Below are 57,671 nucleotides of genomic sequence, written 5' to 3' on the forward strand. Positions count from 1 at the left end.
AAAATAGTCGTTACAGGTATTGGGACTTAACCCTCTATCCACCAAATGTTGCTTAAAGTCAGAAACATCAGATTTGCTTATTTCTGTTATTAGTTTATTCCCTAAAAAATCGATTAAATAGCGACAGCGTGACTCATTGACTTCCAGCGTCTTGGCCCTCCAATCGTTTTTATTACTTTTTAAGTAATCATCCAGAACAACTAACAATGTTAAACGCTTCTCTTTGTCTTTCTTTGGTTTTGGTGCAACAGCCCTTACTGGTTGCTCTACAACTGGCATAGATTGGGGTAGGGAAGGCGGCACGGAATAACCCACCAGAGCAGTTAATTGGAGCTGTTTTCTGCATGAGTAGAGCTTCTGGCGTACTGTCTCAAGTGGTTCGCCGGAATGCTGATAGTAAACCATCAATAAACTACGAGACATTATCGCAGCCTCATAGGAATCTCTGGTGCCAAGGGTTATGTGAATGGCTGTCCCATGATGATGCTTGCAAAACGTATACAAACCCGATGGACGACGAAAAACCTGTGTAATTCCTGTGTGATTCCGTTGGTACATACTTTCAACACCCCGCTAAGCCTTGTGCGGAGCGACTCGATGATATCGAGGCGATGTTTAAAGACATTAAATTGCCGACTAAGTAATTTATAAAGAAATAAAAGCCATCTCTTTTTCGTGATGGCTTTTCCATAACAGAACTAATAAGTAAAAATTCAAAAGCCAATAGTCACCTCTCCTGTTAATTTGTTTATGAAAATAATGGTGTTATTTTTATAAATACTTTCAGGGGAATATATGTCTTCAACATCTTGTCCATTATTAAGTAATACATTAACTAATGTGTTTTCATTTCATGATGATGTCTATGCCGGAAGTGAAATTTTTAATATAAAAATGGGTGAAGAACAGTTTTTTTTAGAAAAAAAGAATGGAATTAATAAAGTATTAGATGAGTTATGTAAACATGGGTGGGTTAATCCATCTGCAAATTATCATGACACAAACCTGCACAATTTACTGAGTTCGTTGGTTGAGACCCCACTGGCAGAAACGATGATAGGTTTCGATAACGCACTGAAATGTGGTTTGCCGCCTGGTTATAACCCAACTTTCTGCTTTGAGAGAAATGGTCAATCTGGTGTGAAGATGCATTATGAGGTGATCCACAGTAAAGAGAGCTGTAATCTTTTTAAATTGACGGGTGAGTTTCTGTTTGATAAAGATTGTCAATTAAGTCATGAAAAACCTTCAATTTCTATTGAATTTTTCCCTCAATGCCCTACGGTGTTAGAAGAGGCTCTGGACTCCAGAACGGTAATAAAGAAATTTTTAGGTTGGCTAATGAATTTATTCAATTTAAATGGTTTTGTGTTGGCAAATACTCAATCTGATGTAGATATGGCAAAAAATATTGCGGTGAGCTTTTCAAATATAAATAAGGATGATAGTAATTATTGCGTAATGGAAAATAGATTGAATGAAGAACGAGCAGCGCGTGAAGAACAAGCAGATGATTTTAATAAATCATTGCAATCCATTATTAAAGGGTTTGATGAAATAACTCATTATATAAACAATGAATTAGCTGAGTGTAGTGATAATAAAATTGAACAAATGATAACAAACCTTTCTGGCGTTCTTAAAAATGAGATAGAGAATGATGAGAAAGGTCTTAAACAACTAGAAAGTTATTCAGTTAAATTAACTCAAGATCCTGAAGAGATAGAAGAGATAGAAGAGATAGAAGAGATAGAAGAGATAAATGATGGATTAGTGTCTCAGCAGGAAGATGATTATGAATGGGACGATTATGGTTTCAATAATGTAAATAACCCTGTCCATAAATCTGAGTAATTGACACAGATTGGCCATCACCATCGTTTACACCTATCGCTGCCAGTAATCGCCATTGTTGCCAAAATGTTAATGTTTCTTTGTGTTATATTTAATTCAGACCTCATAATTACAAGGGAATAGCCTTGTTGGGATGAATGCTGTTTTAGAGCACTTATAAGAAACAATGGAGGCGCTATGTCGTTAGATTTGCGAAAAACGAGTATGGCCAAATTGGTCGCCCTTAATCATGAATATCACTACTACAGCCTGCCGCAACTGGCGGCAGAGCTGGGGGATATTGACCGACTGCCGAAATCACTGAAAGTGTTGCTGGAGAATCTACTGCGTCATCTGGATGGCGAACAGGTTCAAGAGGAGGATTTAAAAGCCATTATTGATTGGCAGCTCACCGGGCATGCCAGCCGGGAGATTGCTTACCGGCCCGCGCGGGTATTAATGCAGGATTTCACCGGGGTACCGGCGGTAGTGGACTTGGCTGCGATGCGTGAAGCAGTCAAACGGCTGGGGGGCGATGTGGCGCAGGTTAACCCATTGTCACCGGTAGATTTGGTTATCGACCATTCCGTCACTGTTGACGAGTTTGGCGATAAAGCCGCTTTTGGCGAGAACGTCCGGCTCGAAATGGAACGTAACCACGAGCGCTATATCTTCCTGCGTTGGGGGCAGAAAGCCTTTAGCCGTTTCCGTGTGGTACCGCCGGGTACCGGGATCTGCCATCAGGTTAACCTTGAGTATTTGGGGCAGACGGTTTGGCATGAACAGCAGGATGGGCGGGAGGTCGCTTACCCCGATACGTTAGTGGGTACCGATTCCCACACCACCATGATCAATGGCTTGGGGATACTCGGTTGGGGCGTTGGTGGGATTGAAGCGGAAGCCGCGATGCTGGGCCAACCGGTCTCAATGCTGATTCCCGATGTGGTCGGCTTCAAAATGACCGGTAAGATGCGTGAAGGGATCACTGCCACGGACTTGGTGCTTACCGTAACGCAAATGCTGCGAAAACACGGGGTAGTAGGCAAATTCGTTGAGTTTTATGGTGATGGTCTGGCGGATTTGCCACTGGCAGATCGCGCGACTATAGCCAATATGTCGCCTGAGTTTGGTGCTACCTGTGGTTTCTTCCCGGTGGATGACGTGACGCTGGGGTATATGCGCTTAAGTGGCCGCAGTGATGAACAGATAGCCTTGGTTGAGGGCTACAGTAAAGCACAAGGGTTGTGGCGTCATCCTGGTGACGAGCCAATTTTCACCAGTCAGCTCTCATTGGATTTGAGCACAGTGGAAGCGAGTATGGCTGGGCCGAAGCGGCCACAAGACCGGGTCGCTTTACCCAAAGTGCCCTTAGCCTTTAAAGCGTTTGAAGAACTGGAAATTAATAGCAAAAAAGATAAAGTTGACCATGTTAGCTTCACGCTGGAAGGAAAAACGCACGAGTTGGCATCTGGCGCGGTGGTGATTGCCGCGATCACCTCATGCACTAATACTTCGAATCCCAGCGTACTGATGGCAGCCGGTCTGTTAGCTAAAAAAGCGGCAGAAAAGGGGCTAAAAACCAAACCATGGGTGAAAACTTCACTGGCACCAGGCTCTAAAGTGGTGACTGAATATCTCAACGCCGCCGGATTAACCGCTTATCTGGATAATTTGGGCTTTAATCTGGTGGGCTATGGTTGTACTACCTGTATTGGTAACTCTGGCCCATTGCCAGAACCAATAGAAAAAGCCATCAAAAGCGGGGATTTAACCGTCGGTGCGGTGCTGTCAGGTAACCGAAACTTCGAAGGGCGCATTCATCCTTTAGTAAAAACCAACTGGCTGGCTTCGCCGCCGCTGGTGGTGGCTTATGCTCTGGCCGGTAATTTGAATGTCAACTTGGCACAAGAGGCGCTCGGTAACGACCCTGACGGCAAGCCGGTTTATCTAAAGGATATCTGGCCTAGCGGATTTGAAATCGCTAAAGCTGTCGAAGAGGTTAAAACTGAGATGTTCCGTAAGGAATATGCCGCCGTATTTGATGGCGATGAAGAGTGGCAGTCGATTCAGGTTAATAGCACACCAACCTATGATTGGCAGAGCGATTCCACCTACATCCGTTTGCCTCCTTTCTTTAGTGATATGAAAGCGTTGCCTGATCCGGTTGAGGATATTCACCATGCACGTATTTTGGCGATTTTGGCTGATTCTGTCACCACCGACCATATTTCTCCCGCCGGTAATATCAAGCTTGATAGCCCTGCGGGCCGCTATTTACGTGATCGTGGGGTCGAGATTAAAGAGTTTAACTCCTACGGTTCCCGTCGTGGTAATCATGAAGTGATGATGCGTGGGACGTTTGCCAATATCCGTATCCGTAATGAGATGGTCCCGGGGGTTGAAGGGGGTGTCACTCGTCATATTCCGTCACAAAATGAGATGGCTATCTATGATGCTGCTATGCGCTATCAGCAGGAGAATGTGCCATTGGCGGTGATTGCCGGTAAGGAGTATGGATCCGGTTCGAGTCGTGACTGGGCAGCTAAAGGTCCAAGATTACTGGGGGTGCGGGTAGTGATTGCTGAGTCATTTGAGCGTATTCATCGCTCCAATCTGATTGGGATGGGTATTTTGCCCCTCGAGTTCCCAGCAGGGGTTAATCGAAAAACTTTGGGGCTGACGGGTGATGAATCCATTAGCGTCAGTGGGTTACAAAAACTGTCCCCAGGGCAGAAGGTGGCGGTGACGATAACCTATGCTGACGGGCGGCAACAAACGGTAGATACCCACTGCCGTATAGATACAGGTAATGAATTGGTTTATTTCGAAAATGGCGGCATTTTGCATTATGTTATCCGCAAAATGCTGTAGTTATTAGAATGTTGTCGTTATTAGAATGGCACAGCCATTAGTGACAGTGTCACTACGGTGCTTGTTCGATAAAAAGGGTGGTTGAGAAACCACCCTTTATTGTTCTTGAACGCGGCTAATTATTTGGTCAGCAGATGGCCCATTTTGGCCGCTTTGGTGGCCATATACTGTTCATTCTTGGGATTTTGCCCGACAATCAATGGCACCCGCTCAACGATATTAATCCCCGCCTCGGAGAGAATCTCAACCTTCTTCGGGTTATTGGTTAGCAAGCGCACGGCTTTGACGCCCAGTAATTTATATATATCTGAGCATAAGGTGAAGTCACGTTCATCGGCGGCAAATCCGAGTTGATGGTTAGCTTCCACAGTATCAAAGCCCTTATCCTGTAACGCGTAAGCGCGAATCTTATTCAGCAAACCAATATTACGGCCTTCCTGACGATGATAAATCAACACACCGCGCCCCTCTTCGGCAATGTGCGCCAATGCGGCTTCTAACTGAAAACCACAGTCACAACGCAGGCTAAACAAAGCATCACCTGTCAGGCACTCAGAATGAACACGGGAGAGCACTGGTTTATCACCACTGATATCACCAAATATTAAGGCCAGATGATCATGGCCAGAGGCTAACTCTTCAAAACCGACCATCAAAAAATCACCCCAAGGCGTCGGTAACTTGGCTTCTGCTACACGTTTAAGCTGCATCTTACTGTTCATATTATAACTTCAGACCTTAAGGATGTGATCGCGCATCCTGATGTGGATACCCGCTTTAACCCGTTATATCCCTTCATCTTAGGGCATAGGGTTAAATAAAAAGTTTCTCTGCGATCATTATTAGCTATATTGCCATAACTTTTGGCTCACTGCTGTTCAACAAAGCAGCGAAAAGGAAAGAGAAAATGTCTGACGAGAACATATTTGGGTAATAACATAATTTTGTTTGTGTTATCAATGATTAATGGGACTTATACTGTGTGGTTATAGCCGCTGTACAATTCGTGCTATCACCATGGAAAAGACGATATAGACATCATGTGTAACCAAGGGCCCCAGATGTGGAATATAGCGAAACGAATCACTGTCGGAACACTTATCTTACTCTTACCCACCCTTGTTATCTGGCTTTCTGGTTGGCAGTGGCAACCCGGCAGTAATAATGTTTGGTTGAAAAGTGTGTTCTGGGTGACTGAAACGGTCACTGCGCCATGGGGAATCTTGACCAGTGCGTTGCTCAGTTGCTGGTTTTTATGGTGCCTACGGTTTCGGATTAAGCCCGCGATAGGGTTGTTGGTCCTGATGGGTGGCGTAATTCTTGTCGGTCAGGGTATAAAATCACTGATTAAAGAGCAGGTACAAGAACCTCGTCCATTTGTCGTCTGGCTTGAGGCAGAACATCATATTGATAATCGCTTTTTCTATTCGCTTCCCCGTGCTGAACGCAGTGAGTTGGTCAAACAGCAACTACAGAGCCAAACCATTATTCCGCCGTGGTTGAGCAGTCATTGGCAGTTTGAAACTGGCTTTGCTTTCCCCTCAGGTCACACGGTTTTTGCTGCCAGTTGGGCATTGTTGGCGGTAGGCATATTGTGGCCACGGCGACATTATAAAACCGTCATTTTGCTAATGATATGGGCGCAAGGTGTCATGATGAGCCGGTTGGTATTAGGCATGCATTGGCCACGGGATCTGGTAGCCGCAGCACTTATCAGCGGGTTATTGGTCGCCATTGTGTGTAGCTTAGTACAACGTTGGTTCGGCTCGTTAGCCATTTTGCCACAAGAACAGCGCGAGATAGAAAAACGTGAGCATGAGGAAAATTGAGTGATTAGTTATTATTCTCAGCCCAGTCGCTTAAAATAATATCAATTAGGTGCCCAATCGGCGCTTTATCTTGGTGCAGGGTTTCTTTGCTGGGTAAGGAAGTGCTAATTTATCAAGTAAGGGCGCCACATTTTTGGCATAATTCATCAGGTTGATTCGGCCTTTAGGAAAAAACGTGAAATATTTGCTGATTTTTTTGTTAGTACTGGTGATTTTCGTGATTTCAGTCACGTTAGGGGCAAATAACGATCAAGTCGTTACCTTTAACTATTTATTGGCTCAGGGCGAATATCGGGTATCTACGTTATTGGCAACGCTTTTTGCGGCGGGCTTGGTACTTGGGTGGGTTATTTGTGGGCTTTTTTATCTGCGAGTTCGAATTTTACTGGGGCGCGCAGAGCGGAAAATTAAACGTCTTGAGTCACAGCAAGAGCAGCCTATTGAATCCAGTGCGGCTGTTTCCACACCTGCTGTCAGCAAGGAATAATTTTCTATGTTAGAAATGCTGTTTCTGCTGTTGCCCGTCGCTGCCGCCTATGGCTGGTATATGGGGCGTAGAAGCGCTCAGCAGGATAAGCAACAGGATGCTAACCGCCTGTCTCGTGAATATGTGGCAGGGGTTAACTTCCTTCTCTCTAATCAGCAGGACAAAGCGGTTGATCTGTTTCTTGAGATGTTGAAAGAAGACAGTTCGACCGTTGAAGCGCATCTGACATTAGGGAATTTGTTCCGTTCTCGTGGTGAAGTTGACCGTGCTATCCGCATTCATCAGGCGTTGATGGAAAGTGCTTCTCTGACCTTTGAACAACGATTGCTGGCAATTCAGCAACTTGGTCGTGATTATATGGCCGCGGGTTTATATGATCGGGCAGAGGATATGTTCAATCAATTGGTTGAAGAGCAAGATTTCCGGCTCGGGGCACTACAGCAGTTATTGGTTATTCATCAGGCCACCAGTGATTGGAACAACGCGATTGAAGTGGCGGAAAAACTGGTCAAGATGGGCAAAGATAATCAGCGGCTGGAGATAGCGCATTTCTATTGCGAACTGGCGCTGCAAGCCATGGGGAGTGATGATTTAGAGAAAGCAATGGGGTTGCTGAAGAAAGCGGCTATTGCGGATAAGCAGTGCGCCCGTGTCTCCATCATGCAAGGTCGGGTGCATATTGCCAAGGGTGAATATGCCAAAGGCGTAGAGGCGCTGGAGCGTGTGCTGGAGCAGGATAAGGAAGTGGTCAGCGAGGCATTACCTATGTTGAGCGATTGCTACCAACATCTACAACAGCCCGAGGCGTGGGCGAATTTCCTCAAACGCTGCGTTGAAGATAATACGGGTGCTACGGCTGAACTAATGCTGGCCGAAATACTGGAACAGCATGAAGGCCGTGATGTGGCACAAACCTATATCAACCGCCAGTTACAACGCCATCCCACCATGCGTGTTTTCTATCGATTAATGGATTATCACCTGGCAGATGCAGAAGAAGGGCGAGCGAAAGAGAGCTTGCTGTTGCTGCGAGACATGGTAGGAGAACAGATTCGGACCAAACCCCGTTATCGCTGTCATAAATGTGGTTTTACCGCGCACTCTCTGTACTGGCACTGTCCATCATGCCGAGCCTGGGCTTCGGTTAAGCCGATCCGGGGATTGGATGGGCAGTAAACGTTTCTATTGTCAGAGGTATCGCGACAGTCATCGGGTGACCTGAGCCACCCGATAGTTTTTGATGAAGTATTGTGGTGTTATCTTTATTTTTTCTTCTGAGGCGCTTTCACACCGTCTTTCAATAATTGTCGCAGTTTCTTCAACTCTTTTTGGCTTAACGGCTGCTCTGAAATCTCTTCTACACCTTGGCTATCAATCTCACCTTGATGCAACTTGGCATCTTTGCGGCTGGCTTTACTACTTTTAACATCAACCTCAAAGCTCTTTTCTAATCTTTCGCACACTTCGGTACTCAGGGAAAACTGTTTTTCTAAGGCAGCAGCCTTGATTTTCTCTTTTAATTCCAGAGGGATTTTAATGGTTAAGGTAGATATTTCGCTCATCATATAACCTTTAACTTAGGAGGAAATACCAAGCTAAGCGAGGGAAGCGAAACTGTCTAGGGGATAACACAACTGTCACAAAAAATTCACATTAGCCACGGCAAAAAGAGCGCAAATGCGCTCTTAGAAAGAGATAAAGCGTTAACCGGAGAGACGGGTATTAACGATAGATAATGGCGGTACCGTGCATTTTGTTATTGCCGGTCGCAGAGGTTATCAGGAAAGATTTTGCACCGGCAGCTTTGGCTTGCTGCGCCAATGCATTTTCTAACTCGGTCAAGGTAGTTGCATTACTGGCAGAAATCACGCCAGCTTCATTCAATCCTGCTGATTGATTAGTTTGTATTTGAGTGGCGGCGACGCTAGCAAATGATGCGAGAGACAGAATTAATGCCGGGGCGATGAATTTAATGCTTTTCATGTGAAACTCCAGTTTCTAGTTTATTATATTGAATAATTGATATTTTTTACTTATTCAGTAGACAATTACTGTCTGGCGATGGAGTGAATGATACAGCATTAATATTGAATGAGAATCACAAACAACTGAGCATCTAAATCAAAATATTTGATTGATAATTTACGTTTCTTGAAGCAGATTTACTTAATGGCAGGTAAGCACAATCTCACTGCTTGACGTAAATTGACCCTCTGCGGCAATTACGCCCCATAAACAGCAAGTATTGGTGTCGCTCGATAGCTGTAATTTCAGTAGAGCAGCCTGTAGAATATGAGCGTTATCATTACTTATTGACTGAAAAGGGCTTAAAAATGACGTCTGCAACTAAAACTAATAACAGTGGCCCGATATCTTCTCCGATCATTGTCGCGTTGGACTATGCCAATAAAGACGCTGCGTTAGCCTTTGCTGATCGTGTTAATCCGCAAGATTGCCGGTTAAAAGTGGGCAAGGAGATGTTTACCTTATATGGCCCTCAGTTGGTCCGTGATCTGCATGCGCGTGGTTTTGAGGTTTTCCTTGATCTGAAATTTCACGACATTCCCAACACCACAGCTAAGGCGGTGAGTGCGGCAGCTGAGCTTGGGGTGTGGATGGTCAATGTCCACGCCAGTGGTGGTGCACGCATGATGACTGCCGCCAAAGAAGCTTTATTGCCTTATGGGCACCAGGCACCCCTATTGATTGCTGTTACGGTGCTCACCAGCATGGATGGCGAAGATTTACGTGATATCGGTATTAACATCAGCCCGGCAGAACATGCCGAACGGTTAGCGAAACTGACATGGGATTGCGGTTTAGAGGGGGTGGTGTGCTCCGCCCATGAAGCTGTGCGCCTCAAGCAGGTTTGTGGCGCTGATTTTAAACTGGTTACCCCAGGTATTCGCCCGCAGGGCAGTGAGGCCGGTGATCAGCGCCGTATCATGACTCCTGAGCAAGCCGTCTCTGCTGGGGTGGATTATATGGTTATTGGGCGTCCGATCACCCAATCTCCTGACCCAGAAAAAACACTGGGTGAGATTCTGGCATCATTGAGCAAGGTGGCATAATGACGAATTATAATAGCCGTTTGGTGTATTCAACTGACTCGGGGCGTATCAGTGAGCCTGAGCTAAAACCCGCGCGGCCAAAAGGGGATGGTATTGTTCGTATTCAGCGCCAAACCAGTGGTCGTAAAGGAAAGGGCGTGTGCCTGATTACCGGTGTTGATGGCAGTGATGAGGTGCTGGATAAACTGGCAGCAGAATTGAAGAAGAAGTGCGGTTGCGGTGGCTCGATTAAAGACGGCATTATTGAAATTCAAGGAGATAAACGCGATCTTCTTAAGCAACTGCTCGAAGCCAAAGGGATGAAAGTCAAACTGGCGGGTGGCTGAGAATAATTTACAGTTTCATTTATCAGTTTTCCCCTAATTAATTGACGTTGCAGGTAGGCAGCAAGCAAACGAATCCCGATGAGCTTACACAGGTAAGTGAGCGTAGCTAACACCCTGCAACGTCAAATCATACCGATAACATTATTTGCTGACTTGGTGCCCGATAACCCCACCAACCGCCGCGCCACCTAATGTCCCCAGCGTACTGCCGGTCAACACCGCACCACCTACAGCACCAGCACCGGCACCGATTGCGGTATTGCGGTCACGTTTGGACATATTAGAACAAGCCGACAGGGACAAGGCCAGTGTTAGCGCCAAGGCGGCAGTGGCAAATCGTTTATTGATTATCATCATCATAATTCTCCTGACGTTGGCTAAGTACGGATAGATCAGGTCATATAGTTTGAATCTATCTATCCTGATGTATCCGTGCAAAATTGAAATTACCTAACTAAGTATAGGCGTTGTAGCAATTTTAGCCGAAGTCTCATTTTGTTAGTGTTTAGAATAAAAATCGTCGTTTAGATTTAAATTCAGAATTAATGCTAAAAACTCGTTTTGTCACTAATAGAAACTAGTATAAATATCCGCGAATCATTTAATAGGTAAATAGTCCTAATTTGATCTGACAAGGCGGGGAATTAGGGATTGTCTGAGACTAAAGGCACGATTAACCCATTGTCAGTGCTAAATAAAATATGACGTTCTGCTATGTGTACCTCGCAGACTGTACTTTCCAGCCGATCTGCACGCAGTTTATAGCCATTTATCCCATACCGGTTCTTACCTGTGGCGCTGAAAATGAGAGAAATTCAGTCATTCAGGATACGACGATGCTCAACGAACTGAAGCAACAGGTACTGGCCGCCAATCTGGCGTTACCTCGCCACAATTTGGTCACATTCACTTGGGGCAATGTCAGTGCTGTCGATAGACAACATGGGTTACTGGTGATTAAGCCTTCCGGTGTGGAATATGACGTGATGACACTGGACGATATGGTGGTGGTAGAGCTGGAAACCGGCAAAGTGGTGGAGGGCAGTAAGAAGCCCTCATCGGATACTGATACTCACCGGGTGCTTTATCTTAATTTCCCGCAAATTAGCGGCATCGTTCATACCCATTCACGCCATGCAACCATTTGGGCCCAGGCTGGGCTAGATTTGCCTGCGTGGGGTACCACTCACGCAGATTACTTCTACGGCACCATTCCCTGTACCCGGTTGATGACGCAAGAAGAGATTGCTGGCCGCTATGAATGGGAAACCGGCAATGTCATCGTTGAGACATTCCATCAACGGGGCATTAAACCAGAAGATGTGCCTGCGGTTTTAGTCAATTCACACGGTCCGTTTGCCTGGGGGACCAGTGCGGATAATGCCGTACACAACGCGGTTGTGTTAGAGGAGTTGGCTTATATGGGGATTTTCTCACGCCAATTGAACCCGCAACTCGATGATATGCAACCGCAATTATTGGATAAACACTATTTACGCAAACACGGTAAAAATGCCTATTACGGACAATAATCGCTGTTTGGGCCTGCTGTTGAGAAGCCGACAATATGGCCCGTGTTCAGTCTTGCACGGGTTTCTCCAGCCATAGCACGGAGTCAGTGATATCGAGCATTTTTGCTTCGACCTGTGCAATGGCATCATTGATACCTTGATTGTAATAATGCGCGCCCAGCTCACGACTGATGAATTCCAGTAAAAATTCCGCATCAAAATCTTCCAGCTCAATACTCAGGTTCTGCTCCAGATAATCCTGAATTTTACGTGCCATCCGTTGAGTCTGTTCACGCGTGAAGGTGATGTCCGCCATTATTGCTGTTACTCCGTTATGAATGTTGTTCCTCTTATTCGCTGAGGATATCGACTTGAATGCCTTGTGCCGTTAATTGCTGCTGATAACCTGCGGGCAGGCGGTTATCGGTAATGACCCGGTTGATGGACGATAATGGCATCAGTGAGTTCTGATGCACCTGACCAAATTTTGATGCATCGGCCAGAATGATATTTTCAGCGCCTTTGGCTAACACACTATTAATCACATCGGCGCGTAACATATCGCGCCCGGTAAAACCGGTATCTGCCTGATAACCGTCGATACCGATAAACGCCTTGCTGAAATGCACATGGCGCAAACAAAGTTGCGTCAATGGGCCAACCATACTGTCACTTTTTTTCTGATAAATTCCGCCTAGAAGAATCACTTCACAGGAAGACTCTTTCAATTGTCTGGCGATATAACCACTCACCGTCACCAAGGTGATACCAGGGCGTTGTGCCAAATGATGCGCCAACAGGGCGTTGCTACTGCCGCTTTCGATAAATACCGTCTCACCTTCATTGACCAGTGAAGCGGCGTGATTAGCCAATTTTTGCTTCATGGCAAAGTGAGTCATCATGCGAACATCGACATCGTCACTCTCAAGAGCGACGGCTGAACCATGCACTCGTTTGAGCAAACCTCTCGTCTCTAGCTGATTGAGATCCTGACGGATTGTCACCTCAGAGACCTGCGTTTCCTGCGCCAATTCACTGACACTGACTCGTTGCCGGTCGTTTACCAACTGTAAAATTATTTGCTGTCTTGGGTTCATGGCATTCCCGATAATAAAGTGTGCTGAAAATTGAACCAGCCAACGTGGTGGTAAAAGTTCGCCGGTTCACAACAACATCATAATGATAAATAATACCTTAAATAGTAGGGATAACACCCTGTGTTACTAAGGGAAAAGTGAGGCAAGCCACAACTCTGTCTTACAACGCTATCATCGCATTTTTTGCAGTATGTAAAATACATTGCTTTTGATTGAAGTTTAATTTGCTTTCGAATGAAAGTATTTTGATAAAGATCACATTATCGATTCATGATTGGTCTATGATTGCGGCTGATGATTGGTCTATGATTGCGGCTGATGATTGGTGGTAAATCCATTTGCTTAACTGGCTTATTTGTTTAACCAGTCTGGCTGCTTACATAATCCAAACCGGAGGTTCTTATGGAGCTTTATCTTGATACCGCAGATGTAGCTGCAGTAAAACGCCTGGCGCGCGTACTGCCATTACAAGGTGTCACTACCAACCCGACTATTTTGGCCAAAGCGGGCAAGCCTATCTGGGAGGTGTTACCTGCGCTGCGCGATGCTCTGGGCGGTACCGGTAAACTTTTCGCACAAGTGCTGGCCAGTGACAGCGAACTGATGGTGTCTGAGGCAATCATGCTATCAAAGCGCGTCCCCGGTTTGGTTATCAAAATCCCCGCCACCGCAGAAGGATTGGCGGCTATTAAGCAATTGAAAGGGATGTCTATTCCGACATTAGGTACCGCCGTATATGGTGCCGGGCAAGGGCTGCTGTCTGCATTGGCGGGGGCTGAATATGTCGCACCCTATGTTAACCGACTGGATGCACAAGGCGGTGATGGCATTGCGATGGTCCGTGAGTTACAGCAATTGTTAACCTTACATGCACCGGGCGCGAAAGTATTGGCGGCCAGTTTCCGTACGCCACGTCAAGTAGTAGATTGCCTGTTGGCGGGCTGTCAGTCGGTCACCATTCCGGTGGATGTAGCAGAGCAACTTATCAGCGCGCCTGCGGTAAAAGCGGCAGTAGAACAATTTGAACAAGATTGGCAGGGCGCATTTGGCTCGCCAATCTTGAGCTAGTTGGTGGTGCCTGCTGTTCAAACGGAAAATAAAAACGCCCTGTGAAACATCAACAGGGCGTGACAATGTCACTTTATGATTCAGCTTGCTAGTTTAACAAGGGCATTTCCCCAGTTTGCCGGCCTCACTGGGGAAGCGGGCATTCAGACAATAACGGTGGAATTCCCGTTCGGTCATCGGTGTGGTGTCAGGATGATGTCGGCGCATATGATTAACATAATTGCCGTAATCCTGTACTCCCACCATCAGTCGAAAGCTTTGTGCCACGCGGTGTGCGATAAGGCACAACCAAGCCCGTAGATGAGTCGGGCGGACAGCCACAGGAACCAACGGTACACAACGCGTAATCTGGCGCGGCGTGGTTGCTAACCCTGTTCGGGTACGAAACGGTATACCTGCATTAGCCACGGGCAACCTCCTCACGGAAGACAATTTCAGTCTCATGGGTGGTCGGTTTGCTGGATTTCAGCGCACGACGGACCACAAAGAAAGATGAAATCAGCATGGTCACTGCCACCAGCATAAAGAAGGCACATAAGGCGGCATTGATCTGGTTATTGAACACAATAGTTTCCATGTCTTTAATGCTCTTGGCGGGAGCAATCAGAACGCCTTGCTCAACACCGGCAGAGAATTTCTTCGCTTGAGCCAGGAAACCAATACTCGGTTTTTCATGGAAAATCTTCTGCCAGCCCGCGGTCATTGAGGTAATAAACAGCCAAATTGTTGGCAGGATGGTTACCCAAGCATAGCGTTGCTTCTTCATTTTAAACAGGACGACAGTCCCTAAAATCAGCGCCATCGATGCCAGCATCTGGTTACCGATACCGAACAGTGGCCACAAGGTATTGATCCCCCCTAATGGGTCAACCACACCTTGATAAACAAAGAAGCCCCAGCAGGCGACCGCCACTGTGGTGCCGGACAAGTTACCCAACCATGAGCGGTTATTTGCCAGGCTCGGCACTACGACACCCACCAAATCCTGCACCATAAAGCGACAGGCTCGGGTACCGGCATCCACGGCGGTCAGAATAAACATGGCTTCAAATAGAATGGCAAAGTGATACCAGAAGGCCATCATATTGCGGCTATTAAATATCTCACTGATAATATGCGCCATCCCAACGGCGAAAGTGGGGGCACCACCCGCACGGGATAAAATGGAGTTCTCGCCAACATCTTTGGCAATCATGGCCAGGGTTTCTGGTGTGACTACAAATCCCCAACTGCTAATGGCCAGAGAGGCGCTTTCTACTGTGGTGCCAATCAACGCTGCCGGAGAGTTCATGGCGAAATAGACACCGGGATCGATAACCGAGGCACAAATTAGCGCCATGATGGCGACAAAGGATTCCATCAGCATCGCGCCATAGCCGATAAAGCGGGTGTGACTTTCACGCTCAATCAGTTTTGGTGTAGTGCCACTGGCAACCAAGGCGTGGAAGCCCGAAATAGCCCCGCAAGCGATGGTAATAAACAGGAACGGGAACAGGCTACCGGAGAATACCGGGCCGCTACCATCAATAAAACGTGTGACGGCAGGCATTTTCATTTCAGGCATGGCAAAGACAATACCAACGGCCAAACCAATAATGACGCCGATCTTCAGGAAGGTCGACAGATAGTCCCTTGGCGCCAACAACAACCACACCGGTAGCACTGAGGCGATAAAACCATAGATAACCAGCACCCAGGTCAGGGTGGTGCCGTGTAAGGTAAAGAATGGTCCCCAATAAGGGTGAGCCGCGATATTGCCGCCGTAAATAATTGCGGACATCATCAGTACGAAACCAATTAAGGATACTTCCGCGATTTTCCCCGGGCGGATAAAGCGCATATAAACGCCCATAAACAGTGCTATCGGGATAGTCGCTGCAATGGTGAACAGGCCCCATGGGCTGTCAGCCAAGGCTTTAACCACCACTAATGCTAGCGCGGACAAGATGATAATCATCACCCCCAGCGCGCCCAGCATAGTGATAACCCCGGCAAAAGCGCCCAACTCTTGTTTTGCCATCTCCCCCAGAGAGCGACCATCGCGACGGGTAGAGATAAACAGGATCAAGAAGTCCTGAACTGCACCGGCCATCATTACCCCGACCAAAATCCAGATAGTCCCCGGCAAGAAGCCCATCTGTGCGGCCAGAATTGGCCCAACCAATGGCCCGGCACCGGCAATCGCCGCAAAGTGGTGACCGAATAGTACCCATTTATTGGTCGGGACATAATCCAAGCCGTCATTGCGCCGCTCAGCAGGTGTCAGGCGCCGGTCATCCAACTCAAACACATTCTTGGCAATAAATAGGCTGTAAAAGCGGTAAGCGATGCTGTAACACGCCACTGAGGCGATCACCAACCAGATGGCATTGACATGCTCACCGCGGCTGAGTGCCAGCATAGCAAAGGCAAATGCACCAATTAACGCCACGGTCAGCCATATGACGACAGTCTTGACGTTCTTCATGGGTAACGACTCCTTGTTATGAGGAAAATTTAACAGTTATCAGCATCGGTTTTGGAAAAAAGATACAAACCGTTAGTTAACATAGGAGCTTTAATGTGAAAGAAAAGGTGCGAAAGTGAAAAGTGTGATCAATAAATTATTTTAACGTAATATTCAGTAGTATTTGCTTACATTTTGTGATGCTGACAGCGCTAAACTGGAGGGAATATCAAGTGGGATTGACGGGGGGCAATTGAAAAAGCCGTGGGATGTTGTGTATCACCACGGCTTAATGTGTTTTTTCTAAATATCAAACCACCGGGCGGGCCACCACATTGCGAGTTTCCATGCGAACCTCGGCAATGCGCACTTCGATTTTATCGCTTTGGCTATAAACCGTTTCACCTTTAATTTGCACGGTACCTGTTTCCTGACTGCATACCATCTCATCACGTACTGCATGAATAAACGGTGCAGGGATAAAGGCCACGGCGCCATTATCCAGCAAACGAACACGCAGACCACCACGGGTTACATCAATAATTTCCGCAGGGAAACGGGTATCAGTACCCGCTTGAGGCTGTAGATAACGGGCATACAACCAGTCACCGACATCGCGTTCGGCCATGCGATTCAGACGACGACGCTCAGCCAATTGAATCGTTATCTCGTCTTGTGGTTTCTCCGCTTGCTGGCCGGTAATAATGGCTTTGAGCAGGCGATGATTGACCATATCACCGTATTTACGAATAGGTGAAGTCCAGGTGGCATACGCCTCTAGCCCCAAACCAAAGTGTGGGCCAGGAACGGTACTGATTTCAGCAAAGGTCTGGAAGCGGCGGATACGGCTGTCGAGGAACTGGGTTGGCAATGCATCAAGATGACGGCGCAACTCACAGAAGCCTGGTAGGGTCAGTAGAGCCTGTGGGTCAGCCTCGACACCATTGGCCTGCAACACGGTCGCTGCCTGTTCAACCAATGCCGGATCAAAACCGGTATGTACGTTATAAATGCCAAAGCCCAAATTATCGCGCAAAGCAATAGCAGCGCAGACGTTGGCGGCAATCATGCACTCTTCAACAATACGGTTAGCAATACGGCGGTGCTCAACAATGATATCCAGCACCTCGCCTTTTTCACCCAATTGGAAGCGGTAATCTGGACGGTCTTTAAACACCAGGGCATGTTCTTGACGCCAGTTGCTACGCGCCTCGCACACCCGTTTCAGCAATAGAATTTGCTCGGCAATATCCGCATCCGGTGGCTGCCAACCTGTGTTGCCGTCCAGCCAGTCAGAAACCTCGTCATAAACCAGTTTGGCTTTGGACTCGACCCAGGCGGCAGAGAAACGAATATCATCACTCAGCGCGCCATCAGCGGCGATAGTCACACGGCACACTAATACCGGGCGGCGCTCATTTGGCCGCAAAGAGCAGAGGTTGTCAGACAAGTGGCGTGGCAGCATCGGAATGTTGAAGCCAGGCAGATAGTTAGTAAATGCACGTTTACGGGCGATTAAATCCAACTCACTGTTTTCATCGACATAGGCGGTTGGATCAGCAATGGCAATGGTCAACAACAGGGAACCGTCACCGTTGTCTTCCACATACAGCGCATCATCCATATCTTCGGTGCTGTTGCTGTCGATAGTAACAAAATGGAGCGCCGTCAGGTCTTCGCGTACTAAGGCGCTATCATGTAAGGTAGATTCAACCATAACCGGGGCTTCACGCTCCAGATTATGGCGAGCTAATGTTACCCACCACGGCACGAAATGATCTTCACCATTGGTAATAAATGCCGTCAAATCAGCATTAAAAGCACGATCGCCTTTTAATGGGTGACGGCGCATTTCAGCCACCGCCCAATCACCGTTCTGGAAGTCGTGGGTTAACTCACGGGCTGGACGACATTGGATGGCATCACGCAGCAGCGGGTGGTCAGGCACGATAGACAGACGATCATCTTTTCGTTGGACGCGACCGACAAAGCGGGATAAAAACGGCTCGACCAATGTTTCTGGCTCAGCAATTTCACGATCTTTATCCGTGTGCAAGGTGGCAATAATCCGATCGCCGTGCATGACTTTCTTCATCTGTGGCGGCGGAATAAAATAACTTTTCTGCCCATCTACCTCAAGAAAGCCAAAGCCTTTCTCAGTACCTTTAACCACGCCTTCAACGCGCGGGGTCTGAGTGTGAAGTTGCTGTTTTAGCTGCGCCAGCAGCGGGTTATCTTGAAACATATCGTCCAGTGAATGGTGTAGTGAGTGGGTTTAATCCGGCTGACAGTTTTACGCGAATCAGCCCCATCGGGCAAGCGGCATATCACGTTGGAGGGGAATTCCTTGTTAAAGGTATGGGCATATCCGTTGCCCATGATTGCCAGCCCTGGCAACAGCCAGAGGGCCGGCTTTAGCTAACAAACTCAGGCAATGCGCTGTGACAATGGTGGTTGCCAGCGTCGAATGGTCACTGGCACTGATTTTGACGTTGGGGTGTGGGTTTGATCACCAAAGCTGGATAAGGGCACCAGTGGGTTGGTTTCAGGATAGTATGCGGCGAGATTACCGCGCGGGATATCATAGCTCACTAACTTGAATCCACTGACTTTACGAGTAATCCCATCATTCCATAAGGTTTCTATTTCCACTAGCACGCCATCTTCTAAAGCCAACGCGGCCAAATCTTGTGGATTAATGAATAAAACTTCTCGCTGACCATAGACACCCCGGTAGCGATCGTCGAGACCATAAATGGTGGTGTTATATTGATCATGAGAGCGCAATGTTTGTAACACAAACGGGGCCGCCCCCCCTGCAATCGGCGGGAATAGACTCTCTGGCAGGGGCGTTGCGCAAAATTCAGCTTTACCACTTGGGGTAGCAAAACGCATTTCAGCGGCGGCACTACCCAGATAGAAACCACCGGGTTGATCACAACGCGTGTTGAAATTATCAAAGCCCGGTATGGTGGCGGCAATATGATCACGGATCAGATTGTAGTCAGCGGCCAATGCCAGCCAGTCCAGCTTTGCACCATTAACCTTTTTGTTAGCGAAAACCGCATTGGCGATGCCACAAACAATGGCGGTTTCGGCGTGCTGGGTATCCGCCAGCGGCTTCCCGACACCTTCAGATGCGTGCACCATACTGAAAGAATCTTCTACCGTAATGAATTGTGAACCACTGGCTTGCATATCGCGCTCGGTGCGGCCCAGTGTCGGCAAAATCAAGGCATCAGTGCCGGTTATCAGGTGACTACGATTTAGCTTGGTACTGATATGAACGGTCAATTCACAACTGCGTAATGCTTGTGCGGTGCGCTCAGTATCCGGTGCCGCCGCCGCCAAATTCCCGCCAAGGGCAATCAGCACTTTTACTTCACCGCGCAACATCGCCTCGAGAGCTTCCACGGTGTTATGACCCGCACTTTGTGGTGGGGTGAAACCAAAATGGTCGGCCAAACGATCCAGCATGGCTTTTGCGGGGTTTTCATCAATGCCCATCGTGCGATTACCTTGCACGTTACTGTGACCACGTACCGGACATAACCCCGCGCCGGGTTTGCCTAACTGACCAAACAACAGTTGGAGATTAGCCAGTTCCCGCACCGTTATCACTGAATGTTTATGCTGAGTGATCCCCATCGCCCAGGTGATGATAATGCGCTCGGCATGTTGATAAATATCAGCGGCATGGCGAATTTGCTCTTCACTCAGGCCCGACTGTTGGGTGATCTGCGCCCAAGAGGTGTTATCAACGGCCGCCAGATACGCCGCTATACCTTGTGTATGTACCGCAATAAAGGCTTGATCAAACAAACCTGATTCCCCTTGCGCCAATTGATAGCGATGGGTTTCCAATAAGGCTTTTACCATGCCGCGCACCGCCGCCATATCACCACCCAAATTAGGTTGAAAATAAGCAGAACTAATAGGGGAGGATTTTGGTGTCAGCATCTCAAGAGGATTTTGCGGATCGGCGAAACGCTCCAAACCGCGTTCACGCAAGGTATTGAAGCTAACAATACGTGCACCGCGATCTTTGGCATGACGAAGGCTGTGTAGCATGCGGGGGTGGTTAGTCCCCGGGTTTTGTCCGAAAACAAAAATAGCATCGGCCAGTTCGAAGTCCTGCATCTGAATGGTACCTTTACCAACGCCGATACTCTGCTTTAATCCGGTACCACTGGCTTCATGGCACATGTTTGAGCAGTCCGGGAAGTTATTGGTCCCCAACATGCGGCCAAATAACTGATAAAGGTAAGAGGCTTCATTGCTGGCCCGCCCGGAGGTATACAGCTCCAGCTGATCGGGGTTATCCAATCCATTAATATGCTGAGCGATCAACGCCAAAGCATCTTCCCAACTGATGGGTTGGTAGCGGTCAGTTTGTGGGTTATAACGCATCGGATGGGTGAGTCGCCCCTGGTACTCAAGGAAGTAGTCACTCTGCTGGCGCAATGTGGTCAGACTGTGTTCGGCAAAGAATTGGGGTTCCACCGCTTTGCGGGTTGCTTCCCAACTGACCGCTTTAGCGCCATTTTCGCAAAAACTGAAGGTGCTGTGATTATCGTCGCCCCAGGCACAACCGGGGCAGTCAAAACCTTTTACCTGATTGACCCGCAACAAATTGCGAATATTTTTCAACGCTTGCTTGCTGTCCAGGACAAAGCGGGTGGTTGCTTCGAGAGAACCCCAGCCACCAGCTGCGCCGGTATAGGGTTTTATTGCTGATTTAAATTTCATAATGATACGCCGCAGGTGTCTTTTTTGTTTCAAGCAGGTAACAAAATCATTAACTGTTTGAGTCTGTTTTGTCACAAGTTTAGTGGCGCGGCGGTATGGCGTCTAATCGAATACCGCAATCGCGGCATAGAGGGGGTTTATCGTGGTTGATAACATGCGGTGAGACGCGCCAGAAGTGTATCGCGCTCACTGCATAGAGTGGCAGCGTGATGTATCAGCATTCTTATCGTCGGCCGGTGCTCACCGCCACAGGTATTTACTGAGCGTGGTCAGTGGATTAATGCTCGGGGTAGACCTTCTCTTTAAACTCACACAAGTCTTCAATAATGCACGAACCACAGCGCGGTTTACGGGCAATACAGGTATAGCGGCCATGCAGGATCAACCAGTGGTGGCAATCAAGCTTAAATTCAGCCGGAACCACCTTGAGTAGCTTGGCTTCAACCTGATCTACATTGCTACCGGGAGCAAAGCCAGTGCGATTACAGACACGGAATATATGGGTATCTACCGCGATTGTGGGCCAACCAAAGGCGGTGTTCAACACCACATTGGCCGTTTTACGCCCCACACCGGGCAGCGCTTCGAGTGCTGCTCTGTCTTCAGGCACCTCGCCATTATGTTTTTCCAGCAAAATACGGCAGGTTTTAATCACATTTTCAGCTTTGGTATTAAACAAGCCGATGGTCTTGATGTATGCCTTCAGGCCATCGACACCCAGGTCAAGCAGGGCTTGCGGGGTATTAGCCACCGGATAAAGTTTGGCAGTGGCTTTATTGACGCTGACATCGGTGGCTTGTGCCGAGAGCAATACCGAAATAAGCAGTTCAAAAGGTGAGGTGTAGACCAGTTCAGTGGTTGGATGTGGATTGTTGTCCCGCAGACGGGTCAGAATCGCGACACGTTTTTCTTTATTCATAAGGCTTTCCCGGCATCTCCATCCTGAAGTTGCGGCGCAGTTGCTACTACTTGTGCTTTGCGCGCTTTTATTTTTTCGTCAATGACATATTTACCGGCCAGCAGTAATCCCAAACCAATAAAGGCACCTGGCGGCAGCATTGCCAGCAGAAAAGGGCTATCCAGATGCAGAATTTCGATACGCAGCACTTTTGCCCAGTTACCTAACAGCATATCCGCGCCATCAAACAACGTACCGTTACCCAGGATTTCACGCAGTGATCCCAGTACAAATAACGCGCTGGTTGCCCCTAGCCCCATAGCCAAGCCATCGAGTGCCGATAACCCCACCGGATTCTTGGCCGCGTAAGCTTCCGCCCGGCCAATCACAATGCAGTTAGTAACAATCAATGGAATAAATATCCCGAGGGATTGATATAACCCAAAGGCATAAGCGTTAATCAGCATTTGCACGGTACTGACCACGGAAGCAATGATCATCACATAGATTGGAATACGAATTTCATTTGGCACCCAGCGGCGCAAAGCCGATACCGCGGTATTGGTACATACCAATACCAGCGTGGTAGCTAATCCCAAACCGAGGGCATTGGTGGCGGTAGAGGAGACCGCCAACAACGGACATAGTCCCAGTAGCTGCACTAGCGCTGAGTTATTCTTCCATAACCCCTGCGCTAACAGATTTTTTGCTTCACTCATTGCCGTTCTCCACAGACTGGCAGGCTATCAAGCCTTGCTGGCAAGGTTTCCAAATACAGCGTGGTGCTTTTCACCGCCCGCACCACTGCTCTTGGTGTAATGGTGGCGCCGGTAAATTGATCAAAGGTACCGCCATCTTTTTTTACGGCCCAGCGTTTATCTTGTTCACTTGCTACATGTTGGCCGCTGAAATGGCTAATCCAGTCAGAGATTCTAATATCAATTTTATCACCGAGACCGGGGGTTTCGTGATGTTCTATCACCCGACTGCCCAGCACATTACCGTGGAAATCTGCACCGACTAACAGTTGGATAGCGCCGGAATAACCATCGGGAGCGGTGGTTTCAATCGCGGCAGCCACGGGTTTATTCGCCAACCGGGCCAGATACAAGCGATGAGGCGACAGGTTACCCAACGCGGCATCAGTGACAACGTAACATTCTGCTTGCATATCGTTGTCATAATTTTCAGCCGGGACAACCTGATCCAGCAACGCTTTTTGTTGCAAAGCGGCTTGATGGGCGATGGTTGACTCTGTCAGTGAGTTAACCACCGCCGTCAATCCGGTAGCACCGGCGGCAAACAGCGCCAAAGTAATGCCGTGACGCTTCATGGTTTTTAGCATAACGGCTCCTTATTTACCGGCACGGTTGTGACCATAAACCCGAGGCTGGGTATAGTGGTCAATCAGTGGAACAGTAATATTGGCCAGCAGTACGGCAAAGGCAACCCCGTCAGGATAGCCACCATACACCCGAATTAACCACACCAGAATACCGATTAATGCGCCGAAAATCAGCCGGCCACGGGGCGTGGTGGAGGCACTGACCGGATCGGTGGCAATAAAGAACGCCCCCAACATGGTGGCACCGGAAAACAGGTGCAACATCGGCGGGGCAAAACTTTGCGGGGCAACTATCCAACTAATTGCGGCACAGCCAGCCAGTGCCAACAAGAAACTGACCGGAATGTGCCAATGAATCGCTTTACGCCATAGCAGCAATAAGCCGCCCGCCAGAAAACCGAGATTGATCCATTGCCAGCCTACCCCCGCCAGCGTTGCGGCAAAAATGGGCTGTTGCAGAATTTGATCTACGGGTTGTGAGCGTAGGGCGGTTTTAAAGCTATCAAGCGGTGTGGCCTGACTGACACCGTCATAACTCATCTGGAGTTGATGAATATCAGCGCCACTGTGGGTATATCCGGTAAAGATAATTAAAAGAGAGTCATAAAACCCCACCGGTGCAGCTTGTAATGGCAGCGGCGGTAACCAACTGGTCATTTGTACCGGGAATGAAATAAGCAGAACAACATAACCCACCATGGCCGGGTTGAACGGATTTTGTCCCAAACCACCATACAGTTGTTTAGCGATGACGATAGCAAACAGCGTACCCAACACAATCATCCACCAAGGGGCCAATGGGGGCAGGCTTATCCCCAGCAGTAAGCCGGTGAGCAGGGCGGAGTTATCTTGTAACCGCATCAATACGGGCTGTTTGCGTAACTGCAAAACGGCCCCTTCGGCTAGCATGGCGGTAACCATTGCCAGTGCTACCTGAATCAGGTTGCCATAACCAAAGAAGTAGGTCTGAGCAATAATGCCCGGAATGCAGGCCAGAATCACCAGCAGCATGATGCTACGGGTACTACGTTGATTGTGCGTAAAAGGGGAACTGGCTATTTGCAACCCTTTGTTCTGGGTCGATGCTGCTGGCCTGAATTTCATGAAATTACAACCATATGTCGAATGCTTAACAGAGTTCTTAAACGCAGTTATCGCGCTGGCAAGTCAATACTTGCGGGCATCGATACACTCAGCCGTCAGGGGGATAATATTTGTGCCGCATTCTACCCTATTCAGACAAAGTGTAATACGCCTTAATCATAGGGTTATTATCCATAATGTGTTGAAATATTAAGTAAGCTGCAGCATTTAATAAATCAGGCTAATCTAAAAATTTAACTTGCAATTTATATCGCGATGGTAACAAACATATAGCAAAAACGGGTTTTTGTGCGGCTTGTGGGTATTAGGCTTTGGTCTCAGATAAATAGATTTAACTCTTTGTTTTAATGGGTTTGTTTTTGTTTTATCTGTAGCTAATCAACTGTAAGTTAACGATTTATTAACTTGTGAAATTAGATTTGAGAAAAGCGTTGGCATAATGATAGATTAATGTAGTATGCACTGTAATTATATATTTAAAGAACAATAAGATGATAAACGAAGACATATTGTTTATAGAAGAATTAATTGAGTGGATTGAAATCAATTTAGAAAAGAGGCCCACACTGGACGATGTGGCGAAGATTTCTGGATATTCAAAATGGCATCTACAACGGAAATTTAAAAGTATTGTGGGGGTACAATTAGCCTCCTATATACGTGGCCGGGTACTGACTCGCGCAGCGGTTGCATTGCGCATTTCACGCCGTCCTATCATTGAAATCTCTGATGAGTTGGGTTTCGATTCGCAGCAAACCTTTACCCGTACATTTAAGAAGCGTTTTGGTGTTACCCCAAATAGTTTTCGTCAAATGGAACACTGGGATGTGCAAGGGATGATTCCCCGTTTCGGTTTTTGTGAAAATTACACCCCAGAAATCAAACGGATATCTTTACCACCGCGAGAATTGGTGGGCTTTACACGGCGGCTGGATTTTGACGAACACAACCATTGTAGTGGTCAACACTCCTCCTGTATGGCGATGAAAGATGAAATTCTGCTCGATTTCTTTAAGGAAGTTAATTTCTCATGCCAACGGGTGTACTCGCTGTTTTCTGCCAAAGAGTGTCAACAAGGGCAAAACAGTGTGAATTATTCGACTGCGATTGATAAAGACAAGCGGCATGAAATCCAGGGGCTGCGTGAGGTTGATCATATCTCTATTCCGGCGGGGGAGTTTCTCTCCATATCCCACCAAGGTAGTGCCAAAGAGTGTGTGAAATTCTCAATTTATTTGTTTAATGAAGTGCTGCCAAAATTACGCGAAGAGTTTGGTGGTGGTATCGAAATGGAAGTTATTGAGATAGACAGTTGTCACGCCGAATCAAAAATGCGTGATATCTCGGTGGTTTATAACTATCAGATGTTGACGAACTGATGTACTGCCGCAGTGGCAGTGCGTCAGTTCAGTGTGTTACCTCTTAATCTGGGTTAGCAGTTTGTGCGGCTTTCTTGGCTTTGACCCGGGCAATGGCGGCAGCTACAGCGGCTTTGCGTGGATCTTCTTCTGATTCTTCATGTTCATGCGTCGCAACCGCGGACTCAAGCTGTGCTTGTGCGGCTTTCTTGGCTTTGACCCGGGCAATGGCGGCAGCTACAGCGGCTTTGCGTGGATCTACTTCTGATTCTTCATGTTCATGCGTCACAACCGCGGACTCAAGCTGTGCTTGTGCGGCTTTCTTGGCTTTGACCCGGGCAATGGCGGCAGCTACAGCGGCTTTGCGTGGATCTTCTTCTGATTCTTCATGTTCATGCGTCGCAACCGCGGACTCAAGCTGTGCTTGTGCGGCTTTCTTGGCTTTGACCCGGGCAATGGCAGCAGCTACAGCGGCTTGGCGCGGATCTTCTTCTGATTCTTCATGTTCATGCGTCGCAACCGCGGACTCAAGCTGTGCTTGTGCGGCTTTCTTGGCTTTGACCCGGGCAATGGCGGCAGCTACAGCGGCTTTGCGTGGATCTACTTCTGATTCTTCATGTTCATGCGTCACAACCGCGGACTCAAGCTGTGCTTGTGCGGCTTTCTTGGCTTTGACCCGGGCAATGGCGGCAGCTACAGCGGCTTTGCGTGGATCTTCTTCTGATTCTTCATGTTCATGCGTCGCAACCGCGGACTCAAGCTGTGCTTGTGCGGCTTTCTTGGCTTTGACCCGGGCAATGGCAGCAGCTACAGCGGCTTGGCGCGGATCAACCGACGACGGTGTTGACTCATCGGAGGCGACAGTCAGCTGTTTTTCTGCCTGACGTGCTCTGGCCTGTGCTTTACGTGCTTCTCGAGCGGCAATAACGGCACTGTTATCCGGTGCTTGCCCTGCGATCACGCTGATAACCGCGTCGGCATTCTTATCCTGGCGAGCTAATCGACTGACAGCGGCTTCAACCTTTTGCTGGTCAGCATCAGTCAGCTTGACCGCGGCTTGTTTATGGCGCAGTTCACGCGCATGCTTTTCTCGTTCCAACCGCGCTTGTTTGGCCTCAAAACGTGCTTTGGCTTCCGCTGCTCGGGCATTTTCCTGATCGAGGGCGCGGATTTCTGCTTTTTCCTGACGGTAATACTGTACTAATGGGATATTGCTCGGGCATACATAGGCGCAAGCACCACATTCAATACAATCGAATAAGTTATGATTGCGCGCTTTCTCGTGTTCTTCACCTCGACTGAACCAATAGAGCTGTTGGGGCAATAAACCTGCTGGACAGGCATCAACACATAAGCCACAGCGAATACAAGCTTGTTCCGGTTCAGATAGCCCCATTTCGGCTTCGGTCGGCGCTAAAATACAGTTACTGATCTTAACGATCGGTACATCCAAACTTGGCAAGGTAAAGCCCATCAGCGGGCCACCCATGATCACCATCGGTTGGTGCTGAGGCTGAAATCCGGCCAGTTTCAACAAGTACAATACCGGTGTCCCAATTCTGGCCCAGAAATTGCCTGGGTTTGCTAATGCATCACCAGTGAGTGTCACGACTCGTTCAATTAATGGCTCATCGTCGATAATCGCTCGCTTAATGGCGACTACTGTACCCACGTTTTGCATCAATACCCCAATGGATGAGGAGTGCTTGCCGAAAGGCACCTCTTTACCAGTCAGGATTTTGGTGAGCTGCTTGGCACCCCCGGACGGATATTTAGTCGGTACAACCCGCAACTGGATCTCGTCATGGCCCTGTAATACATGTTGTAAAGCCGCAATGGCGGCGGGCTTATTATCTTCAATGCCAATCAACACCTGCTGTGGTTGCAGCAAATGTCTTAGAATATCAATACCGGCGACCAGTTCCTGCGCGTGCTCCTGCATTAACCGATCATCGGCAGTGATATAAGGCTCGCATTCAGCCGCATTGATAATCAGGGTGGTAACACTGTTCACGCCACCTTGTAATTTACTGGCGGTCGGAAAGCCTGCGCCGCCCAAACCGGCGATACCCGCTTGATGAATACGATCCAGTAACGCTGCGGTATCTCGCTGTAAATAGTCGGCCCACGGCTGTTGCTCACGCCAACGGTCTTCACCATCCGGGGTAATATGTACACACAACTCAGCCAACCCGGAGGGATGTGCAGTGGTATGCGGGGCAATAGCCGTAATAGTGCCAGAGGTGGGGGCATGTACTGGAACTGTGCGGCCACGGCCCACGGTCAGCGGCTGGCCCTTTAATACTTGTTCACCGGTTCTGACGCGCAGTTCACCTTCTGGCCCCAGATGTTGTTGCAACGGAATGATCATTTGCTCAGGCAAGGATGCGATGCGCATTGGCACCGTGCTGGATTGCAACTTCATTTCCGGTGGATGGATACCCCCGTCAAAATCCCAGATATTGTCGTGTTGGCGGGCAGTAAACAGCTTAAACATGTTGCTCCACATCTATCATTTTCACTGGAATCATCTGTGAGGCCACTAACTGGCTGGGAAGATTTTTGACCGGAATAGTGCTCAGATCCCACTTCCAGTTAGCGGTGGTGGTGGCAACCGGAATCATTTCAATACAGTCTGTCGGGCAAGGGGCAACACAAAGGTCGCAGCCAGTACACAGGTCTGGCAATACGGTATGCATAGCTCGGGTGGCACCCACAATGGCATCGACAGGGCAGGCCTGAATACATTTTGTGCACCCAATACAATTGGCTTCATCAATAAAGGCCACTTTACGCTGTGGATGAGCCGCCGCTTCGTCACCCTCTAGAGGTTGTGGTTCAACCGCCAGCAGTTCAGCCAGCTTAAGCATCACTTGTTCGCCACCCGGTGCGCACTTATTGATTTTCTCCCCCTGAGAGGATACAGCTTCTGCATAGGGCCGACAGCCAGGGTAGCCACATTGACCGCACTGGCTTTGCGGCAAGATTGCTTCTACTTGCTCAACCACGGGGTCTTGATCAACCTGAAAACGGCGAGCAGCAAAACCAAGCACCACGCCTGATATCAGCGCCAATGTACTTAATGCACCTACGGCAATCCATAACGACATCATTAGAACTTCACCAACCCGGTAAAGCCCATAAAGGCCAATGACATCAAACCTGCTGTAATCAGGGCGATAGAAGACCCGCGGAATGGCGCAGGAACGTCAGCCACCGCCAACCGTTCGCGAATAGCAGCGAATAACACCATTACCAGAGAGAAACCAGCTGCGGCACTGAAGCCATAAACCGCCGATTGCATAAAATTATGAGATTGATTGACATTAAGCAACGCGACACCCAACACAGCACAGTTAGTGGTGATCAGTGGCAGAAATATCCCCAGCAAACGATAAAGTGCCGGGCTGGTTTTGCGTACCACCAATTCGGTAAATTGCACCACGACGGCGATGACTAAAATAAAAGCCAATGTGCGTAAATACACCAAACCAAGCGGCAGCAAGATAAAGCTGTTTACCATCCAGGCGCAAACAGAGGCCAATGTTAGTACAAAGGTAGTTGCCAGCCCCATACCAATAGCGGTCTCCAGTTTTTTGGAGACCCCCATAAACGGGCACAGGCCAAGAAATTTGACCAGCACAAAGTTGTTTACCAATACAGTACCGACAAACAGGAGCAGGTATTCAGTCATTACGAAGCCTAAAAAAATAAAAGCCGCCTATTATCCAAAATTGGCGGCCTGACGACAACAGATGAAGTGCAGGGTTATTACGATTTACTGGCTATTTTAGGGGGAAAAGGTGCGCAATCCCATTAAAGTTCGGTAAAAGTATGCTTCACGCGTTGAGAACGTTTGATGTAAGGCACAAAAACAGCGGCGGCCAGCAAGGGCCATCCCAGAGTGCGTAAGGCAATATCATCACTGATCGGCGAGAAAGCAAAGGCCTTTAGTGCCAGTAGCACGGTTAACAATAACCAAAGAATAAACCATTTCGGTAGACGACGTGAGCGGCTGCAAAACAACCAGATGACCCATAATGTATAGGCCCACATCACCAAGGTTGTTATCACCGAGAAATACCATTGTAGGGTAAATGCCTGTGAGTTGGTCACCAGATACTCTCGTGACTCTGGGGTGAAGATGGCCATGGCATACAGTACTAGCATCAGGCTGGCGCTGAGCAGTGTGACGATCAAATAAGCCAGTGGGGCCAATAACCAGCCGCCAATGCGCTGATATTCCTGCGGTTGAGACATAGTGAACCTTAGTAATCTATTAATAAGGAGTGATAACCATCTGTCGCTATCACTTCTTTGTATGATGCTAGCTTAACCCGCAAATGTGTCCTTCGTCATCTATATCAATATGGTAATACGCCGGTTGGGTACCCAACCCTGGCATGGTCATGATATTTCCAGTGTAGATACGAACAAATCCGGCACCTGCCGACACGGCACAGGCCGTTACAGGCAATACAAAATCATGTGGGACGTTCTTCAGGCTGGCATCGGCACTGATAGACAGGGGTGTTTTGGCGATGCACAGCGGCAAATGGCCGAAACCTGCTGCGGTTATCTCATCAAGTTGTTGGCGCGCTTGAGGCGTAAATGTCACATCGTGGGCGCCATAACGCTGTGCCATAACCTGTAACTTGCTCTCCAGTGTGGCGCTGTCTGGATAGGGTAACGTCGGCTCAGCGCCCTGAGCGCAGGCAGTTATCACTTGTTGAGCCAGTGCGGTGGTCCCGGCACCTCCCAGGGCAAAAGCGTCACTGATTTCACAAGCAAGTGCGCCGGCAGATAAAGCATAGTCGGCTAAAAATCTCAATTCTTCGGGGCTGTCGTCGGGGAAGCGATTAACCGCAACCACCACCGGCAAACCGTAACTTTTCGCGTTATTGATGTGCCATTTCAGATTGGCGCAACCTTGATTGAGCAAGGGAATATTGCTATTGAGGATCTCGGCAGGTAGTGGCTGACCCGGCTTAATATCATACGCGCCACTATTGGCTTTCAGGCTACGCAGTGTCGCCACCAAAACCACACAAGCGGGGGCAATACCGGATTGGCGATACTTAATATTAAAGAATTTTTCCATCCCCATATCGGAACCAAAACCCGCTTCGGTTACCACATAATCCGCTAATTGTAAGCCCAACCGGTCTGCCAGAACCGATGAGTTGCCGTGGGCGATATTGGCAAAAGGGCCTGCATGGATCAGTACTGGGGTGTGTTCACTGGTTTGCATTAATGTTGGATGAATAGTCTCTTTCATTAGCACGGTCATGGCACCGGCGACGCCCAAATCTGTTGTGGTTATCGGTTCGCCGTGGGTGGAGTGAGCCAAAATAACCCGGCCAATGCGTTGTCGCATATCTTGCAGGTTTTCTGATAAGGCCAAGATAGCCATCAATTCAGATGCAGCGGCTATTTCTACATGGTCTGCCCGCTCCACACCGTGGGTACTTTCGCCGATCCCCACACGAATATGGCGTAGCGCCCGGTCGTTGTGATCAACCACGCGTGGCCAGAGGATCCGCTGCGGGTCAATATTCAGTAACGGTAATCCGGTTTGTTGACTAAACGCCAGCCCCAAGCGTTGCTCATGGTACAACCGCGCATCCAAAGCGGCGGCGGCCAGATTATGTGCAGCACTGATGGCATGGATATCACCGGTGAGATGCAGGTTCAGTTTCTCCATCGGTTGCACCTGTGAAGCACCGCCACCCGCAGCACCCCCTTTCACACCAAAGACCGGGCCAAGACTGGGTTGACGGATACAGGCAACACAACGGTGACCTAATCGGTTGATCCCCTGACTTAAGCCAATCGTTGTTACGGTTTTCCCTTCGCCTAACGGCGTTGGGGTGATACTGGAAACTAAAATCAGTTTGCCTTGCGCACGACCAGGCTGGATCGCCCGGATATCAACTTTTGCCATATGATGCCCATAAGGGATGACATCATCGGTGCTAACACCTAATTGCTGAGCAATATGCATGATTGGCAACATTGCTGGGTGACGAATAAAATCTGAATGAGGGGGGAGGTCATCGGCAGTCGAAGGCATTGTCGGTGTCATGGCGAGAAAAAGTCCTGTTATCAGTGATAAAACGGCGGCAGCCAACCACTATGGCTATAAATCACCGCAAAATTATCACATAAAGCGATGAATAATTGACGATACAAATCAATAAATGTGAAGTGACCGAGGTTAAGTGTCCTACCATAGATATTCTTAATATTGGCGGCCTAATATGTCTAATTTATATCGCTCCATTGTGAATTAAAATTCACAAACATAACGAAACTAAGGTGTTTTGAGTTATCAAAAGTTATAAATCCTTACGCGATATGAACGATATATAAAAACCATTCTATGATACCGGCGTTATATGTTTTTAGACTTGTTTTGGCGATTATCTGTTTCTTATGTTAACAGATGTTCCTAATAATTTAGGTAATCTACTCTATGGAAAACCACGTTCATTCCTCATTGGTCTGCGCTGCTCGATTACTCCGTCTGGCGGGGTTGAATTCAGACACTGTTGAGGATTTTAGCCACAAAAATGCTATCGGTTGTTGGACCATGGCCACACGTGCATCATTGCAGCGCTATTTAGCGCAATTTTCACATACCACAGCAGCTCGCTTCAAAATCATAAAAAAGTCATTAAATAATATTAAACCAGAACAATTGCCACTTGCCTTTCGCGATATGCAAGGCAAATTTATCTTATTGGCACGTATTAATGAAAAGCAGGTGCTACTGCAACATGCAGATAGCGGGAAGCCAGAAATAATAACTTATCAAGAGCTTACGTCGATTTGGAGTGGTGTCATCATTTGTTGTAGCCATTCGCGTTTCAATATTCGCTGGTTTGTTCCCGTATTACTGCGCCACCGTAAATCATTGATTCAGGTATTAGTATTATCAATGTTATTACAGTTTCTGGCCTTGATTTCTCCTCTTTTCTTTCAGGTTATTATGGATAAAGTGCTGGTCCATAATGCACTCACAACACTTGATGTGTTAATTATTGTGCTATTAGTCGTAGGCATATATGAAGTCGTATTAAAATTACTGCGAGAATATATTTTCACTCACACGACCACTCGGGTTGATATTTTATTGGGCGGCAAGCTATTTAACCACCTAATCAAATTACCACTAAGTTATTTTAAGCAACGCCATGTGGGCAATATTGTCGCTCGAGTGAAGGAGCTGGACAATATTAGAGAATTTATTACGGGATCCGCACTGACGCTATGTGTTGATGTGGTTTTTACCCTGGTGTTGTTTATTGTCATGTGGTGCATTTCACCACTACTGACGCTCATCATTTTAGGCACATTGCCGTTATATCTGTTATTAGCGGCGCTGACCACCCGGCCATTACAACAGAAAGTTGAAGTCCTGTGCGGTTGTGCCGCACAAAATGGGGCATTTTTAACTGAAACTGTCTCTGGCGTGGAAACGGTAAAAAGTCTGGCGCTGGAACCCCAAATGCATCAACGCTGGGAAACCCAAACACGTGATTATGCTGAAGCGAATTTTCAGGTACAAAACCTGCAAAATCTCAGTAGTCAGGCGGCTCAGTTATTGCAAAAACTGGCTGGTGCAGTGGTGATTGTGGTGGGTGCTTATCAAGTGATGTCGGTGCAGCTCAGTATCGGGCAACTGATCGCCTTTAACATGTTGGCGGTGCAGGCATTGATGCCAATGAGTAAGTTGGTTGATTTGTGGCAACAGAGCATCCGGGCCCAAGTGGGGCTAATGCTGATCTCTGACATTTTGAGCTTACCTGCGGAGCAGTCGGTGAGGGCGGTGCCACTTGACCACCCGATTCGAGGAGATATCACGTTGCAACAGGTGATTTTCCGTTATCGCGTCGATTTAAACCCGGTACTACAGGATTTTTCCTTATCTCTGCGTGCTGGCGAACATATCGGGCTGGTGGGGCCATCAGGCTCCGGTAAAAGTACCGTTGCCCGACTATTACAACGCCTCTATATCGCAGAGCAGGGTGTAATCAATATTGATGGCATCCCAATTGGAAATTTATCCCTCGACATGTTGCGGCGTCAGATAGGGGTTGTGATGCAGGAGAGTTATCTGTTTAACCGTACGGTACGGGAGAACATCGCCCATTCACGACCCACGGCATCATTGGATGAGGTGGTCAAGGCTGCATGTCTGGCGGGAGCCAACGCTTTTATACTCGCCTTGCCACTAGGTTATGACACCGTGCTGTCAGAGGGCGGTGCCTCGCTTTCTGGTGGTCAGCGTCAGCGTATTGCCATTGCCCGTACATTGCTGGCTAATCCCCGTATTTTGATTTTTGATGAAGCAACCAGTGCGTTAGATGACGAGTCGCAAGCGGAAGTACAGAAAAATATGGCCCGCATTATCGCCAATCGTACTGTCATCACTATTGCCCATCGCCTCTCGACGGTGCGACATTGCCATCGCATCGGTGTCATGACACAAGGCCGCATTACTGAGTTGGCTAACCATGATCAACTACTGGCGCTAAATGGCGTTTATGCCCGATTGTGGCAGCAACAGGCTGACTTCAGCCATGAGGAATCAAAATGAAGTTGATGCAATATTGGTATAGAACAGCATGGTTCAATGCCATAAAGAACCGTTGGCAACGCCATTTCTCGCCTCAGCGCACCCGTGATGAATATGATTTCCTGCCTGCCTATCTGGATATTGTGGAACGGCCAGTGGCACCACTGGCACGGCGCACCGCATGGTTTCTGGCACTGACACTGCTGCTGGCATTGGTATGGTCGATTGTTGGAAGGCTTGATATTCACGCATCCGCTAAGGGCAAAGTGATTGTTTCTGAACATTCGAAAGTGATCCAACCGCTAGAACCGGGGGTGGTGGTCGCAATTAAGGTGCGCGATGGTGACAAAGTTGAAGCCGGCCAGGTGTTGATTGAGTTAAATCCAATCGGCATTGATGCCGAGCTAGGTAATATCAATCAGCAATTAATGCATCGCTTACTGGAAGCTGCCCGTATGGCGGCGCTGCTGACAGTGAACCCCGCCGCGATGTTTACTCCTCCTGAAAGTAGCCCTGATGATTTGAACATCACCGCCAGGGCACTTTTGCACAAAGAAGTAAACGAGGTCAATGCAGAGTTATCGCGCCAGGAGAGTGAACAGGCGGTTAACCAGGCCCATATTCAAGCGGGTATGACTAATATTACGCACCAGAAAGTGTTAATGAAAAACATTCATCAACGGTTGCAGGCGTTACGAACACTCGCTAAATCCAAGTCAATCGCCGACGTGGAGTTATTGCTACAAGAGCGGGAATGGCTAAATGCCACGGCTGAAAGTAGCCGTTTGGACAATGAACAGGCTATCTTGCAGGCGAAAGCACACCACCTGTCACAAACCCGACTGCACTATTTAGCTGAAAAGAGGCGGAGCTACCAGGAACGATTAAATCAAGCTCATGAAGTTATCAACCAATTGCGACAAGAGCAGATCAAATTGCTAGAAAAGCAGCGCCAACAGACCTTACGCGCACCGGTTACCGGCGTGATTCAACAATTGGCGATTCATACTCTGGGCGGCGTGGTCACCACGGCTCAACCGTTAATGGTATTGGTGCCGGAAAGTTATCAGTTAGAACTCGATGTCATGATCCTCAATAAGGATGTGGGTTTTGTGCTGCCAGGGCAGGCGGTGGAGGTGAAAGTTGATAGCTTTCCTTATACCCGATTTGGCACGTTGTCGGGTGAAGTAAAGCATATTTCTCGTGATGCGATGGAGGACCAACAACAAGGCTTAGTGTTTCCGGCCCGGATCCGTCTGGACAGCGACAGGCTGAGCGTTGAAGGGAAGTCGGTGCGTTTATCCGCAGGTATGGCGGTCAGTGTAGAGATTAAAACCGGCCGGCGGCGGGTTATCGATTACTTACTCAGCCCATTACAAGAATACCAATCCGAAGCCATGAGGGAGCGTTGAGATGAAGAATTCAACATCAACGCAGGTCATCCAGCCATTGGCAGCACTGGCTCGGGCTGCTGCATGTTTTGATCTGGCGGTTGAGCCTGCGCAGTTGGCGCATCAACTCGGATTAGCGCCGGAAAAAATAGATTACATTGCGCTGTGTCGTGGTGCCGGTTGGATTGGTTTGCGGGCCAGAAAAGTCAGTCAGTCATATGACCGTTTGAAACATCTGGCGCTGCCTATCTTATTCAGTGATGAGAATCAGTGGTATGTACTACTGGCGCTGAATGATCAGGGTGCGGTGGTTTATTTTGCCGCCACGGGACAGCAGCAGCAAATAAGCCAGCAAGCACTGGCCTGCTTGTGGCGTGGTGACGCTATTTTATTGGCGAAAGCAGAGTTACAGGGACCGAAAAAAGCCTCTTTTGGCTTTGGTTGGTTTATTCCGGTTATTACTAAATATCGCCATCAATTACGTAATATCGTTTTAGTGTCACTGTTATTACAGGCTATTTTGCTGGTGACGCCAATGCTATTTGAAACGGTGATCGACAAAGTCTTAGTGAGCCGCGGCGTCGGGAGCTTAATGGTATTGGGCTGCGCCATGATAGCATTGGCAATTGCCGAACCCTGTTACACCTTCTTGCGTGGCTGGCTGTTCTCACATCTCTCCAGCCGAGTTGGTGCCGAACTTAACACCCGCCTTTATCGCCATTTACTGGGGTTGCCCCTGGCTTATTTTGGCGCACAGCAGACAGGGAAAACTATCGCCAAAGTACAAGAAATGGAGCAGATTCGCAGTTTTCTGACGGGGTCTGCATTAACCATGTTATTGGACCTGATCTTTGTTGGTACATTTATAATTGTGATGTTTTGTTATAGCAGCCAACTGACATGGATAGTTCTGTTCTCTCTGATCTGTTACCTCTTGTTTTGGTGGGCCATTGGCGGTGTTTTACGTCAGCGGGTTGAGCGTCAATATGAAGCCAGTGCAGATAATACGTCGTTTTTAACTGAAGCAATTAGCGGGTTGGAAACGATAAAAACCACTGCCACCGAAAGCCAGTTTAATCGTAGCTGGCAGCAGTCATTAGCCCGTTATGTGCGGGCATCATTTGCTGGCATGAGGATGGCAAATATTGCTGAGCAAGGTATTACACTTATCAATAAAGTCACCTCAGCCATAGTGTTGTGGTTTGGCGTTAAATTGGTATTGGCAGGGGGGTTAAGCCCAGGTCAATTCATTGCTTTTTCAATGTTTTCGGGTTACGTAACTCAACCCATTTTACGTTTGGCTCAGATATGGCAAGATTTCCACCATACGCAAGTCGCTCTGAAACGGATTGGTACCATTTTGGATTATCCAACCGAGCCGGGCTGCACCGGATTATCATCAAGTCATGGGTGCACCGGGCGGTTGACATTTAAACAGGTGCGTTTTCGCTATCGATCAGATACCACCGAAGTTTTACAAAATCTCAATTTAGATATTGCTGGTGGCGAGTTTATTGGCATTACCGGGCCATCCGGCTGTGGCAAATCAACGCTAACGAAGTTACTACAGCGGTTATATATTCCTCAACATGGGCAAATTCTGATAGATGGGCAGGACTTGGCGATTACAGATGCCACGGCATTACGTCGCCAAATGAGTGTGGTACTGCAAGATAGCATCTTGTTCTCTGGTAGCCTGCGGGACAACATCTGCCAGTGCCAGCCTAATGCTGATGATACCCTGGTTGAGTCGATTGCCCGGCAGGCGGGGGCGCATGATTTTATTATGGCTCTACCGCAGGGCTATCAAACCCAGGTGGGGGAAAAAGGGAGTATGCTGTCTGGCGGGCAGCGGCAGCGAGTTGCTCTGGCGAGGGCGCTAATGGCGGATCCTAAAATACTGATTCTTGATGAAGCCACCAGTGCTCTGGATTATGAATCTGAGGCGGCAATTATGCGCCAGTTACCAGAAATTATCCGTAATCGCACCGTCATCTGCATTGCTCATCGATTGAATACATTGCGCCAATGTCATCGTATTTTGGTATTAGGAAACGGGCAAGTATTGGAACAAGGCAGTCATCAGGCGCTACTTGCTCAGGAAGGAGCCTATGCACGGTTGTGGCGGTTACAAACTGAGTAATGCATCGCGCAGTGGGTTATTAATCTCGCTTAAAATAACGCTGGGTGAGAATCTCTCACCCAGCTATCACCAGCCATACAGTGCGTGATTACAACTTGTCACCGTTGGTTTTAATCACCCCTTGATACCAGAAGAAGCTTTTTTTACGCTGACGTGCCAGTTGTTTCTGATGGTCGACATAAACAAAACCATATTGCTTCTGGAAGCCATTCAACCAACTGAGTAGATCGATAAATGACCACGGATAGTAACCACGGACATCTGCACCTTGCTTGATGGCATCTTCAATTGCCACAATATGCTGACGCAGGTAATCAATCCGGTCATCATCAACCACTTCGCCCTCAATGATTGGGTCTTTAGCACCCAAGCCATTTTCAGTGATATAGATAGGGATGTCACCATAGCGCGCCTTGATATTCATGATACCTTCAGTAAGGCCCTGCGGGTAAATCTCCCAATCCCAGTCGGTATAAATCCCGTTAGGATTGCGGACAAATTTAAACAAATCTTTGAAGCCGAACTCATTCCCTTGTTGATGACCGGAACCTTTTTCACCTGAGGTGTTCATGGTCAGATGCGTTTCTTGGTTATTGGCAGCAATAGTTTCACGCTTATAGTAGTTCAACCCAATAAAGTCACAGATATTGTTACGTAACAGAGCATCATCATCGGGGGCGAATTGTGGAACACCCCAAATGGCCTGGGTCTGTGCCAGCAATTCAGCTGGATACTCACCTTTTAACACTGGATCATATAACCAATGGGTAAAGATCCCTTCAGCTAAGCGAAATGCGGCGATATCTTCGGCGGAATCACTCAGTGGCGTGTTGGTTTGCAGGACATTCACAAAACCTATTGTCCCGTCGATACCGCTGGCACGAAATGCTGCAACCGCTTTGGCGTGAGCGACAAAAACGTGATGGCAGGCTTGGATAGCACGGGCAGGATTCTGGACGCCCGGCGGATGACCGCCAGTAATATAGCCAAAACCAATAAAACAGATGGTCTCGTTGAACGTTGACCAGAGCTTGACCCGATCACCATAGTGCTGATAACACAAACGTGCATATTCTTCAAAAGCATCGGTGGTGCTGCGGGTTTCCCAACCCCCTTCATCTTGCAAGGCTTGTGGCAAATCCCAGTGATAGAGCGTAATCATCGGCTCGATGTTGTGTTCCAGCAATGCATCGATCAATTCACTGTAGAATTTAACTCCCGCGGCGTTCACCTCCCCACGGCCTGTTGGCAACAAACGCGGCCATGAAATTGAAAAACGATAACTTTTCATGCCCATCTCCGCCATCAGAGCTACATCTTCGCGGAAACGATGATAGTGGTCGACAGCAACATCACCATTGGTTCCCTGATAGGTGGTTCCGGGCAGATGTGCAAAAGTGTCCCAGATAGAAGGACCTTTACCATCAGTATCATAGGCACCTTCAACTTGATAAGCGGCGCTGGCGGCACCCCACAGGAAATTTTTCGGGAAAGCAGACATAAAATCACTCTCATGTAATGGATAAAAAGGGTGTTTGATAAAATCTCTATCCTCAGTGTATTAGGGAAAACGTTATTTATGCAACCGGTTTCTGTAACCGGTTTCTGCGATGCTAAATTGAGTGATTGACGGCAATAAAACGACAGCGATATACAAGACACCAATCACAAAACCGTAAACAGTGCCTAAACGAGGTGAAGACAAGATGGGTCATTGAATACCACTGTGTATATAATCAGTGTTTCGCAAATTAAGATTTTTTGTTGAAGAAGGAAGAATGATGATCACTCGGCTTGCTATCTCTGGCTACCGTTCGTTACGCGATGTGGTACTTGAATTGGGGCAATTGAATGTCATTACCGGCGCGAATGGCAGTGGCAAGTCCAGTCTTTATCGAGCGCTCCGGTTGCTGTCAGATATTGGTCAGGGGCAGGTTATCCAATCATTGGCGGCGGAGGGCGGTTTACAATCAACCCTCTGGGCGGGGCCCGCGTCGTTTTCCCAGTCGATGAAATCAGGAGAACAACCGATTGAAGGTACCACTCGCCATCATCCCGTGAGCCTCAAATTGGGCTTTGCTGGTGCGGACTATGGTTATGCTATCGATCTGGGTCTCCCCACACCGCGCAGGTCATTTTTTGCATTGGATCCTGAAATCAAGCTTGAAAGCCTGTGGTGTGGCGATACCCTGAACAATAATGCGCTTTTTGCTGAGCGGCGAGGCCCGCGGGTTCGCATCCGTGATGAGCGCGGAATTTGGCGCGAGTCATATCACGGGTTAGCGGCCTATGACAGTATGATGACCCACAGCACAGACCCCCGTGATGCCCCAGAGATTCTGCTTATGCGCGAACGGATGCGGGCCTGGCGTTTTTATGACAATCTGCGTACCGACCGTCATGCGCCAGCTCGCCAGCTTCAAGTGGGGACTTATACACCGGTACTGGCCAGTGATGGTGCGGACTTGGCCGCTGCGTTACAAACGATCAGAGAGATCGGGGATACCGATGCACTCACGCATACCATTACAGATGCTTTTCCCGGAACTACGTTGGCTATTGAACCCAATTTTGAGTTGCTGTTGTCACAGCAAGGTTTGTTAAGGCCACTCAAGGTTGCAGAGCTATCAGACGGTACCTTACGTTATTTATTGCTGGTGGCGGCATTGCTATCGCCACGACCTCCCGAAATGATGATCCTGAACGAACCCGAAATCAGCCTGCATGTTGATCTGTTAAAACCATTAGCGCGGTTGATTGGGCAGGCGGCACAACATACCCAGGTGATTGTGGTGTCCCATGCTGCTGAGCTGGTGGCGGCGCTACAGCAGGAAAGCCACTGTCGCCATATCTTGTTGGATAAACAGTTAAGTGAGACAACGATACAACAAGAGGCCACACCTCATTGGTTATGGGCAGCACGTTAGCGGCAGTGACGGCGATGTTGAAAACATATAGGGCTGTTAAGCTCCTCGACTGCTGACAAACTTCGACGACACGAGCTCTGGTGGGGAGAATAGGCAGAAGATATTGTATCCGTGGCAAGGATGGTGCGGTTCGAGCCTAAATAGGTGCTTATTATGCGCGGGGAAAATGACGTCTTTACGATCTGCTGGTTTTTCACCGTGGCGGACAGGTTGTCATTAAACTCAGGGGCCGTTAAGCCCCTGGATAGCATGTTTAAATCAATTGATTTATTTAAATCACTAAGTCTATTTAAATTACCAGGTCTATTTAAATCAACAAATTAAATAGCTGTATTAGCCTTAACTCAGCGATTTAGATGGTAATACACTTCGTTCCAGCGGATTTCATTTTTAAATGCAGGAAGTGTCGTATCATTGTCGATCAACAGGAATTCAATACCGTGCATCTCGGCATACAGGCGCAATTCATCCACCCCGACGGCTTGAGAGAATACCGTGTGGTGCGCGCCACCGGCGATAATCCAAGCTTCAGCAGCCGTTGCCAGCGACGGCTGAGCTTGCCAGATAGCACGGGCTACCGGCAGTTTAGGTAAGGGGTGCGGCTGTTCGACAGTATTGACGACGTTGACCAATAAGCGGAAACGGTTCCCCATGTCAATTAAACTGGCATTCAGTGCCGGGCCTGCCGGTGTAGAGAAGATCAAGCGCGCCGGATCGGCTTTACCACCGATACCTAAGTGTTGTACATCCAGCAACGGTTTCTCTTCTTTGGCGATAGAGGGACACACTTCCAGCATATGAGAGCCAACCACTAAATCATTGCCTGGTTGGAAGTTATAGGTGTAATCCTCCATAAACGAGGTGCCACCTTTCAGGCCAGTGCCCATTACTTTCAGAATGCGCAGCAACGCGGCAGTCTTCCAGTCACCTTCACCGCCAAAACCGTAACCTTGTTGCATCAGTCGTTGCACTGCCAGCCCCGGTAACTGCTTCAGGCCATACAGATTTTCAAAGTTAGTGGTAAAGGCTTTAAAACCGCCTTGTTCTAGAAAACGCTTCATGCCTAATTCAATACGGGCCGCATCCAGCAAATTTTCACGTTTATTGCCGTTCAGTTTTACCGCATCAGTGAAGCGGTAAGTGGCTTCATACTCTTCAACCAAGGTATCAATATCACCTTTGCTAACGGCATCCACCACCGTGACTAAATCACCGATCCCATAGGCATTAACTGAGTAACCAAACTGGATTTGAGCAGCCACTTTATCACCGTCGGTTACTGCCACTTCGCGCATGTTGTCGCCAAAACGTGCCACTTTAAGCTGTTGGCTTTCTTGTTTGGCTGCCGCTACTCGCATCCATTGACCAATACGTTGATGCGCTGCTTTATCCTGCCAATGACCGGTTATCACGCTGTGTTGTTGGCGCATCCGCGCGCCGATAAAGCCAAACTCGCGGCCACCATGGGCGGTTTGGTTCAGGTTCATAAAGTCCATATCCATGGTTTCCCACGGGATCTGCGCATTAAACTGAGTGTGGAATTGCAATAAAGGTTTATTCAGAATACTCAAACCACCAATCCACATTTTGGCGGGAGAGAAGGTGTGTAACCACGTCATTACCCCGATACAGGCGGTATCATAGTTCGCCTCACGGCACAGTGCAGTTATCTCATCCGGTGTGGTCACCAACGGTTTTAGTACCAGTTTTATTGGCAAGCCCGCTTCACTATTCAGGCTGTTAACCACCTGATGGGCATTATCCATAACTTGTTGCAGGGTTTTCGGGCCATACAGGTTCTGGCTACCAATGACAAACCACACTTCTGATTGCTTGAATACGTCCATCTGATACTCCGTTTAATAAATTGTTATAAAAAATATATTTATAAATCAGTTTGATCGCCAAGATCAGTGTGTCGTCTCGGTCATTGGCGCAGGTGTATCGGTTACTGGCATATAGTGTGGTTCTGCTGACAGACACCACTGTTGATAGCGCTGATAAAGTTGCTGATAGCGAGCAACCTGGCTGGCGTCAGGTGTCAGAGTGCGCTCAATCTTACAGGCCATCTGACGCTGCGCAGCAGGGACATCGCGATATATTCCTGCGGCCACGGCGGCAAAAATTGCCGCTCCCAGCGCGCAACATTGATCAGAGGCAACAATTTGCAGTGGTCGATTCATCACGTCGGCACAAACTTGCATGATAACCGGTGATTTACGCGCAATACCGCCCAATGCCAACACGTTCTCAACCGGAATATCCTGCTGTTCAAAACACTCCATGATAGCGCGCGCACCAAAAGCGGTTGCTGCGATAAAACCACCAAATAGAGTAGGGGCATCGGTTCCCAAATTCAGATCGGTAATAACCCCTTTTAAACGTTGATTAGCATTCGGCGTACGGCGACCATTAAACCAATCCAATACCACTGGCAAGTGATCCAGTGAAGGGTTCTTTGCCCATTCAGCGGTGAGTGACGCGAGGAGGGTAGATTCAATCTGCTTTAACTGGGGTTGCAATTCGGGTTGTGCCAAGGCGGCCTGACGTAATGGCCAACTCAGTAAACGACTGAACCAGGCATACATGTCACCAAAAGCTGACTGACCTGCCTCCATACCAATCCAGCCGGGTACCACACTGCCTTCAACCTGACCGCAAATACCGGCAATGGCGCGCTCACCCACCAACTTGTCATCGGCAATCAGAATATCGCAAGTGGAGGTACCAATAACTTTGACCAAGGTATAAGGTTGAGCACCTGCGCCCACGGCACCCATATGGCAATCAAACGCGCCACCAGAGAGCACAACACCGGTCGGTAGCCCCAAACGCTCAGCCCATGCGGTAGTAATTAAACCCACCGGCCGTTCAGCCGTGTAGGTATCAGTAAACATAGGGTATGTAAGGTCGTCTACCAGACGGGTATCCAGTGCCGCCAGGAATTCACGCGGTGGCAATCCCCCCCATGATGGGTGCCATAAGCTTTTATGGCCCGCGCTGCATCGCCCCCGTTGAATATCCTGTGGGGCGGTGGTGCCGGATAACAGTGCCGGTACCCAATCACACAACTCAATCCACGACACCGCTGCATCACGCACGGCGGCATCGGCGCGTGTCACGTGCAGGATTTTTGCCCAGAACCATTCAGAAGAGTAGACACCGCCAATATAGCGGGAATAGTCGGCAAATTCGCCACTGCGACATAAGCGATTAATCTCTTCCGCTTCTTCTATAGCCGTATGGTCTTTCCACAGCACAAACATCGCATTGGGATTATCTGCAAATTCAGGGCGCAGTGCCAATACCTGTCCTTGCTCATCAATCGGCGCGGGTGTTGAGCCCGTGGAGTCAACACCAATCCCGACGATTTGCAGGCGCTGCTCTTCTGACAGGCGGCTGACGACCTGACGGATCGCCTGTTCCATGGCTTCTATATAGTCCAGTGGATGATGGCGAAACTGATTTTGTGCGGCCTGACAATAAAGGCCCTGCTGCCAGCGAGGGTAGTAGACAACTTCGGTATCGATCTCGGTGCCATGTTGACAATCTACCGCCAATACCCGGACGGAATCGCTGCCAAAATCTAATCCGAGCGCTATAGCTTTATTGGTTAATAAAGGACGGTCCGCCGATACAACGCTGGTTGTCATAGTGGTTGCTCCTAACATTTGCAGAAAACAGGAATTCATTGCCAATAACCATAGGAGTGAGTGACAGCAAGATGTGAGGAGCCGATGGCTGGAAGTATGTACTTTTCTGCTTCCTACAGTGTTTTTGTGATGTCAGTCAAAAGTTAGAGAGAGGTTAAATTTGCTGAATATATGGATAAATAAACTGTAATCCCTGGATGTGATAGCGCTCTACATTCTAAAGCATAATTAACGTTAAAACTGTCAGCGTCTTACCGGGTGTGGTGAGGTTAAGTGGCTTTCAATAAAGCATTCAACCGCACTAAAACTGAAAAATAACATTGATAACGTTTCCACTAAAAATCAGATGATTTGGGTGGTTGACGATTAAATAAACAAAAATCATCTCTTCCTACAAAAATAGTTCGGAGAACACTATGCATAAATTAACTAAGGCGCTGGCAGTCGTTGGGTTAGCGGCAGTTATGTCACATTCAGCTATTGCCGAAAGCATGAAGTTGGGTTTTCTGGTAAAGCAGCCTGAAGAACCTTGGTTCCAGACCGAATGGAAGTTTGCAGATAAAGCAGGGAAAGATTTAGGTTTTGAAGTGATAAAAATTGCAGTGCCCGATGGTGAGAAAACCTTGAATGCTATCGATAGCCTTGCCGCCAGTGGTGCGAAAGGCTTTGTTATCTGTACACCAGACCCGAAACTGGGGCCGGCCATCGAGGCGAAGGCGCGCAGTTATAACCTGAAAGTGATCGCAGTAGACGACCAATTTGTGAATGCCAAAGGCAAACCGATGGAAAGTGTTCCATTAGTCATGATGGCGGCGACCAAAATTGGTGAGCGTCAAGGACAGGAACTGTGGAAAGAGATGAGTAAACGCGGCTGGCAACCGGGTGAAACGGCGGTAATGGCGATCACTTCTGATGAACTGGACACGGCTCGCCGACGTACCAGTGGGTCAATGGACGCGCTGAAAGCCGCAGGGTTCCCAGAAAAGCAAATCTATAAAGTACCGACCAAATCCAATGATATCCCTGGGGCATTTGATGCCGCCAACTCCATGTTAGTCCAGCATCCTGAAGTAAAAAACTGGCTGATTGTCGGCATGAATGACAACACCGTGTTGGGTGGTGTCCGGGCGACAGAAGGTCAGGGCTTTAAAGCACCCAATGTGATTGGCATTGGTATCAATGGCGTTGATGCAGTCAGTGAACTGTCCAAAGGCCAGGCTACCGGTTTCTATGGCTCTCTGTTACCAAGCCCGGATATTCATGGTTATAAGAGTATCCAGATGCTGAATGACTGGGTGACCAAAGGTGTTGAACCACCGAAATTTACTGAAGTGACTGATGTGGTGCTGATCACCCGGGATAACTTCAAAGTCGAGTTAGAGAAGAAAGGCTTGATGTAATTCCGTTATACCCAACGTCATGGGCGTGGCGGCTAACCCTCTGGCCGCGTCAAATTCGAAGGGTATACACGCTATGGCGCACGGGGGCAGGCTACGGCTTGCCCCAATGGACCACACAGACGGGTGGTACCGTGCGACCCAAACTTTATAAGGAAGCCATCATGTCAGCACTCCATTCTGCGTTACAAGCCGAGCTGGAAGCCGAACAGTCACCTTATCTGGCTTTTTGTGGCATTGGAAAAAGTTTCCCCGGTGTTCAAGCGCTGGATGATATCAGTTTTACCTGTCAGGCCGGTCAAATCCATGCCCTGATGGGAGAGAATGGCGCGGGGAAATCAACCTTGTTGAAAATTCTCAGCGGTAACTACTCACCGACTCAGGGTGAAATTCACATTAAGGGCAAAGGGGTTAATTTTGCCAATACCACCGATGCGCTTGATGCCGGTGTCGCGATCATTTATCAGGAACTGCATTTGGTGCCGGAAATGACGGTGGCAGAAAATATCTATCTGGGCCAATTACCTACCAAGATGGGCATGGTTGATCGCAAATTATTGCGCTATGAATCCAGTTTGCAGCTCTCACATTTGGGGCTGGACATCTCCCCCGATACCCCACTGAAATATCTCTCCATCGGCCAATGGCAGATGGTGGAAATTGCCAAAGCGCTGGCCCGTAATGCCAAAATCATTGCTTTTGATGAGCCGACCAGTTCGCTCTCTGCCAGAGAGATAGAACAACTGTTCCGGGTGATCCGTGAATTACGCGCCGAAGGGCGGGTCATTTTGTATGTATCACACCGGATGGAAGAAATCTTTGCACTGAGTGATGCCATTACGGTGTTTAAAGATGGCCGGTATGTGCGCACGTTTGACGATATGACCCAGGTGAATAACGACTCGCTGGTACAAGCCATGGTTGGGCGCAATTTGGGTGATATTTATGGTTATCAACCGCGTGAAATAGGGCCAGAGCGTCTTACATTGCAAGAGGTGAAGGCGATTGGGGTGAAATCGCCAATAAGTCTGACCGTCCATCAAGGGGAGATTGTTGGCCTGTTTGGTTTGGTGGGGGCGGGGCGCAGTGAATTACTGAAAGGGTTGTTTGGTGGCACCAGGCTTAGCAGTGGTCAGGTTTTGCTGGATGGCAAGCCACTGACGATTCGTTCACCCATCGATGCCATCACCGCCGGGATCATGTTATGCCCGGAAGACCGTAAAGCAGATGGCATTATTCCGGTTCATTCGGTACAGGACAATATCAATATCAGTGCACGGCGCAAAACACTGACGGCTGGCTGTTTGATCAACAACCGCTGGGAGCAGGAGAATGCGGCACTGCGTATTCAGTCTTTGAATATCAAAACACCCAGCCCTCAACAACTGATTATGAATTTGTCCGGCGGCAACCAGCAGAAAGCCATTTTGGGCCGTTGGTTATCCGAAGATATGAAAGTGATCCTGTTGGATGAGCCAACTCGAGGTATCGACGTTGGGGCTAAACATGAAATCTATAACGTGATTTATCAACTGGCAAAACAGGGTATTGCGGTGCTGTTTGCGTCCAGTGATTTGCCAGAAGTTCTTGGGCTGGCTGACCGAATCGTGGTGATGCGGGAAGGGGCAATCTCTGGTGAGTTAGACCACGGTTCTGCCACTGAAGAACAGGCGTTAAGTCTGGCGATGCTACGCACCCCGAATATTGCTACTGATGCCGCGCCTGCGGTTGCTTGATTGTGAAGGAGTTATCCATGTCCAGCGTTACTTTGAGTTCTGATAAGAAGAACCCGGCATCAACTGAGTTAAAAGGTGGAGCACACAATAGTCAGTCGCAACCACCACAAGATACACCCGCTAAAAGTGGACTAGGACTATCCCGTATTTGGGATAGCTATGGGATGTTGGTAGTTTTCGCGGTGGTATTTATTGGTTGTGTGATATTTGTGCCTAACTTTGGCTCCTTTATCAATATGAAAGGGTTGGGGTTGGCTATCTCGATGTCGGGGATGGTGGCCTGTGGCATGCTGTTTTGTCTGGCATCCGGCGATTTTGACTTATCCGTCGCCTCAGTCATTGCCTGTGCGGGGGTAACGACGGCAGTTGTTATCAATATGACCGAAAATATGTGGCTGGGGGTAGGCGCCGGTTTGTTACTGGGCGCGCTATGCGGGCTGATCAATGGTTTTGTGATTGCCAGATTGAAAATTAACGCCTTGATCACCACGTTGGCGACGATGCAGATTGTTCGCGGCCTGGCCTATATCATCTCTGATGGTAAAGCGGTGGGTATCGAGGATGAGCGTTTCTTCGCATTGGGTTACACCAATTGGCTCGGTTTGCCAGCTCCTATCTGGATTACTATTGCCTGTCTGGCCTTGTTTGGCTTCTTGTTAAACAAAACTACCTTTGGCCGCAATACCCTGGCTATCGGGGGCAACGAAGATGCGGCGCGCCTGGCGGGGGTGCCGGTAGTTCGCACTAAAATCATCATTTTTGTCTTATCGGGTTTGGTATCGGCGGCGGCTGGGATCATTTTGGCATCACGGATGACCAGTGGTCAGCCAATGACGTCGATTGGTTATGAGCTGATTGTTATCTCGGCCTGTGTGCTGGGGGGCGTGTCACTGAAAGGTGGGATTGGTAAGATTTCCTATGTTATCGCTGGTATCTTGATTCTGGGGACAGTGGAAAATGCCATGAACCTACTCAATATCTCTCCGTTCTCCCAATATGTGGTCCGTGGTTTGATCCTGCTGGCAGCGGTTATCTTCGACCGTTACAAACAGTTGGCTAAACGGACGGTATAAGTTGCACGGTGACAGAAAAGTCCATAAAAAGCCTATCTGGCTCACAGTTCTGTAATCACTATCGGGCAGCGTGAATTCTGCCCGATAAACTGAAATAAGCACATGTGTTTGCACGCCAATCAGATCAGGACTCCAAGGAGGCTAAATGTACCATCGAATGGTTCAGGAACCGCAACCCAATCCCTTGTTACCGGGCTATACCTTTAATGCCTATCTGGTAGCAGGATTAACCCCGATTCTGGCCGATGGACCACTCGATTTTTTTATCGATAGGCCAGGCGGCATGAAGGGCTATATCCTGAATCTGACCATTAAGGGGCAAGGTAAGATTTTTGACGGTGAGAATACCTTTTACAGCAATCCAGGTGATTTGCTGCTCTTTCCCCCTAAGGCATCACACTATTATGGTCGCTCACCGAACAGTGATTGTTGGTATCACCGTTGGGTCTATTTCCGGCCACGGGCATACTGGGCGGACTGGTTGGAGTGGCATAGCAAAACGCATGAAGTTGGGCGGTTATCTTTGCCTAACAACAACTTATTACTGGAATTTGATCGCCTGTTTGCCAATATTGAACAGACGCAAAAATCAGGACGGCGTTTTGGCGAAGAGTTGGGTATGAATCTACTTGAGCGCTTACTGCTGCGCGCAATGGAAGAAGATCCTCTTAGTCCACAACGCATTATGGACCCTCGAGTGATTGAAGCGTGCCAGTTTATTACCGGCAATTTGGCCGGTGAGCTGCGCATTGACGAAGTTGCACGTCATGTTTGCCTGTCTCCGTCACGTCTGGCACATCTGTTTCGTGAACAAGTTGGTATCAATATATTGCGTTGGCGTGAAGACCAGCGGGTTATTCGGGCTAAGTTATTACTGCAAACCACGCAAGAACCGATTGCCACTATTGGTCGCGTGGTGGGTTACGACGATCAACTCTATTTCTCCCGCGTTTTTCGTAAGCGTGTTGGTGTTAGCCCCAGTGATTTCAGGCGTCGTAGCATTGAAACCAACTACCCGCAACGCAGCCTCCGACAGCCAGAATGGCGGGATAATGCTGAGGCCATAGTGCGAATTTAATCTCGCCACTGACATTCAGCCAAAAATTACCTCTTGTCGCGGGAATCATCATGGTGTCAAATCGATTGATCGACTGATATCAATTGGCAAATATGCTGCGCGAGAGGAAATATAATGGCTGAAAAAATCAAAGTGGGTTTACTGGGCTATGGTTATGCCAGCAAAACGTTCCATGCGCCGCTGATTATGGGCACTCCGGGGCTAGAGCTGGCAGGGGTTTCCAGTAGTGATGCCAGTAAAGTACATGCTGACTGGCCGACAATGACGGTGGTTTCTGACCCCAAAACGTTATTTGATGATCCTTCAATCGATCTTATCGTGATTCCAACCCCGAATGACACTCACTTCCCGCTGGCTCAGCAAGCACTGGCTGCCGGTAAACATGTGGTGGTGGATAAACCGTTTACCGTGACACTGTCACAAGCAAATGAATTGAAGAAACAAGCAGATGAGGCCCACTTATTGCTTTCAGTGTTCCATAATCGCCGTTGGGACAGTGATTTCCTGACGCTGAAAACACTGCTGGCTGAAGGCTCACTGGGGAATGTTGTCTATTTCGAATCTCATTTTGACCGCTATCGCCCGGAGATCCGCCAGCGTTGGCGTGAACAAGCCGGTGCGGGCAGTGGCATTTGGTACGATTTAGGCCCACATCTGTTGGATCAGGCGCTACAACTGTTTGGTTTGCCACAGACGCTAAATGTTGATTTAGGGATGCTGCGCCCCGGTGCGCAATCTGTTGATTATTTCCACGCGGTTCTTAGCTATCCGGGGCAACGGGTAGTGTTACACGGTACGGTGTTAGCCGCAGCAGAAACTGCTCGCTATATCGTGCACGGCATGCAGGGGAGTTACATTAAATTTGGTCTGGACCCACAAGAGGACAGGCTGAAAGCGGGTGAACGTTTGCCACAGGCAGATTGGGGCTACGATATGCGCGATGGAGTAGTGACACTGTCACATGATGGCATCCTCGCTGAGAAACCACTACTGACGTTGCCGGGTAATTATCCTGCTTATTATGCGGGGATCCGTGATGCCATTTTAGGTACTGCTGCCAACCCAGTACCCGCCTCGGAAGCGATAAAAGTAATGGAATTAATTGAACTGGGCATTGCCTCTGATCAACAGAAAAAAACGCTGCCGGTATCGCCAGCAAGTTGATTTTGCAGCCAAATACGCTTATTTGATAGAAACGATAGCCAAAGTCACTGGCGTTGTAGGTAGGCTGCCAGCAGATTTGAACACTGCTGGCAGCGGCCTCACCGAGGCAAGGCCTAAGGATGGGCTGCACAACGCAAACAGCTACCCCCTCTGCAACGTCAAGAACCAAGGTTATATTGAAGGAATACAGTGGCATGTCATGGTTACAACGCTTACGGATAGATAAATTTTTATTAGTGCTGATTCTGGTCGTTATTATTGCTTCTATTTTCCCTTGTGAAGGGGAAGTTAAGGTGTGGTTCGAACACCTGACGACCGCGGCCATTGCACTATTATTCTTTATGCACGGTGCCAAGTTATCCCGCGCCGCCATAGTTTCAGGCATGGGGCATTGGAAACTGCATCTGGTGGTGTTTCTCAGCACCTTTGCCTTATTCCCGCTGTTAGGGTTGGGAATGAATGTGTTGGTACCCGGCGTGTTAACACCAACACTGTATCTGGGTTTCCTCTATTTGTGCGCGTTACCTGCCACGGTTCAGTCAGCTATTGCCTATACCTCCGTCGCGGGAGGTAACGTGGCGGCGGCAATTTGTAGCGCCTCGGCATCCAGTATTTTGGGGGTTTTCCTGTCACCGCTGCTGGTGGGCATGTTGATGCACACCCAAGGAGGTGATACCGACACGTTGCATGCGATAGGTTCTATTATCATGCAACTGATGGTGCCATTCATTGTTGGGCATTTATCGCGCCCACTGATAGCTAAATGGGTTGAGCGCCATAAAAAACTGGTTAATATCACTGACCGGTCATCCATTCTATTAGTGGTGTATGTCGCGTTCAGTGAAGCCGTGGTGCAGGGGATTTGGCATCAAATTGATGGTTGGTCACTGCTGGCAATTCTGGTCTGTTCGATGGTGCTATTGACACTGGTATTAGTCATTAACACCATGGCAGCCCGCTGGCTGGGCTTCAATACTGCCGATGAAATCACCATTGTGTTTTGCGGATCGAAGAAGAGCCTCGCCAATGGTATCCCGATGGCTAACGTGTTGTTTCCCGCCTCAGTAGTCGGTGTGATGGTATTACCCTTGATGATATTCCATCAGGTTCAATTGATGGTATGTGCCGTCCTGGCACAGCGTTACGCGAAACGCGTCGCCAGAGAGCATGCCGAGGCGACTGAATCTTTGGCGACGGCGGCGCGGGCAGAAACTAAGTAGCCGGTTGCGATCTGCAATAAAAAACGCCGCTACTTCTATGAAATACCGGCGTTTTTAGTTAATTCCTGACCGATTTAGCCACGGATTTTATCGCGCAGTGCCTGTTTTTCCTGCTCGGTGATAAATGCCATCGTCAGGCCATTTTGTTGTGCCTGGCGGATTTCTTGCGCTGTTAGGCCAGCAGCAGGTGCGGCAATGTGATATTCATTAGCAATTTCAATCCCTTGTACCGCAGGGTCATCGGTGTTGATCGATGCCATTACGCCATGGCGCAGGAAGGTTGCCAGCGGGTGAGTGGCTAACGAAGAGACGGTACTGGTCTGAATATTAGAGGTCAGGCAGGATTCGATCCCAATGTTGTGTTCAGCCAAATAATCCATCAATTTGCTATCTTCAATGGCTTTCACACCGTGACCAATACGTTCAGCACCTAACTCACGGATAGCTTGCCAGATACTTTCTGGGCCAGCGGCTTCACCGGCATGGACGGTAATACGCAGGCCCGCATCGCGTGCGCGATTAAAGTGACTGCGGAACAAACCGCCAGGGAAGCCCAGTTCGTCACCGGCCAGATCCAACGCAGTAATCCCCTCGCGATGTGCCAGTAAACCATCAAGTTCTTGCAAACAAGCTTGTTCACCGAAAGTGCGGCTGAGGATCCCAATCAGGCGGATATCAATATCAAAATCACGACAACCGGACTGCACCCCATCAATGACGGCCTCGACCACACCGGCGACCGGCAATTGGTGTTTCATTGCCATATAGAAGGGTGAAAAGCGCAGTTCGGCATAATGCAAACCGGCATTAGCGGCATCTTCGACATTCTCGTAGGCCACACGGCGGCAAGCATCAAGTGAGGCCAACACCGCAACCCCCCAATCCAGCTTTTGCAGGAAGCTGACTAGATCTGGCTCAGTTTTAGTGATTTGCACATGCGGGCGCAGTTCGGCTAGTTCATCAGCCGGCAGGGCCAGATTAAATTGGCGACCCAGGTCCAAAATAGTTTGCGCACGGATATTGCCATCAAGGTGGCGGTGAATGTCGGTCAGGGGGAGGCGGGGATCAATCATGCTGTGCACTCACTTTTTATCAGAAGTAGATTCTTGTAGGTAAAGTGCAGAACATTATAAAAACAAATGAATGAAAATATCCACTGCGTTGCATAAAAAAGTGACATAAATCACAAATTGACATGGGCGGACAATATCGCCCGCCCATGACGCCGGCTTTAATTTCAACTATTTATTGCGATTCAACTGCGACCAATCTTTTTTCAGTGCGCACTACCAGCAGATAAGTGAGGATAAATGACAGGCCGAGCGACAAGGTGACACCCAATAGGATGTAGATAAAGTAAGGGCCAATATAGGCCGGTAAGCTGAATATACTTGATAAAATATAGCCGTACAGCCTTACGCCGAAAAAGGCGATAAATGCAGAGGCAATCGAGCTGCTTATCGTCGTGGCAATAAAGGCTTTTTTGTATTTGGTTAGCACACCAAACAGTGCGGGTTCTGTAATGCCCAATAAGCCAGAAACGGCGGCAGACAGCACCACGGTTTTTTCTTGCCGGGTTTTGACATGGAAATAGATAGCAAATGTTGAACCCGCAATGGCCATGTTTGCCATAAACATCATTGGCATTAACATATCAAAACCTTTGTCGGTAAAGTTTTGCAATGCAATGGGGGTCATGGCGTGATGCATTCCGGTAAGAATAGCAATCGGGCGAATGGCACCGACGATAAAACCAGCAAATACCGATGAGATATCAAATAATCCCTGAATACCGAATGCCAGCAGTTTGCCTAAATAAATGCCGGCCGGGCCGATAAACGTCAATGAAACCAATGCGGTGATAAAAAGGGTTAGTGTCGGGGTAAATACTGTTTTCAGCACATCGGGCATAATTTTATCGACCCAACGGTGAATATAACTCAGCGCCAGAATTGAGAAAATAACGGGGATAACACTGGCAGAATAGTTAAATACCGATACCGGCACGATATCCATAAAATAGATGACACTCACCGCGCCCGGGGTATGAGTGGCCAGCGCTTTGGCGGCATCAATGAGTGTGGGATACATCAGGCAGGCTGCCACCGCCGCTGCCAGATATTCATTAGTTTTAAATATCTTAGCCGCAGAAACGGCAAGGAAGAACGGCAGGAAATAGAATACCCCGCTGGCAATTAAATCGATAATCATCACGGTGTCGCTTTTGGCTGAGATGATTTTTAAGGCGATCAACCCTGCCAGTAAGCCTTTAATCATCCCCGCCCCGGCAATCGCCGGAACGATAGGGCCGAATACCCCAGAAACGGTATCCATAAACAGTGAAACCAGACTTTTCCGTGCTTTAGGTGTTATTGCCGTAGTCGCGCTTGAGGGAACATTCTCATCAGGTGACATATTATCAACAATATCTTGATACCAGGCATTTACCTGTGGGCCGATAATGATTTGTACTTGATCACTTTGATTTTGCGCACCTAATACACCGGGTAATTGTTTGATTTTCTGCCATTCGACTTTACTATCATCAATTAAATCAAAACGCAGCCGTGTCATACAATGCCAGACTTTATTTATATTATCCTGACCACCGACCAGTTTAATTATTAACTGACATACCTCAGTCCTTCCCATAAAACCCTCGCACCTGAGCCATTATTTTTATTCACTGTGAATGATAATAAGTTTACTGAAAGTTAAAAACAAACCAATAAATCATGGGTTACATCACATTATTCTATGGTTAGGGTGTTCTTAGATGCTTTTTCTATTAATTGGTATGGTTTTTTGCGGTAATTTGCGTAATTCACGAACCAAAAAAAACATTTAAATTTTAGGTTTACAAGGTCAGTGTAAATAAGGTGAAATTAGCGAATACGTCATACGAATTTATTTATTCATGCATCATTGGTTGCCACGTTGAAGAGTCGCAATCTGAGTGTTGTAAAGGAGCATTGCATGCAACCCACGTTGATAACTGGCATTGAATGTCAGATAACCCGGCCCGATCGCCATAATTTAGTTGTGGTTAAGATTGAAACTAATAAAGGGATTGTTGGCCTGGGTTGCGCCACATTTCAGCAGCGCCCCCTTGCCGTTAAAGTGATGGTGGATGAATATCTCCGGCCACTATTACTGGGGCGTGACGCTAATAATATTGAAGATTTGTGGCAGATGATGATGGTCAATGCCTATTGGCGCAATGGGCCGGTGATCAATAACGCGATTGCCGGGATTGATATGGCATTATGGGATATTAAAGGCAAGCTGGCGGATATGCCGCTCTACCAACTGTTTGGTGGCAAATCTAAAGATGCCATTGCCACCTATAGTCATGCCGCCAGTGACTCACTGGATGGGTTGTATGTTGAGGTGGATAACTTGCTGGCGCAAGGTTATCGGCATATCCGCTGCCAGTTGGGGTTCTATGGGGGGAATGCTCAGGATCTGCATGCGACCCGCCAGCCAACAATCGGCGCATACTACGATCAAGACCAATATATGGATAACACGTTGGCGATGTTTAAAGCGCTACGCGAAAAATACGGCAATCAATTCCATATTTTACATGATGTGCATGAGCGCTTATTCCCACAACAAGCGGTTCAATTCGCCAAGCAGTTAGAAGCTTATCGCCCTTATTATATTGAAGATATTTTGCCGCCGAATCAGAACGAATGGCTGGAACAGATCCGTAATCAAACCGCGGTACCACTTGCTACGGGTGAATTATTTAACAATCCGGCAGAGTGGAAAGACTTGATAATCAATCGCCGGATCGACTTCCTGCGTTGTCATGTATCACAGATTGGCGGAATTACCCCGGCATTAAAACTTGGCAGCTTCTGTCAGAGTTTTGGGGTTCGCCTGGCATGGCATTGCCCGCCAGATATGACACCGATTGGTGCTGCGGTTAACACCCATTTAAATATCTATTTGCACAATGCGGCAATTCAGGAGTTCGTGGCCTATCCGGCGAATACCCTGAGTGTATTTCCGGGTGCCGTTCAGCCGACAGAAGGCTATTTGTATCCAATTGAACAGGCGGGGATAGGTGTTGATTTTGATACTCGTTTAGCCGATGAATTCCCGGTTGTTTATCGGCCTCATGAATGGACACAAAGCCGTTTGCCTAACGGAACAATTCATACACCATAGTGGGTCTGAGCTGATTCAGCTCTGGCGGAACTTCAGGTTATCCTGATTAAACGGAATAATATAGGTGCAGGAATAGTCGATATCCACGATATCACTGAATGTGTATACGCGGCCATCCTGCAAAATGCCTCGGTTCAGGATATGCATGGCGGCAATACCTTTTTTGCATCCAAGCAGTTCAGCTTGTTCTTTATTGATATTAATCGCCTGATAATGGGTTAATGCATGGGACAGGCGATAGCCTTTGCTGAGAATATATTGCTGTATCGAGCTTTCAATGACTTTTTGGTTCAAATCAGGGAAAGCGGAGACTGGCATGCGCGAATTTTCGATTTGAACCTTACGATTATCAATGTAACGCAAACGTGAGAATGCCCAGATAAAATCATCCGCGCTAAGGTTAAAGATCTGTTGTTCTTCATTATCAGGGCGGCGTTTATGCAGATTAATTAAACGAAAACTGATTTGGTTAAATTTCTTTTCGGTAATTGAATTGTATACCAGTGGGTTATTACCCACGCCGGGATTAATGAAGATCCCAGCACCTTGCACCATATGCACGGCACCAATGGCTGCCAGCTTCTCTAACGCTTTGCGTATGGTAAAACGTGACACGCCATATTCCTCTGCTAACTGGCGTTCCGGCGGCAATTTCTCAGGTAATTTCTCGCCAGACTGATACATTTTACTCAGCAAGTCCTGAGCAATAAATTCTTTCTTTTTCATTTGGTTGTCCAGCACAGATAAACCTAGCCGCGTGATAGTAGTATATCGATTATTGACGTTATCGGCAGCGGGAAAGATGAGATGGGGAGGGAGAGAAACGCCACTCAAGGCATCAAGTGGCGTAATACACGATGCTGTTTTACTTAACTGCCGTTATTGCCCTGCAAAAAACGAATAGCGTTAATCAGCTTATCCATACCGGCTTCGACCTTGCTGCGGGAACAGCCTACATTCAGACGTAAAAAGCCACGCCCCTCTTCGCCATAGGTAAAACCGGGCATAATGGCGACTTTCTCTTTCTCAATCAGCACCTCTTGCAACTGATGGTCATCAATGTTCAAGGGGCGTAGGTCTATCCATGCCAGATAGGTTGCTTGCGGTGGCTGCCAGTTTAATGCCGGGAACGCCACATT

The 57,671-nt window shown here is 48.2% G+C and carries 48 protein-coding genes (2 of these 48 only partly in view); 21 read left to right on the forward strand and 27 right to left on the reverse strand.

The features are described from left to right. A protein-coding gene (locus Q2T72_RS10960; protein ID WP_372569158.1) for a phage integrase SAM-like domain-containing protein crosses the window boundary here: on the reverse strand, positions 1–423 show its beginning. It extends 612 nt beyond the left edge of the window; only the first 423 of its 1,035 coding nucleotides appear in the window; its start codon is at positions 421–423; the stop codon falls past the left edge of the window. A gap of 372 nt (positions 424–795) precedes the next feature. On the opposite strand from Q2T72_RS10960, the gene Q2T72_RS10965 reads away from it, so the two are divergent. Together Q2T72_RS10965 and acnA are read left to right on the forward strand one after the other, a co-directional pair. Further along, positions 796–1,854 carry a hypothetical protein gene (locus Q2T72_RS10965; protein ID WP_372569159.1) on the forward strand — a complete coding sequence of 353 codons (1,059 nt, stop codon included), beginning with the start codon at positions 796–798 and terminating at the stop codon, positions 1,852–1,854. Positions 1,855–2,031: 177 nt separating this feature from the next. After that, positions 2,032–4,704 carry an aconitate hydratase AcnA gene (acnA, locus tag Q2T72_RS10970; RefSeq protein ID WP_372569160.1) on the forward strand — a complete coding sequence of 891 codons (2,673 nt, stop codon included), beginning with the start codon at positions 2,032–2,034 and terminating at the stop codon, positions 4,702–4,704. 119 nt (positions 4,705–4,823) lie between these two features. On the opposite strand, the gene ribA is transcribed toward acnA, so the two are convergent. Further along, entirely contained in the window at positions 4,824–5,414 is a 591-nt protein-coding gene (gene ribA / locus Q2T72_RS10975; RefSeq protein ID WP_083163652.1) for a GTP cyclohydrolase II, read from the reverse strand. Between the two features lie 351 nt (positions 5,415–5,765). Between ribA and pgpB the strand changes: the two genes are divergently transcribed. From pgpB to lapB, 3 genes are all read left to right on the forward strand, one after another. Beyond that, a complete protein-coding gene (gene pgpB / locus Q2T72_RS10980) occupies positions 5,766–6,533 on the forward strand; it encodes a phosphatidylglycerophosphatase B (RefSeq protein ID WP_083158900.1) in 768 nt (255 codons plus the stop codon). A 175-nt stretch (positions 6,534–6,708) separates the two neighbouring features. After that, on the forward strand, positions 6,709–7,020 hold the full coding sequence (locus Q2T72_RS10985; protein ID WP_005191595.1) for a LapA family protein: 312 nt from the start codon (positions 6,709–6,711) through the stop codon (positions 7,018–7,020). Positions 7,021–7,026: 6 nt separating this feature from the next. Continuing rightward, positions 7,027–8,196 carry a lipopolysaccharide assembly protein LapB gene (gene lapB, locus Q2T72_RS10990; RefSeq protein ID WP_083158899.1) on the forward strand — a complete coding sequence of 390 codons (1,170 nt, stop codon included), beginning with the start codon at positions 7,027–7,029 and terminating at the stop codon, positions 8,194–8,196. A gap of 86 nt (positions 8,197–8,282) precedes the next feature. Here the strand turns inward: lapB and Q2T72_RS10995 are convergent, their stop codons facing one another. Together Q2T72_RS10995 and Q2T72_RS11000 are read right to left on the reverse strand one after the other, a co-directional pair. Next, positions 8,283–8,582, reverse strand: coding sequence for a hypothetical protein (locus Q2T72_RS10995; RefSeq protein WP_193784662.1), 300 nt, complete (start codon positions 8,580–8,582; stop codon positions 8,283–8,285). A 160-nt stretch (positions 8,583–8,742) separates the two neighbouring features. Next, positions 8,743–9,003: a YdgH/BhsA/McbA-like domain containing protein gene (locus Q2T72_RS11000; protein WP_083158897.1), complete on the reverse strand. Its 261-nt coding sequence runs from the start codon at positions 9,001–9,003 to the stop codon at positions 8,743–8,745. 350 nt (positions 9,004–9,353) lie between these two features. On the opposite strand from Q2T72_RS11000, the gene pyrF reads away from it, so the two are divergent. Then, the gene (gene pyrF, locus Q2T72_RS11005) at positions 9,354–10,091 is read left to right on the forward strand and encodes an orotidine-5'-phosphate decarboxylase (RefSeq protein ID WP_372569161.1); all 738 of its coding nucleotides are present in this window, start codon (positions 9,354–9,356) and stop codon (positions 10,089–10,091) included. After that, positions 10,091–10,417 carry a stress response translation initiation inhibitor YciH gene (yciH, locus tag Q2T72_RS11010; protein WP_083158895.1) on the forward strand — a complete coding sequence of 109 codons (327 nt, stop codon included), beginning with the start codon at positions 10,091–10,093 and terminating at the stop codon, positions 10,415–10,417. Before pyrF ends, yciH begins: the two co-directional genes overlap by 1 nt. Positions 10,418–10,558: 141 nt before the next feature. Here yciH and osmB read toward each other — a convergent pair whose 3' ends face one another. Further along, a complete protein-coding gene (gene osmB, locus Q2T72_RS11015; protein ID WP_083158894.1) occupies positions 10,559–10,774 on the reverse strand; it encodes an osmotically-inducible lipoprotein OsmB in 216 nt (71 codons plus the stop codon). A gap of 479 nt (positions 10,775–11,253) precedes the next feature. On the opposite strand from osmB, the gene araD reads away from it, so the two are divergent. Continuing rightward, positions 11,254–11,949 (forward strand): L-ribulose-5-phosphate 4-epimerase, encoded by a 696-nt coding sequence (gene araD / locus Q2T72_RS11020; RefSeq protein ID WP_372569162.1) that lies wholly within the window; start codon positions 11,254–11,256, stop codon positions 11,947–11,949. A 46-nt stretch (positions 11,950–11,995) separates the two neighbouring features. Here araD and Q2T72_RS11025 read toward each other — a convergent pair whose 3' ends face one another. Together Q2T72_RS11025 and Q2T72_RS11030 are read right to left on the reverse strand one after the other, a co-directional pair. Further along, positions 11,996–12,244 (reverse strand): DUF2164 domain-containing protein, encoded by a 249-nt coding sequence (locus Q2T72_RS11025; RefSeq protein ID WP_005191610.1) that lies wholly within the window; start codon positions 12,242–12,244, stop codon positions 11,996–11,998. Positions 12,245–12,278: 34 nt separating this feature from the next. Beyond that, a complete protein-coding gene (locus Q2T72_RS11030) occupies positions 12,279–13,025 on the reverse strand; it encodes a DNA-binding transcriptional regulator YciT (RefSeq protein WP_083158892.1) in 747 nt (248 codons plus the stop codon). Between the two features lie 402 nt (positions 13,026–13,427). Here Q2T72_RS11030 and fsa point away from each other — a divergent pair, with 402 nt between their 5' ends. Further along, the gene (gene fsa / locus Q2T72_RS11035) at positions 13,428–14,093 is read left to right on the forward strand and encodes a fructose-6-phosphate aldolase (RefSeq protein ID WP_083158891.1); all 666 of its coding nucleotides are present in this window, start codon (positions 13,428–13,430) and stop codon (positions 14,091–14,093) included. A gap of 93 nt (positions 14,094–14,186) precedes the next feature. On the opposite strand, the gene Q2T72_RS11040 is transcribed toward fsa, so the two are convergent. The 8 genes from Q2T72_RS11040 to rsxD form a co-directional block, all read right to left on the reverse strand. Beyond that, on the reverse strand, positions 14,187–14,501 hold the full coding sequence (locus Q2T72_RS11040; protein ID WP_372569163.1) for a YbdD/YjiX family protein: 315 nt from the start codon (positions 14,499–14,501) through the stop codon (positions 14,187–14,189). Then, positions 14,494–16,560: a carbon starvation CstA family protein gene (locus Q2T72_RS11045; RefSeq protein WP_083158889.1), complete on the reverse strand. Its 2,067-nt coding sequence runs from the start codon at positions 16,558–16,560 to the stop codon at positions 14,494–14,496. The genes Q2T72_RS11040 and Q2T72_RS11045 overlap by 8 nt, the downstream gene beginning before the upstream one ends. 289 nt (positions 16,561–16,849) lie before the next feature. Next, complete coding sequence (locus Q2T72_RS11050; protein WP_372569164.1) at positions 16,850–18,784, reverse strand: exoribonuclease II; 1,935 nt, start codon at positions 18,782–18,784, stop codon at positions 16,850–16,852. Between the two features lie 182 nt (positions 18,785–18,966). Further along, entirely contained in the window at positions 18,967–21,288 is a 2,322-nt protein-coding gene (locus tag Q2T72_RS11055) for an FdhF/YdeP family oxidoreductase (RefSeq protein WP_372569165.1), read from the reverse strand. 277 nt (positions 21,289–21,565) lie between these two features. Beyond that, positions 21,566–22,207 (reverse strand): endonuclease III, encoded by a 642-nt coding sequence (gene nth / locus Q2T72_RS11060; protein ID WP_372558991.1) that lies wholly within the window; start codon positions 22,205–22,207, stop codon positions 21,566–21,568. After that, complete coding sequence (locus Q2T72_RS11065) at positions 22,204–22,905, reverse strand: electron transport complex subunit E (protein WP_083158885.1); 702 nt, start codon at positions 22,903–22,905, stop codon at positions 22,204–22,206. The genes nth and Q2T72_RS11065 overlap by 4 nt, the downstream gene beginning before the upstream one ends. Beyond that, the gene (gene rsxG, locus Q2T72_RS11070) at positions 22,902–23,531 is read right to left on the reverse strand and encodes an electron transport complex subunit RsxG (RefSeq protein WP_372569166.1); all 630 of its coding nucleotides are present in this window, start codon (positions 23,529–23,531) and stop codon (positions 22,902–22,904) included. The genes Q2T72_RS11065 and rsxG overlap by 4 nt, the downstream gene beginning before the upstream one ends. 9 nt (positions 23,532–23,540) lie before the next feature. After that, a complete protein-coding gene (gene rsxD, locus Q2T72_RS11075) occupies positions 23,541–24,635 on the reverse strand; it encodes an electron transport complex subunit RsxD (protein ID WP_193784661.1) in 1,095 nt (364 codons plus the stop codon). 491 nt (positions 24,636–25,126) lie between these two features. On the opposite strand from rsxD, the gene Q2T72_RS11080 reads away from it, so the two are divergent. Then, positions 25,127–26,014, forward strand: a complete 888-nt coding sequence (locus Q2T72_RS11080) for a helix-turn-helix domain-containing protein (protein ID WP_083158883.1) — start codon at positions 25,127–25,129, stop codon at positions 26,012–26,014. A gap of 43 nt (positions 26,015–26,057) precedes the next feature. Here Q2T72_RS11080 and rsxC read toward each other — a convergent pair whose 3' ends face one another. The 5 genes from rsxC to Q2T72_RS11105 form a co-directional block, all read right to left on the reverse strand. Further along, the gene (gene rsxC / locus Q2T72_RS11085; protein WP_372569167.1) at positions 26,058–28,490 is read right to left on the reverse strand and encodes an electron transport complex subunit RsxC; all 2,433 of its coding nucleotides are present in this window, start codon (positions 28,488–28,490) and stop codon (positions 26,058–26,060) included. Continuing rightward, positions 28,483–29,106, reverse strand: coding sequence for an electron transport complex subunit RsxB (gene rsxB, locus Q2T72_RS11090; protein ID WP_083158881.1), 624 nt, complete (start codon positions 29,104–29,106; stop codon positions 28,483–28,485). The genes rsxC and rsxB overlap by 8 nt, the downstream gene beginning before the upstream one ends. After that, the gene (rsxA, locus tag Q2T72_RS11095) at positions 29,106–29,687 is read right to left on the reverse strand and encodes an electron transport complex subunit RsxA (RefSeq protein WP_013649928.1); all 582 of its coding nucleotides are present in this window, start codon (positions 29,685–29,687) and stop codon (positions 29,106–29,108) included. The genes rsxB and rsxA overlap by 1 nt, the downstream gene beginning before the upstream one ends. A gap of 122 nt (positions 29,688–29,809) precedes the next feature. After that, positions 29,810–30,253, reverse strand: coding sequence for a DUF2569 domain-containing protein (locus Q2T72_RS11100; RefSeq protein ID WP_372558995.1), 444 nt, complete (start codon positions 30,251–30,253; stop codon positions 29,810–29,812). A 67-nt stretch (positions 30,254–30,320) separates the two neighbouring features. Beyond that, positions 30,321–32,078, reverse strand: a complete 1,758-nt coding sequence (locus Q2T72_RS11105) for a formate--tetrahydrofolate ligase (RefSeq protein ID WP_083158879.1) — start codon at positions 32,076–32,078, stop codon at positions 30,321–30,323. Between the two features lie 390 nt (positions 32,079–32,468). On the opposite strand from Q2T72_RS11105, the gene Q2T72_RS11110 reads away from it, so the two are divergent. From Q2T72_RS11110 to Q2T72_RS11120, 3 genes are read left to right on the forward strand one after another with little or no spacing between them, the layout of a single operon-like run. After that, the gene (locus Q2T72_RS11110; RefSeq protein WP_372569168.1) at positions 32,469–34,595 is read left to right on the forward strand and encodes a peptidase domain-containing ABC transporter; all 2,127 of its coding nucleotides are present in this window, start codon (positions 32,469–32,471) and stop codon (positions 34,593–34,595) included. Then, the gene (locus tag Q2T72_RS11115; RefSeq protein WP_372569169.1) at positions 34,592–35,986 is read left to right on the forward strand and encodes an HlyD family type I secretion periplasmic adaptor subunit; all 1,395 of its coding nucleotides are present in this window, start codon (positions 34,592–34,594) and stop codon (positions 35,984–35,986) included. The genes Q2T72_RS11110 and Q2T72_RS11115 overlap by 4 nt, the downstream gene beginning before the upstream one ends. 1 nt (position 35,987) lies before the next feature. Next, positions 35,988–38,108 (forward strand): type I secretion system permease/ATPase, encoded by a 2,121-nt coding sequence (locus tag Q2T72_RS11120; protein ID WP_372569170.1) that lies wholly within the window; start codon positions 35,988–35,990, stop codon positions 38,106–38,108. Between the two features lie 88 nt (positions 38,109–38,196). Here the strand turns inward: Q2T72_RS11120 and Q2T72_RS11125 are convergent, their stop codons facing one another. Continuing rightward, on the reverse strand, positions 38,197–39,609 hold the full coding sequence (locus Q2T72_RS11125; protein WP_083158875.1) for a GH1 family beta-glucosidase: 1,413 nt from the start codon (positions 39,607–39,609) through the stop codon (positions 38,197–38,199). A 280-nt stretch (positions 39,610–39,889) separates the two neighbouring features. Here Q2T72_RS11125 and Q2T72_RS11130 point away from each other — a divergent pair, with 280 nt between their 5' ends. Further along, positions 39,890–41,035, forward strand: coding sequence for an AAA family ATPase (locus Q2T72_RS11130; protein ID WP_083158874.1), 1,146 nt, complete (start codon positions 39,890–39,892; stop codon positions 41,033–41,035). A 344-nt stretch (positions 41,036–41,379) separates the two neighbouring features. On the opposite strand, the gene araA is transcribed toward Q2T72_RS11130, so the two are convergent. Next, positions 41,380–42,882, reverse strand: a complete 1,503-nt coding sequence (araA, locus tag Q2T72_RS11135; RefSeq protein WP_372569171.1) for an L-arabinose isomerase — start codon at positions 42,880–42,882, stop codon at positions 41,380–41,382. Between the two features lie 63 nt (positions 42,883–42,945). Continuing rightward, positions 42,946–44,688, reverse strand: coding sequence for a ribulokinase (locus Q2T72_RS11140; protein ID WP_372569172.1), 1,743 nt, complete (start codon positions 44,686–44,688; stop codon positions 42,946–42,948). A gap of 416 nt (positions 44,689–45,104) precedes the next feature. On the opposite strand from Q2T72_RS11140, the gene Q2T72_RS11145 reads away from it, so the two are divergent. The 6 genes from Q2T72_RS11145 (at position 45,105) to Q2T72_RS11170 (ending at position 52,356) form a co-directional block, all read left to right on the forward strand. Beyond that, positions 45,105–46,088 carry an arabinose ABC transporter substrate-binding protein gene (locus Q2T72_RS11145; RefSeq protein WP_083158872.1) on the forward strand — a complete coding sequence of 328 codons (984 nt, stop codon included), beginning with the start codon at positions 45,105–45,107 and terminating at the stop codon, positions 46,086–46,088. Between the two features lie 161 nt (positions 46,089–46,249). Further along, a complete protein-coding gene (araG, locus tag Q2T72_RS11150) occupies positions 46,250–47,821 on the forward strand; it encodes an L-arabinose ABC transporter ATP-binding protein AraG (protein WP_372569173.1) in 1,572 nt (523 codons plus the stop codon). Between the two features lie 17 nt (positions 47,822–47,838). Then, positions 47,839–48,894 carry an L-arabinose ABC transporter permease AraH gene (gene araH, locus Q2T72_RS11155; RefSeq protein WP_102970410.1) on the forward strand — a complete coding sequence of 352 codons (1,056 nt, stop codon included), beginning with the start codon at positions 47,839–47,841 and terminating at the stop codon, positions 48,892–48,894. 145 nt (positions 48,895–49,039) lie between these two features. Then, positions 49,040–49,972, forward strand: a complete 933-nt coding sequence (araC, locus tag Q2T72_RS11160) for an arabinose operon transcriptional regulator AraC (protein ID WP_083158871.1) — start codon at positions 49,040–49,042, stop codon at positions 49,970–49,972. 114 nt (positions 49,973–50,086) lie between these two features. Then, complete coding sequence (locus tag Q2T72_RS11165) at positions 50,087–51,136, forward strand: oxidoreductase (protein WP_083158870.1); 1,050 nt, start codon at positions 50,087–50,089, stop codon at positions 51,134–51,136. Between the two features lie 194 nt (positions 51,137–51,330). Further along, on the forward strand, positions 51,331–52,356 hold the full coding sequence (locus Q2T72_RS11170; protein ID WP_083158869.1) for a bile acid:sodium symporter family protein: 1,026 nt from the start codon (positions 51,331–51,333) through the stop codon (positions 52,354–52,356). A gap of 74 nt (positions 52,357–52,430) precedes the next feature. On the opposite strand, the gene add is transcribed toward Q2T72_RS11170, so the two are convergent. Both add and Q2T72_RS11180 read right to left on the reverse strand, forming a co-directional pair. Further along, positions 52,431–53,429, reverse strand: a complete 999-nt coding sequence (gene add / locus Q2T72_RS11175) for an adenosine deaminase (RefSeq protein WP_083158868.1) — start codon at positions 53,427–53,429, stop codon at positions 52,431–52,433. Between the two features lie 172 nt (positions 53,430–53,601). Then, positions 53,602–55,008 carry a PTS transporter subunit EIIC gene (locus tag Q2T72_RS11180; RefSeq protein ID WP_083158867.1) on the reverse strand — a complete coding sequence of 469 codons (1,407 nt, stop codon included), beginning with the start codon at positions 55,006–55,008 and terminating at the stop codon, positions 53,602–53,604. A 324-nt stretch (positions 55,009–55,332) separates the two neighbouring features. Between Q2T72_RS11180 and Q2T72_RS11185 the strand changes: the two genes are divergently transcribed. Next, positions 55,333–56,532, forward strand: a complete 1,200-nt coding sequence (locus tag Q2T72_RS11185) for an enolase C-terminal domain-like protein (protein WP_083158866.1) — start codon at positions 55,333–55,335, stop codon at positions 56,530–56,532. A 15-nt stretch (positions 56,533–56,547) separates the two neighbouring features. On the opposite strand, the gene Q2T72_RS11190 is transcribed toward Q2T72_RS11185, so the two are convergent. Together Q2T72_RS11190 and Q2T72_RS11195 are read right to left on the reverse strand one after the other, a co-directional pair. Continuing rightward, a complete protein-coding gene (locus Q2T72_RS11190) occupies positions 56,548–57,258 on the reverse strand; it encodes a GntR family transcriptional regulator (RefSeq protein ID WP_083158865.1) in 711 nt (236 codons plus the stop codon). Positions 57,259–57,401: 143 nt separating this feature from the next. Further along, a protein-coding gene (locus tag Q2T72_RS11195; protein ID WP_193784660.1) for a MalY/PatB family protein crosses the window boundary here: on the reverse strand, positions 57,402–57,671 show its final stretch. Its footprint extends 918 nt past the window's final position; 270 of the gene's 1,188 nt are visible here — the last part of the coding sequence; its start codon lies off the right edge, out of view — the gene reads right to left on this strand; its stop codon occupies positions 57,402–57,404.

The sequence above is a fragment of the Yersinia sp. 2466 StPb PI genome (genome assembly GCF_041538325.1).
Taxonomy (GTDB): Bacteria; Pseudomonadota; Gammaproteobacteria; order Enterobacterales; family Enterobacteriaceae; genus Yersinia; species Yersinia enterocolitica_E.

What these genes read in the sequence shown, in the direction of transcription:
- Q2T72_RS10965 (WP_372569159.1), top strand. Translation starts at nt 796, where the DNA reads ATGTCTTCAACATCTTGTCCATTATTAAGTAATACATTAACTAATGTG.
- acnA (WP_372569160.1), top strand. Translation starts at nt 2,032, where the DNA reads ATGTCGTTAGATTTGCGAAAAACGAGTATGGCCAAATTGGTCGCCCTT.
- ribA (WP_083163652.1), bottom strand. Translation starts at nt 5,414, where the DNA reads ATGCAGCTTAAACGTGTAGCAGAAGCCAAGTTACCGACGCCTTGGGGT.
- pgpB (WP_083158900.1), top strand. Translation starts at nt 5,766, where the DNA reads ATGTGGAATATAGCGAAACGAATCACTGTCGGAACACTTATCTTACTC.
- lapB (WP_083158899.1), top strand. Translation starts at nt 7,027, where the DNA reads ATGTTAGAAATGCTGTTTCTGCTGTTGCCCGTCGCTGCCGCCTATGGC.
- Q2T72_RS10995 (WP_193784662.1), bottom strand. Translation starts at nt 8,582, where the DNA reads ATGAGCGAAATATCTACCTTAACCATTAAAATCCCTCTGGAATTAAAA.
- Q2T72_RS11000 (WP_083158897.1), bottom strand. Translation starts at nt 9,003, where the DNA reads ATGAAAAGCATTAAATTCATCGCCCCGGCATTAATTCTGTCTCTCGCA.
- pyrF (WP_372569161.1), top strand. Translation starts at nt 9,354, where the DNA reads ATGACGTCTGCAACTAAAACTAATAACAGTGGCCCGATATCTTCTCCG.
- yciH (WP_083158895.1), top strand. Translation starts at nt 10,091, where the DNA reads ATGACGAATTATAATAGCCGTTTGGTGTATTCAACTGACTCGGGGCGT.
- osmB (WP_083158894.1), bottom strand. Translation starts at nt 10,774, where the DNA reads ATGATGATAATCAATAAACGATTTGCCACTGCCGCCTTGGCGCTAACA.
- araD (WP_372569162.1), top strand. Translation starts at nt 11,254, where the DNA reads ATGCTCAACGAACTGAAGCAACAGGTACTGGCCGCCAATCTGGCGTTA.
- Q2T72_RS11025 (WP_005191610.1), bottom strand. Translation starts at nt 12,244, where the DNA reads ATGGCGGACATCACCTTCACGCGTGAACAGACTCAACGGATGGCACGT.
- Q2T72_RS11030 (WP_083158892.1), bottom strand. Translation starts at nt 13,025, where the DNA reads ATGAACCCAAGACAGCAAATAATTTTACAGTTGGTAAACGACCGGCAA.
- fsa (WP_083158891.1), top strand. Translation starts at nt 13,428, where the DNA reads ATGGAGCTTTATCTTGATACCGCAGATGTAGCTGCAGTAAAACGCCTG.
- Q2T72_RS11045 (WP_083158889.1), bottom strand. Translation starts at nt 16,560, where the DNA reads ATGAAGAACGTCAAGACTGTCGTCATATGGCTGACCGTGGCGTTAATT.
- Q2T72_RS11050 (WP_372569164.1), bottom strand. Translation starts at nt 18,784, where the DNA reads ATGTTTCAAGATAACCCGCTGCTGGCGCAGCTAAAACAGCAACTTCAC.
- Q2T72_RS11055 (WP_372569165.1), bottom strand. Translation starts at nt 21,288, where the DNA reads ATGAAATTTAAATCAGCAATAAAACCCTATACCGGCGCAGCTGGTGGC.
- nth (WP_372558991.1), bottom strand. Translation starts at nt 22,207, where the DNA reads ATGAATAAAGAAAAACGTGTCGCGATTCTGACCCGTCTGCGGGACAAC.
- Q2T72_RS11065 (WP_083158885.1), bottom strand. Translation starts at nt 22,905, where the DNA reads ATGAGTGAAGCAAAAAATCTGTTAGCGCAGGGGTTATGGAAGAATAAC.
- rsxG (WP_372569166.1), bottom strand. Translation starts at nt 23,531, where the DNA reads ATGCTAAAAACCATGAAGCGTCACGGCATTACTTTGGCGCTGTTTGCC.
- rsxD (WP_193784661.1), bottom strand. Translation starts at nt 24,635, where the DNA reads ATGAAATTCAGGCCAGCAGCATCGACCCAGAACAAAGGGTTGCAAATA.
- Q2T72_RS11080 (WP_083158883.1), top strand. Translation starts at nt 25,127, where the DNA reads ATGATAAACGAAGACATATTGTTTATAGAAGAATTAATTGAGTGGATT.
- rsxC (WP_372569167.1), bottom strand. Translation starts at nt 28,490, where the DNA reads ATGTTTAAGCTGTTTACTGCCCGCCAACACGACAATATCTGGGATTTT.
- rsxB (WP_083158881.1), bottom strand. Translation starts at nt 29,106, where the DNA reads ATGATGTCGTTATGGATTGCCGTAGGTGCATTAAGTACATTGGCGCTG.
- rsxA (WP_013649928.1), bottom strand. Translation starts at nt 29,687, where the DNA reads ATGACTGAATACCTGCTCCTGTTTGTCGGTACTGTATTGGTAAACAAC.
- Q2T72_RS11100 (WP_372558995.1), bottom strand. Translation starts at nt 30,253, where the DNA reads ATGTCTCAACCGCAGGAATATCAGCGCATTGGCGGCTGGTTATTGGCC.
- Q2T72_RS11105 (WP_083158879.1), bottom strand. Translation starts at nt 32,078, where the DNA reads ATGACACCGACAATGCCTTCGACTGCCGATGACCTCCCCCCTCATTCA.
- Q2T72_RS11110 (WP_372569168.1), top strand. Translation starts at nt 32,469, where the DNA reads ATGGAAAACCACGTTCATTCCTCATTGGTCTGCGCTGCTCGATTACTC.
- Q2T72_RS11115 (WP_372569169.1), top strand. Translation starts at nt 34,592, where the DNA reads ATGAAGTTGATGCAATATTGGTATAGAACAGCATGGTTCAATGCCATA.
- Q2T72_RS11120 (WP_372569170.1), top strand. Translation starts at nt 35,988, where the DNA reads ATGAAGAATTCAACATCAACGCAGGTCATCCAGCCATTGGCAGCACTG.
- Q2T72_RS11125 (WP_083158875.1), bottom strand. Translation starts at nt 39,609, where the DNA reads ATGTCTGCTTTCCCGAAAAATTTCCTGTGGGGTGCCGCCAGCGCCGCT.
- Q2T72_RS11130 (WP_083158874.1), top strand. Translation starts at nt 39,890, where the DNA reads ATGATCACTCGGCTTGCTATCTCTGGCTACCGTTCGTTACGCGATGTG.
- araA (WP_372569171.1), bottom strand. Translation starts at nt 42,882, where the DNA reads ATGGACGTATTCAAGCAATCAGAAGTGTGGTTTGTCATTGGTAGCCAG.
- Q2T72_RS11140 (WP_372569172.1), bottom strand. Translation starts at nt 44,688, where the DNA reads ATGACAACCAGCGTTGTATCGGCGGACCGTCCTTTATTAACCAATAAA.
- Q2T72_RS11145 (WP_083158872.1), top strand. Translation starts at nt 45,105, where the DNA reads ATGCATAAATTAACTAAGGCGCTGGCAGTCGTTGGGTTAGCGGCAGTT.
- araG (WP_372569173.1), top strand. Translation starts at nt 46,250, where the DNA reads ATGTCAGCACTCCATTCTGCGTTACAAGCCGAGCTGGAAGCCGAACAG.
- araH (WP_102970410.1), top strand. Translation starts at nt 47,839, where the DNA reads ATGTCCAGCGTTACTTTGAGTTCTGATAAGAAGAACCCGGCATCAACT.
- araC (WP_083158871.1), top strand. Translation starts at nt 49,040, where the DNA reads ATGTACCATCGAATGGTTCAGGAACCGCAACCCAATCCCTTGTTACCG.
- Q2T72_RS11165 (WP_083158870.1), top strand. Translation starts at nt 50,087, where the DNA reads ATGGCTGAAAAAATCAAAGTGGGTTTACTGGGCTATGGTTATGCCAGC.
- Q2T72_RS11170 (WP_083158869.1), top strand. Translation starts at nt 51,331, where the DNA reads ATGTCATGGTTACAACGCTTACGGATAGATAAATTTTTATTAGTGCTG.
- add (WP_083158868.1), bottom strand. Translation starts at nt 53,429, where the DNA reads ATGATTGATCCCCGCCTCCCCCTGACCGACATTCACCGCCACCTTGAT.
- Q2T72_RS11180 (WP_083158867.1), bottom strand. Translation starts at nt 55,008, where the DNA reads ATGGGAAGGACTGAGGTATGTCAGTTAATAATTAAACTGGTCGGTGGT.
- Q2T72_RS11185 (WP_083158866.1), top strand. Translation starts at nt 55,333, where the DNA reads ATGCAACCCACGTTGATAACTGGCATTGAATGTCAGATAACCCGGCCC.
- Q2T72_RS11190 (WP_083158865.1), bottom strand. Translation starts at nt 57,258, where the DNA reads ATGAAAAAGAAAGAATTTATTGCTCAGGACTTGCTGAGTAAAATGTAT.